This window comes from Pseudomonas sp. CC120222-01a (assembly GCF_003097235.1).
GTDB lineage: Bacteria > Pseudomonadota > Gammaproteobacteria > Pseudomonadales > Pseudomonadaceae > Aquipseudomonas.
Genome location: NZ_QEQQ01000002.1, coordinates 514,338 through 562,990, shown reverse-complemented (window position 1 = coordinate 562,990; position 48,653 = coordinate 514,338). Strand labels below are relative to the sequence as shown.

At 64.0% G+C, this 48,653-nt stretch carries 40 protein-coding genes and 2 pseudogenes (1 of these 42 only partly in view); 27 read left to right on the top strand and 15 right to left on the bottom strand.

Translation table 11 applies throughout. The features are described 5' to 3' along the window. Positions 1-566: 566 nt before the first annotated feature. Positions 567-2,060 (bottom strand): CoA-acylating methylmalonate-semialdehyde dehydrogenase, encoded by a 1,494-nt coding sequence (locus N430_RS05460; protein WP_110633772.1) that lies wholly within the window; start codon positions 2,058-2,060, stop codon positions 567-569. A 73-nt stretch (positions 2,061-2,133) separates the two neighbouring features. Continuing rightward, the gene (locus N430_RS05455) at positions 2,134-3,480 is read right to left on the bottom strand and encodes an aspartate aminotransferase family protein (RefSeq protein WP_110633769.1); all 1,347 of its coding nucleotides are present in this window, start codon (positions 3,478-3,480) and stop codon (positions 2,134-2,136) included. Positions 3,481-3,598: 118 nt separating this feature from the next. On the opposite strand from N430_RS05455, the gene N430_RS05450 reads away from it, so the two are divergent. From N430_RS05450 to N430_RS05430, 5 genes are all read left to right on the top strand, one after another. Next, positions 3,599-4,516 (top strand): LysR family transcriptional regulator, encoded by a 918-nt coding sequence (locus tag N430_RS05450; protein WP_079229828.1) that lies wholly within the window; start codon positions 3,599-3,601, stop codon positions 4,514-4,516. Between the two features lie 90 nt (positions 4,517-4,606). Beyond that, positions 4,607-5,269 carry a TetR/AcrR family transcriptional regulator gene (locus tag N430_RS05445; RefSeq protein ID WP_103445793.1) on the top strand — a complete coding sequence of 221 codons (663 nt, stop codon included), beginning with the start codon at positions 4,607-4,609 and terminating at the stop codon, positions 5,267-5,269. A 9-nt stretch (positions 5,270-5,278) separates the two neighbouring features. Next, a complete protein-coding gene (locus N430_RS05440) occupies positions 5,279-5,863 on the top strand; it encodes a YigZ family protein (protein WP_110633766.1) in 585 nt (194 codons plus the stop codon). Positions 5,864-6,229: 366 nt separating this feature from the next. Then, on the top strand, positions 6,230-6,916 hold the full coding sequence (locus N430_RS05435; RefSeq protein ID WP_110633764.1) for an SDR family oxidoreductase: 687 nt from the start codon (positions 6,230-6,232) through the stop codon (positions 6,914-6,916). 84 nt (positions 6,917-7,000) lie between these two features. Further along, on the top strand, positions 7,001-7,948 hold the full coding sequence (locus N430_RS05430) for an adenosine deaminase (RefSeq protein ID WP_027920845.1): 948 nt from the start codon (positions 7,001-7,003) through the stop codon (positions 7,946-7,948). 5 nt (positions 7,949-7,953) lie between these two features. Here N430_RS05430 and N430_RS05425 read toward each other — a convergent pair whose 3' ends face one another. Further along, a complete protein-coding gene (locus N430_RS05425; protein ID WP_110633761.1) occupies positions 7,954-8,655 on the bottom strand; it encodes a helix-turn-helix transcriptional regulator in 702 nt (233 codons plus the stop codon). Between the two features lie 455 nt (positions 8,656-9,110). Between N430_RS05425 and N430_RS29645 the strand changes: the two genes are divergently transcribed. After that, positions 9,111-9,308, top strand: coding sequence for a hypothetical protein (locus N430_RS29645; RefSeq protein WP_082432304.1), 198 nt, complete (start codon positions 9,111-9,113; stop codon positions 9,306-9,308). On the opposite strand, the gene N430_RS05415 is transcribed toward N430_RS29645, so the two are convergent. Next, the gene (locus N430_RS05415; RefSeq protein WP_110633758.1) at positions 9,259-10,440 is read right to left on the bottom strand and encodes a multidrug effflux MFS transporter; all 1,182 of its coding nucleotides are present in this window, start codon (positions 10,438-10,440) and stop codon (positions 9,259-9,261) included. The genes N430_RS29645 and N430_RS05415 overlap by 50 nt on opposite strands. 106 nt (positions 10,441-10,546) lie before the next feature. After that, the gene (locus N430_RS05410) at positions 10,547-10,744 is read right to left on the bottom strand and encodes a heavy-metal-associated domain-containing protein (protein WP_103445799.1); all 198 of its coding nucleotides are present in this window, start codon (positions 10,742-10,744) and stop codon (positions 10,547-10,549) included. Between the two features lie 146 nt (positions 10,745-10,890). On the opposite strand from N430_RS05410, the gene N430_RS05405 reads away from it, so the two are divergent. The 5 genes and pseudogenes from N430_RS05405 (at position 10,891) to N430_RS29950 (ending at position 16,268) form a co-directional block, all read left to right on the top strand. Next, the gene (locus tag N430_RS05405; RefSeq protein WP_110633755.1) at positions 10,891-11,277 is read left to right on the top strand and encodes a hypothetical protein; all 387 of its coding nucleotides are present in this window, start codon (positions 10,891-10,893) and stop codon (positions 11,275-11,277) included. A gap of 57 nt (positions 11,278-11,334) precedes the next feature. Beyond that, entirely contained in the window at positions 11,335-13,734 is a 2,400-nt protein-coding gene (locus tag N430_RS05400) for a heavy metal translocating P-type ATPase (protein WP_110633752.1), read from the top strand. Next, positions 13,731-14,135 (top strand): Cu(I)-responsive transcriptional regulator, encoded by a 405-nt coding sequence (gene cueR, locus N430_RS05395; protein ID WP_110633749.1) that lies wholly within the window; start codon positions 13,731-13,733, stop codon positions 14,133-14,135. Before N430_RS05400 ends, cueR begins: the two co-directional genes overlap by 4 nt. Before the next feature lie 189 nt (positions 14,136-14,324). Beyond that, a pseudogene (locus N430_RS29955) lies at positions 14,325-15,410 on the top strand (cache domain-containing protein); the annotation flags it as partial. Between the two features lie 90 nt (positions 15,411-15,500). Beyond that, complete coding sequence (locus N430_RS29950) at positions 15,501-16,268, top strand: methyl-accepting chemotaxis protein (RefSeq protein WP_371263267.1); 768 nt, start codon at positions 15,501-15,503, stop codon at positions 16,266-16,268. A gap of 120 nt (positions 16,269-16,388) precedes the next feature. Here the strand turns inward: N430_RS29950 and N430_RS05380 are convergent, their stop codons facing one another. Continuing rightward, entirely contained in the window at positions 16,389-17,168 is a 780-nt protein-coding gene (locus tag N430_RS05380) for a helix-turn-helix transcriptional regulator (RefSeq protein WP_110633744.1), read from the bottom strand. A 58-nt stretch (positions 17,169-17,226) separates the two neighbouring features. After that, the gene (locus N430_RS05375; protein WP_110633741.1) at positions 17,227-18,504 is read right to left on the bottom strand and encodes an acetyl-CoA C-acetyltransferase; all 1,278 of its coding nucleotides are present in this window, start codon (positions 18,502-18,504) and stop codon (positions 17,227-17,229) included. Between the two features lie 118 nt (positions 18,505-18,622). On the opposite strand from N430_RS05375, the gene N430_RS05370 reads away from it, so the two are divergent. From N430_RS05370 to N430_RS05335, 8 genes are all read left to right on the top strand, one after another. After that, on the top strand, positions 18,623-19,975 hold the full coding sequence (locus tag N430_RS05370; RefSeq protein ID WP_110633738.1) for a 3-oxoacyl-ACP reductase: 1,353 nt from the start codon (positions 18,623-18,625) through the stop codon (positions 19,973-19,975). Between the two features lie 2 nt (positions 19,976-19,977). Continuing rightward, the gene (locus tag N430_RS05365) at positions 19,978-20,829 is read left to right on the top strand and encodes a MaoC/PaaZ C-terminal domain-containing protein (protein WP_110633735.1); all 852 of its coding nucleotides are present in this window, start codon (positions 19,978-19,980) and stop codon (positions 20,827-20,829) included. Between the two features lie 64 nt (positions 20,830-20,893). Continuing rightward, positions 20,894-21,199 (top strand): MazG-like family protein, encoded by a 306-nt coding sequence (locus N430_RS05360; protein ID WP_103445808.1) that lies wholly within the window; start codon positions 20,894-20,896, stop codon positions 21,197-21,199. Next, positions 21,196-21,945, top strand: coding sequence for a methyltransferase domain-containing protein (locus tag N430_RS05355; protein WP_110633732.1), 750 nt, complete (start codon positions 21,196-21,198; stop codon positions 21,943-21,945). Before N430_RS05360 ends, N430_RS05355 begins: the two co-directional genes overlap by 4 nt. Before the next feature lie 23 nt (positions 21,946-21,968). Continuing rightward, positions 21,969-22,604 (top strand): DUF4136 domain-containing protein, encoded by a 636-nt coding sequence (locus N430_RS05350; RefSeq protein ID WP_110633729.1) that lies wholly within the window; start codon positions 21,969-21,971, stop codon positions 22,602-22,604. Positions 22,605-22,623: 19 nt separating this feature from the next. Further along, the gene (locus N430_RS05345; protein ID WP_110633725.1) at positions 22,624-23,193 is read left to right on the top strand and encodes a DUF4136 domain-containing protein; all 570 of its coding nucleotides are present in this window, start codon (positions 22,624-22,626) and stop codon (positions 23,191-23,193) included. A gap of 180 nt (positions 23,194-23,373) precedes the next feature. Continuing rightward, entirely contained in the window at positions 23,374-23,844 is a 471-nt protein-coding gene (locus N430_RS05340) for an A24 family peptidase (RefSeq protein WP_103445812.1), read from the top strand. 120 nt (positions 23,845-23,964) lie between these two features. Further along, positions 23,965-24,747 carry a response regulator transcription factor gene (locus tag N430_RS05335; protein WP_110633722.1) on the top strand — a complete coding sequence of 261 codons (783 nt, stop codon included), beginning with the start codon at positions 23,965-23,967 and terminating at the stop codon, positions 24,745-24,747. Positions 24,748-24,885: 138 nt separating this feature from the next. Here N430_RS05335 and N430_RS05330 read toward each other — a convergent pair whose 3' ends face one another. Further along, on the bottom strand, positions 24,886-26,547 hold the full coding sequence (locus N430_RS05330; RefSeq protein WP_110633719.1) for a ShlB/FhaC/HecB family hemolysin secretion/activation protein: 1,662 nt from the start codon (positions 26,545-26,547) through the stop codon (positions 24,886-24,888). A gap of 91 nt (positions 26,548-26,638) precedes the next feature. Next, entirely contained in the window at positions 26,639-28,993 is a 2,355-nt protein-coding gene (pbpC, locus tag N430_RS05325) for a peptidoglycan glycosyltransferase PbpC (protein ID WP_110633716.1), read from the bottom strand. Between the two features lie 77 nt (positions 28,994-29,070). Here pbpC and N430_RS05320 point away from each other — a divergent pair, with 77 nt between their 5' ends. Then, the gene (locus tag N430_RS05320) at positions 29,071-29,364 is read left to right on the top strand and encodes a hypothetical protein (RefSeq protein ID WP_103445815.1); all 294 of its coding nucleotides are present in this window, start codon (positions 29,071-29,073) and stop codon (positions 29,362-29,364) included. A 164-nt stretch (positions 29,365-29,528) separates the two neighbouring features. On the opposite strand, the gene N430_RS05315 is transcribed toward N430_RS05320, so the two are convergent. Next, positions 29,529-34,430, bottom strand: a complete 4,902-nt coding sequence (locus N430_RS05315) for an alpha-2-macroglobulin (RefSeq protein ID WP_110633713.1) — start codon at positions 34,428-34,430, stop codon at positions 29,529-29,531. A gap of 158 nt (positions 34,431-34,588) precedes the next feature. Between N430_RS05315 and N430_RS05310 the strand changes: the two genes are divergently transcribed. Beyond that, complete coding sequence (locus N430_RS05310; protein ID WP_110633710.1) at positions 34,589-35,926, top strand: MATE family efflux transporter; 1,338 nt, start codon at positions 34,589-34,591, stop codon at positions 35,924-35,926. A 122-nt stretch (positions 35,927-36,048) separates the two neighbouring features. Here N430_RS05310 and N430_RS05305 read toward each other — a convergent pair. The 5 genes and pseudogenes from N430_RS05305 to N430_RS05285 form a co-directional block, all read right to left on the bottom strand. After that, positions 36,049-36,503 (bottom strand): annotated as a pseudogene (locus N430_RS05305) (transposase). A 166-nt stretch (positions 36,504-36,669) separates the two neighbouring features. Continuing rightward, entirely contained in the window at positions 36,670-38,583 is a 1,914-nt protein-coding gene (speA, locus tag N430_RS05300; RefSeq protein ID WP_110633707.1) for an arginine decarboxylase, read from the bottom strand. 152 nt (positions 38,584-38,735) lie between these two features. Then, entirely contained in the window at positions 38,736-39,107 is a 372-nt protein-coding gene (locus tag N430_RS05295) for a translation initiation factor Sui1 (RefSeq protein WP_110633704.1), read from the bottom strand. Between the two features lie 217 nt (positions 39,108-39,324). Beyond that, positions 39,325-39,861: an NUDIX hydrolase gene (locus N430_RS05290; protein WP_110633701.1), complete on the bottom strand. Its 537-nt coding sequence runs from the start codon at positions 39,859-39,861 to the stop codon at positions 39,325-39,327. A 2-nt stretch (positions 39,862-39,863) separates the two neighbouring features. Beyond that, complete coding sequence (locus N430_RS05285; protein ID WP_110633698.1) at positions 39,864-40,931, bottom strand: DUF2333 family protein; 1,068 nt, start codon at positions 40,929-40,931, stop codon at positions 39,864-39,866. Between the two features lie 247 nt (positions 40,932-41,178). Between N430_RS05285 and N430_RS05280 the strand changes: the two genes are divergently transcribed. From N430_RS05280 to accC, 6 genes are all read left to right on the top strand, one after another. Beyond that, positions 41,179-42,558, top strand: a complete 1,380-nt coding sequence (locus N430_RS05280) for a diguanylate cyclase (protein WP_110633695.1) — start codon at positions 41,179-41,181, stop codon at positions 42,556-42,558. A gap of 105 nt (positions 42,559-42,663) precedes the next feature. Further along, positions 42,664-44,625, top strand: a complete 1,962-nt coding sequence (locus tag N430_RS05275; RefSeq protein ID WP_110633692.1) for a methyl-accepting chemotaxis protein — start codon at positions 42,664-42,666, stop codon at positions 44,623-44,625. Positions 44,626-44,889: 264 nt separating this feature from the next. Next, complete coding sequence (locus N430_RS05270; RefSeq protein ID WP_110633689.1) at positions 44,890-46,668, top strand: protein-disulfide reductase DsbD; 1,779 nt, start codon at positions 44,890-44,892, stop codon at positions 46,666-46,668. A gap of 179 nt (positions 46,669-46,847) precedes the next feature. Beyond that, entirely contained in the window at positions 46,848-47,300 is a 453-nt protein-coding gene (aroQ, locus tag N430_RS05265) for a type II 3-dehydroquinate dehydratase (RefSeq protein WP_008093086.1), read from the top strand. Positions 47,301-47,400: 100 nt separating this feature from the next. Next, positions 47,401-47,865, top strand: a complete 465-nt coding sequence (gene accB, locus N430_RS05260; protein ID WP_110633686.1) for an acetyl-CoA carboxylase biotin carboxyl carrier protein — start codon at positions 47,401-47,403, stop codon at positions 47,863-47,865. Positions 47,866-47,882: 17 nt separating this feature from the next. Next, positions 47,883-48,653, top strand: partial view of an acetyl-CoA carboxylase biotin carboxylase subunit gene (gene accC, locus N430_RS05255; protein ID WP_103445827.1) — the 5' portion only. It continues 585 nt past the right edge of the window; 771 of the gene's 1,356 nt are visible here — the first part of the coding sequence; it begins with the start codon at positions 47,883-47,885; its stop codon lies off the right edge, out of view.

The following is a 48,653-nucleotide window of genomic DNA, read 5'->3' as shown; positions in this document are numbered from 1 at the left end:
TCAGTTCAATACTGCTTGGGTTTTTAAGAAACCCTAAACTTGGCTCAGCAATCTCAAATGACTATGTGATTTCTCGCATGGCCACTTGTGATGCTGATAATCTTTGTGACTATCAGTCCGTACTCACAAGCACCCACACGAATTGCTTGATTCGATTTGTTAAAGAGCGTTTGGTTAAGAGCTTTTCGTCTCAACCGAGGCGCGCATTCTACGCTTTCCTCAGAGCCTGTCAAGCGTTTATTTTGAAGTTTTTTGCGAGAAACTCGTTTAGCTTCAAACACTTGGCTCGCTGCGATCACTCGCTAGCGGGAGGCGAATAATACAGCATTTAAAACCGCTGTCAACCTTCATCTCAACCGCTATCGATCTTTCGATCGAAGCCCCTCCAACACCACCTTAACCACCTAACTCATTGATTCTCAAGGAGTTTGTCGTTCCGATGTCGCTGGAAGTGGGGCGCATTATAAGGGGATTCGAAAGCGCGTCAACCTTTAATTTCAAGAAACTTTAATATCGCTGAAAACAAAGCGGGGAGGCCTGTCGGCCTCCCCGCTTCACTTCATCCCTTACAAGCTAGGGAACGCAAACTGCGATGCCTCATGGCTGGCCCGCTGCGGCCAACGCTGGGTGATCGCCTTGCGACGGGTATAGAAGCGCACACCGTCCGGGCCATAGGCATGCAAGTCGCCGAACAGCGAACGCTTCCAGCCACCGAAGCTGTGGTAGGCAACCGGTACCGGCAGCGGTACGTTCACACCTACCATGCCCACTTCGATTTCGTCGCAGAACAGGCGAGCCGCTTCACCGTCACGGGTGAAGATGCAGGTACCGTTGCCATATTCGTGATCGTTGATCAGCTGCATGGCCTGCTCCAGGCTATTCACGCGCACCACGCACAGCACCGGGCCGAAGATCTCTTCTTTATAGATGCGCATTTCCGGTGTCACGTTGTCGAACAGCGTGCCGCCAACGAAGTAGCCATCTTCATTACCCGTTACACGGAAGCCACGGCCGTCCACTACCAGCTTGGCGCCAGCGGCAACGCCATCGTCGATGTAACCGACAACCTTGTCACGGGCAGCAGCAGTGACCAGCGGGCCCATGTCCAGACCGCAGGAAGTGCCGGCACCAATCTTCAGCGCCTTGATCTGCGGCTCCAGCTTGGCGATCAGAGCATCGGCAACCTGGTCGCCCACGCACACCGCCACCGAGATAGCCATGCAACGCTCGCCGCACGAGCCGTAGGCGGCGCCCATCAGCGCGCTGACCGCGTTGTCCAGGTCGGCATCGGGCATCAGCACCGCGTGGTTCTTCGCACCACCCAAGGCCTGTACACGCTTGCCGCGCTTGGTGCCTTCGGCATAGATGTATTCGGCAATCGGGGTCGAACCGACGAAGCTCAGCGCTTTCACTTCCGGCGCTTCGATCAGTGCATCGACTGCTTCCTTGTCACCGTGCACTACGTTGAGGATGCCCTTCGGCAGGCCAGCCTCCAGCAGCAGCTGGGCGATGAACAGGGTCGAGCTCGGGTCACGCTCGGAGGGCTTCAGGATGAAGGCGTTACCGCAGGCGATGGCCAGCGGGTACATCCACAGCGGAACCATGGCTGGGAAGTTGAACGGGGTAATGCCGGCGACCACACCCAACGGCTGGAAGTCGGACCAGGCGTCGATGTTCGGGCCAACGTTGCGGCTGTACTCGCCTTTCAGCACTTCCGGCGCCGCGCAGGCGAACTCGACGTTCTCGATGCCACGCTTCAGTTCACCGGCCGCGTCTTCCAGGGTCTTGCCGTGCTCTTCGCTGATCATCTGCGAGATGCGGGCTTCGTTCTGCTCCAGCAGTTGCTTGAAGCGGAACATCACCTGGGCGCGCTTGGCCGGCGGGGTGTTGCGCCAGGCCGGGAAGGCAGCCTTGGCCGAATCGATGGCTTCCTGGACGGTCGCGCGGCTGGCCAGTTCGACCTTGTGTACCGCCTGGCCGGTGGACGGGTTGAAGACATCGGCGGTGCGTTCACCCTTGGTAACCAGTTCGCCGTGGATCAGGTGCTGAACAATGCTCATGCAAAACTCCAGATAAAGAAGGTTGAGGCAGGCGCGTGATGGGTTCACGCGCCCTACGTCAAAAGCGGAAAGATCAGTCGATCTGGTTCAAGGCTTCGCCGACCGCGTCGAACAGGCGGTCCAGTTCCTGCGGCTGGGTATTGAAGGTTGGGCCGAACTGCAGGGTGTCGCCACCGAAGCGCACATAGAAGCCGGCTTGCCACAGCTTCATGGCCGCCTCGTAAGGACGCACGATCGCATCACCGTCGCGGGCAGCGATCTGGATCGCGCCAGCCAGGCCGTAGTTACGGATGTCGACGATGTTCTTGGTGCCCTTCACGCCATGCAGCAGCTTCTCGAAGTGCGGCGCCAGTTCGGCAGCGGACTGCACCAGGCTTTCCTTCTGCAGCAGGTCGAGCGCAGCCAGGCCGGCGGCGCAGGCTACAGGGTGAGCCGAATAGGTATAGCCGTGGGGGAATTCCACCGCGTATTCCGGGGTCGGCTGGTTCATGAAGGTCTGGTAGATCTCGCTGGTGGCGATGACCGCGCCCATCGGGATGGCACCGTTGGTGACCTGCTTGGCGATGCACATCAGGTCAGGGGTGACGCCAAAGGCCTCGGCACCGGTCATGGCGCCCATGCGGCCGAAGCCGGTGATCACTTCGTCGAAGATCAGCAGGATGTTGTGCTGGGTGCAGATTTCACGCAGACGCTTCAGGTAACCCTTTGGCGGCGGCAGCACACCGGCGGAACCCGCCAGAGGCTCGACGATTACTGCGGCGATGTTCGAAGCATCGTGCAGCTCGATCAGCTTGAGCATTTCATCTGCCAGGGCGATACCGCCCTCTTCCGGCATGCCCTTGGAGAAGGCGTTCGCCGGCAGCACGGTGTGAGGCAGGTGGTCGACGTCCAGCAGCTGGCCGAACATCTTGCGGTTGCCATTGACGCCACCCAGGCTGGTCCCGGCAATGTTCACCCCGTGGTAACCACGGGCACGGCCAATGATCTTGGTCTTTGTGGCCTGGCCTTTCAGGCGCCAGTAGGCACGCACCATCTTCAGCGCGGTGTCGCAGCACTCGGAGCCGGAGTTGGTATAGAAGACGTGATTCAGGTCGCCCGGGGTCAGATCGGCGATCTTCTCGGCCAGCTGGAACGACAGCGGGTGGCCGAACTGGAACGCCGGGGAGTAATCGAGGGTGCCGACCTGCCGCGCGACCGCTTCGGTGATTTCCTTGCGGGTATGCCCGGCGCCACAGGTCCACAGGCCAGAGAGGGCGTCGAAGATCTTGCGCCCCTTGTCATCGACCAGGTAGTTGCCTTCGGCCGCCACGATCAGGCGTGGGTCGCGCTGGAAGTTACGGTTGGCGGTGTAGGGCATCCAGTGGGCGTCCAGCTTAAGCTGGCTGGCGATACCGGCGGTTGCGGTTTCGGGCATGTTCATCGGCGGTTCCTCGGAAGACGACTAGGCAACGATGGATGTTGTTGCAGCTAAATTCGCACGGGGATAAAGTCTGAAAAAGCCTACATTTCTAATCTTCAGGTAGCGCAAGACTAAACTTATGAGCCGACGCCCCGACCCTCTCGCGCAAGTCAGCGATTTCGACATTCGCCTGCTGAAAATCTACCGAAGCGTGGTTGAATGCGGCGGCTTCTCGGCTGCGGAGAACGTGCTGGGCATCGGCCGCTCGGCCATCAGCCAGCAGATGAACGACCTCGAACAACGCCTGGGCTTGCGCCTGTGCCAGCGCGGCCGTGCCGGTTTCTCGCTGACCGAGGAAGGCCGCGAGGTCTATCACTCGGCGCTGCAGTTGCTCAGTGCACTGGAAACCTTCCGTACCGAGGTCAACGGCCTGCACCAGCACTTGCGCGGCGAACTCAACATTGGCCTGACCGACAACCTGGTCACCCTGCCGCACATGCGCATCACCCACGCCCTGGCCGAACTCAAGGACCGCGGCCCGGATGTACGCATCCAGATCCGCATGATCGCCCCCAGCCAGGTCGAGCAAGGGGTACTGGACGGCAGCCTGCACGTCGGCGTGGTCCCGCAGACCAGCCCGCTGTCCGGCCTGGAATACCAACCCCTTTACAGCGAACGGTCACAGCTCTACTGCGCGGTTGGCCACCCCTTGTTCTACGCCGACAACCAGCAGATCGACGATGAACGCCTCAACAGCCAGGAAGCAATCGCGCCAACCTTCCGCCTGCCTGCGGAAATCCAGGCGCATTACCAGGCGCTCAACTGCACCGCCAGCGCCTCGGACCGCGAAGGCATGGCGTTCCTGATCCTCACCGGCCGCTACATCGGCTACCTGCCCGACCACTACGCCACCTTCTGGGTCCAGCAAGGCCGCCTGCGTGCACTCAAGCCTGCTCAGCGTTTCTATGACCTGAGCCTCAGCTGGGTCACGCGCAAAGGGCGGCGACCGAACCTGGTGCTGGAAAGCTTCCTGGAAAGCCTGGCTGCGACACGTTGATGCCCGCTTCTGACGCTAAGGCTTGTCACGCCAGCGCAGGCAGGTAATCTTGTCCGACATTCGTTGCCACAGACCTGTCCGGAATCGTCCATGACCCTAGAAGTCCCTGCGCATCGCCTCGCCGCCTCGGGCAAGCCCGCCGGCCGCATCCGCCAGAAGAACGAACAGGCCATCATCCAGGCCGCCGAAGACGAATTCGCCCGCCATGGGTTCAAAGGCACCAGCATGAACACCATCGCGCTGAAGGCCGGCTTGCCCAAGGCCAACCTGCATTATTACTTCACCAACAAGCTCGGCCTGTATATCGCCGTGCTGAGCAACATCATCGAGCTGTGGGACAGTACCTTCAACGCCCTGAGCGTCGAGGACGACCCGGGCGAAGCGCTGAGCCACTACATCCGCACCAAGATGGAGTTCTCCCGGCGCAACCCGCAGGCTTCACGCATCTTCGCAATGGAAGTGATCAGCGGTGGCACCTGCCTGACCGAGTACTTCAGCGCCGACTACCGCGAGTGGTTCCGCGGCCGGGCCGCCGTGTTCCAGGCCTGGATGGAAGCCGGCAAGATGGACAAGGTCGACCCGGTGCACCTGATTTTCCTGCTCTGGGGCAGCACCCAGCACTATGCCGACTTTGCCACCCAGATCTGCCAGGTCACCGGCCGCAGCCGCCTGACCAAGCAAGACATGGAAGATGCCAGCAACAACCTTATCCACATCATTCTCAAGGGGTGCGGCATCAAGCCGGTTGCCTGACGTTCATCTATGCCTTCTACCCTGCTCGACCTCTGCGAATTTCGCGAGGAAATCCGCAAGAGTCGCTTTATCACCCTCGCCGGCCCGATCAACAGTGCCGCCGAGGCGATGAGTTTCATCGAACGCCACAGCGACCTGGCCGCCACGCACAATTGCTGGGCGTGGAAGATTGGCGGGCAATACCGCAGCAATGACGATGGCGAACCGGGCGGTACCGCCGGGCGGCCGATCCTGGCGGCCATCGAGGCACAGGACTGCGACCAGGTGGTGGTGCTGGTGATTCGTTGGTACGGCGGCATCCAGCTTGGCACCGGCGGGCTGGCCCGGGCCTACGGCGGTGGCGCCAACAAGTGCCTGCAGCAAGCCCCCAAGCGCCTGCTGATCCAGCGCAGCGAGTTCACCTGCAGTTGCACCTTCAGCGAATTGGCCCTGGTAAAGCTGCGCCTGGCCGACGTGGATGGCCTGGTGCTGGACGAACAATTCACCGCCAATGGCGTCGACCTGCAGATTGCCGTGGGCGAAGCTCACCTTCCCGCATTGCAACAGCAACTGGCGGACCTGAGCCGTGGCCGGATCATCCTCGAAGCCCACTGAAGTTTGCCCACAACAACTGTGGGCCGGCCTGTGGATAAGCTTGGGGCACTCCGCTAGACCCCATGCCCAGCAAGGCCTGCAGAGCATTGAGCATATTTTGATCACTGTTTGATGACAGCCGCAAGCAACTGAACCTTCGAAACTTATCCCCAGTGTGTCAGGCGTATTACACATCCCCTGCCGTTGCGCTTGCTCACATTTACTGTGGACCATCCTGTGGATAACCCGTTAGCCAACGGGCCAATCCCCTGCTCGGTCACGCCCCCAAGCCACTGATCATTTTTTGTTCAAATTCAGCAACGGCAGACGCGAGCCGTCTGCATTATGCTCAAAGCCCTTCACTTCAACAGAACAAGGAGCGCTCACATGGCTAGCTCAAGAACTGCCCTTATCATTGGTGCCTCCCGCGGCCTTGGCCTGGGCCTGGTACAACGCCTGCACGAAGACGGCTGGAACATCACTGCAACCGTGCGCAACCCACAACAGCCAGGCGCCCTTGCTGATGTACCCGACGTGCGCATCGAGCAACTGGAAATGAACGACACCGCCCAGCTCGACGGCCTCAAGCAACGCCTGCAAGGCCAGGTGTTCGACCTTGTGTTCGTCAACGCCGGGGTCATGGGGCCCCTGCCGCAAGACCTGGAAACCGTACAGCCCCAGGCCATCGGCGACCTGTTCATGACCAATGCCGTGGCCCCGATCCGCGTCGCCCGCCGCCTGGCCGGCCAAGTGCGGGAAGGCAGCGGCGTACTGGCATTCATGAGTTCGATCCTCGGCAGCGTGACCATCCCCGACGGTGGCGAGATCTGCCTGTACAAGGCCAGCAAGGCCGCGCTCAATTCGATGATCAACAGTTTCGTGGTCGAATTGCAGCGCCCCGACCTGTGCGTACTGGCCATGCACCCGGGCTGGGTGAAGACCGACATGGGCGGCGAAAATGCTGAAATCGACGTGCTCACCAGCACCCGTGGCATGCTCGACCAGATCAAGGCACAAAGCGGCCACGGTGGCCTGCGCTTCATCAACTACAAAGGCGAATCACTCACTTGGTGAGGTAAATACCGACCGGCCGGGCGCAATGCCCGGCCAGGCCCTGTAGAATGGCGGCAACCGTACCTGATTCGAGACACCCCCCTTATGTATGACTGGCTGAACGCCCTGCCCAAGGCAGAACTGCACCTGCACCTTGAAGGCTCGCTGGAACCCGAACTGCTGTTCGCCCTGGCCGAGCGCAACAAGATCGCCCTGCCGTGGAACGACGTGGAAACCCTGCGCAGCGCCTACGCCTTCAACAACCTGCAGGAATTCCTCGACCTGTATTACCAGGGTGCAGACGTGCTGCGCACCGAACAGGATTTCTACGACCTGACCTGGGCCTACCTGCAACGCTGCAAGGCGCAGAACGTCATCCACACCGAACCGTTCTTCGACCCACAGACCCACACCGACCGCGGCATCCCGTTCGAAGTCGTGCTCAATGGCATCAACCAGGCACTAAAGGACGGCCGCGAGCAACTGGGCATCAGCAGTGGCCTGATCCTGAGCTTCCTGCGTCACCTCAGCGAAGACGAAGCGCAGAAGACCCTCGACCAGGCCCTGCCCTTCCGCGACGCGTTCATCGCCGTCGGCCTGGACAGCTCGGAAATGGGCCACCCGCCAAGCAAGTTCCAGCGCGTGTTCGACCGTGCCCGCAGCGAAGGTTTCGTGGCTGTGGCCCACGCCGGTGAGGAAGGCCCACCCGAGTACATCTGGGAAGCCCTCGACCTGCTGAAGATCAAGCGCATCGACCACGGTGTCCGCGCCATCGAAGACGAACGCCTGATGCAGCGCATCATCGATGAACAGATCCCGCTCACCGTCTGCCCGTTGTCGAACACCAAACTCTGTGTGTTCGACCACATGAGCCAACACAACATCCTCGACATGCTCGAGCGTGGCGTGAAGGTGACGGTGAACTCGGACGACCCGGCTTACTTCGGCGGTTACGTCACCGAGAACTTCCATGCCCTGCACACCCACCTGGGCATGACCGAAGACCAGGCCCGCCGCTTGGCGCAAAACAGCCTGGACGCTCGACTGGTCTGAAACCGTCAACCGACCTGCAAGGTCGTCACGCGGGCTATACGGTTGATCTGCTGCATGCCCTCGGCAGAAACCTGCAGTACCCGCGTGCCTTCAGGCTCGCGTATCCAGCCAGACTGCAAAAACAGTTTGAGCAATGCCTGACCAAGGCTGCCACCCAGATGTGGCCCTTGGTCGCTCGACTCATCGCAATGGCAGATCACACAGTGCCGTCGCGATGCCAGCGCGTCGATGTACACGCCGATGGCCGCCAGCTGCGTTCGCCCCTTTTCGCTGACCATCAGCTCCCGCCCGCTGCCCTCCAGCCACCCAGCCACCACCAGTCGGTGATACAACTCACCCGCCAGCTCGCCGCCCAGGTGTTCGCCACAACGGCGCGCCCTGCGCATCGACATCGGCAATTGCAGCACTTCTGTACGCAACCCTCTTTCCGACACCAACTGGACGCTGGCCAGCGCTTCGACGGCTACTCCGACCTGCGGTGTAGCAAGCCTGAAATAGCGCTTTCGGCCACGCGACTCAAGCCTGAGCAGGCCCGCCGAAGACAGCAACGACAGGTGGGCACAAGCCGATGACGAGGTCAGTCCGGTCATCATCGCCAGTTCATCGGTCGGCCGCGGAGTGCCGTCGATTAGCGCCCACAACATCGCGCTACGCTTGGGGTCGGCCATCAGGCCGGCAATCTGACTGATACTGCTGACTGCATTCATGTCCCTGTATCTCCCCGCATGATCACGTCTGGTTTCCAGAGGCCAGCCTTGGCTGCGCTGGGCGCCTCTCAAGCAAACTGCCGAGGGCCAGTATAAGCCGCACTTGCGCGGCTCCCGGTAGCCCTGCACCTGCTCAGCAAGGCTCATTCGACGCTGGGTGGGGCAACCCTCACGCGTAGTCAAAGTCGCCACAAGGTGGCGCAGAAAGGAAAATAAAGGGCATGAGGAAGGATGGCCCAGCGTGGGCAGCGACTCTGCTGACAGCGCGCTTCCTCAAATAGCGCAACTCAAAGCGAAGCTTCCACATCAATTCAGGCATGTGCCTTGGAATCGTCGGACAGGCCATTGGGAAAAGTGCCCAGACCGCCAGTCAGGACACCGACTCAGGTCATGGCGTCAGGTGCCTGCAGCGCTACACTTGATCCGCTCTCCCCCTGAATCGGAGGTATGCCGCGATGAAGATTGTCGTCAGTGCGTCGAACCGCAACCCCAACTGCCCGTGGCAGGTGAGGCTCGACCAGCATGTGGTGAGTTTCCGCAGCGAGGCAGAGGCACGTGCCTTCGTCGCCACCCTGGAAACCCGTCTGCAGGCACCTCACCCACTCATGCTGGACGCGTGGCCTGCAAACGCCGGGTCAACAGCGCGACACTGACCACCAGCACCCCGCACAGGCTGATCACCAAGGCCATGGGCACTGCACTGCCGTCATGCAGCACGCCGACCAGCGACGCCGCACCGGCCGCGACGCTGAACTGTATGCAGCCCATCAGTGCCGACGCGCTGCCTGCACGCGCGCCCTGGCCACTCATGGCGCAGGCCGACGCGTTGGGGATGATGCAACCCAAACTGGCAATACAGACGAATAGCGGCACCAGCAATGGCCATAACTGCGTGGGACGCAGGGCAGCCACGCCCAGCAGTACCAGGCCGGCGGCCAGGTAGAGCCACACTGCCCGAACCAACAGGAATGCCGGGCCCCGCTTGGACAGCAGGCGCGCGTTGACCTGGGCCACCAGAATGAAACCGGCCGCGTTGGTACCAAACAGCCAGCCATAGTGTTCGGCAGGGACGCCATAGAGCTTGATGAATACGAAAGGCGAACCGGCGATGTAGGCAAACATCCCGGCAATGGCGATGCCACCGGTCAAGGCGTGGCCAATGAACACCCGATCAGCCAACAACCGCAGGTACTGGCGCAATGCACCAGACAGCGGCTGGCGCGGCATGTTGGCCGGCAGGCTTTCCGGCAGGCCCAGGCTCACCGCCAGCAGGCTGGCAGCACTGAACAGGCTCAGCGCCAGGAAAATCGACTGCCAACCCGCCACGTTCACCAGCACCCCGCCCAGCATCGGCGCCAGGATCGGTGCCAGGCCCATCACCAGCATCAACTGCGAAAACACCTTGGCCGATGCCACCGGGTCGCATTTGTCACTGACAATGGCCCGCGACAGCACCATGCCAGCGCAACCACCCAGCGCCTGGACAAAGCGCGCCACGATCAAGGTGTCGAGGTTGGGTGCATAGGCACAGGCCAGCGAGGCCAGGGTGAATAGCGCCACACCGAACAGCAGCGGCTTGCGTCGGCCGAATCGGTCAGCCACCGGCCCGTAGGCCAGCTGGCCGATCGACAGGCCGAGGAAATAGGCCGCCAGGGTGGCCTGTACATGTTTTTCATCGGTGGCGAACGCCTGCGCCATCGCCGGGAAGGCGGGCAGGTAGAAATCGATCGCCAAGGGCCCGAACGCACTCAGTGCGCCCAGAATCAGCACCATTCGCAGGTTCATCAGGAATCCATAGCAGGCTAAGCAAGCCGCTAAGTCTACCTGCAGTGGCCACCCTCAGCATGAAAACATTTGCAACAAAACAGGGCCGCATTGCGGCCCCTTCGGCTCAGGCCACTTCAGCCTGATAGCCTTCCTCACGAATCGCCGCCAACACCTGCTCAGCAGCCAGCGAGCTTTGCACACGCACTTTCTGGCCAGGGAGATCGACTTCCACCGTGGCCTGCGCATCCTGCTCCTGTACCGCGCGAGTCACTGCTTTCACACAATGGCCACAGGTCATGCCTTGAACATTGAACACTTGCATGGGTACTGCCTCCTTCAGGGTTTTGCGCAGTTTCAAGCTTGCCATCGGGGCAAGGTCAAGTTCTGCATGAAACGGCCGGGCTGGAAATCTGCGCGGACCTCGGCCAAGCTGCGCCTTTGACGATTTGTGCAAGCAGGAGATTCTTCATGTTCAGGACAGCAGTGGGCGTTGTGGGGTTGTTGGCCGCGCTGGCCGCAGTGCCACCGGCCAGCGCCGAGGGCAACTCGGACTACAGCGTGCTGATCATTTCCCGGGAACGCCTGGAAGTGGCCACCAGCTGCGAAATCGGCGTGTACCTTAACGATCAGCTCTCCGGCCGCGTCTTCCAGGAACAGTCCACGTCCTTCAACCTGCCGCCCGGCCCAGTCGACGTCCGCCTGCGTCTGCTGCCCGGGCAGATGCCTGGCTGTGCCCCCGGCATCGAGGACCAACGCAGCACGCGGCTCAACCTGCAAGCAGGCCAGATCACCAAGTACCGCATCGCCATGGGCCACAATGGCCTGGAATTGAAGCGAGCCGGCCTGGGCTATTGACCTTCCCTGCGTGGCAAGGTTGATGCTGATGCTGAAGCCCTGCCAAGGAGGAGCGTCATGCCCGCATCTACCACATTCGACCTGCCGATCTCCGGCATGACCTGCGCCAGTTGCGCAGGCCGTGTCGAGCGCGCCCTGCGTAAAGTCAGCGGCGCTGATAAGGTCAGCGTCAACCTCGCCACTGAACAAGCCAGGGTCCAGGCCCCGGCCGACAGCCTGCCAGCCCTGGTCGAGGCCGTGCGCGGCGCCGGCTATGGTGTGCCGACCCGGACCGTGGAGCTGCAGATCGGCGGTATGACGTGTGCCAGCTGTGTCGGTCGCGTCGAGCGCGCCCTCGGCAAACTGTCGGGGGTTGAGCAGGTCAGCGTCAACCTGGCCAGCGAACGCGCCCACCTTGAAGTGCTGCAGGCGCTCGATGACCAGCAACTGATTGCCGCTGTCGAAAAGGCCGGTTACAGCGCCAGCCTGCCGCAAGCGGCCAAGGATGATCAGCAGGGCGCCCAACGACGCCTGCGTAACGAACGCCTGGCCGTCGCTGCCGCGCTGTTGCTGGCCCTGCCATTGGTGCTACCGATGTTGGTGCAGCCCTTCGGCCTGCACTGGATGCTACCCGCCTGGGCGCAGTTCGCGCTGGCCACCCCGGTGCAATTCATTCTCGGCGCACGTTTCTACAAAGCCGCCTACAAAGCCGTGCGGGCCGGTGCCGGCAACATGGACCTGCTGGTCGCCCTGGGTACCAGCGCGGGTTATGGCTTGAGCCTGTACCAATGGGCCAATGCCCCAGCCGGCATGGCCCCTCACCTTTACTTTGAGGCTTCGGCGGTGGTCATCGCCCTGGTACTGCTGGGCAAATACCTCGAAAGCCGGGCCAAGCGCCAGACTGCCAGCGCCATCCGTGCCCTCGAAGCCCTGCGCCCGGAGCGTGCCGTGCGCGTCATCGACGGCCACGAAGAGGACGTGGCGATTGCCCAGCTGCGCCTCGGCGACCTGATACTGGTCAAGCCCGGCGAACGCTTCCCGGTTGACGGTGCAGTGGAAGAAGGCAGCAGCCACGCCGATGAAGCCCTGATCAGCGGCGAGAGCCTGCCGGTACCCAAACAGCCCGGCGACAGCGTCACCGGTGGTGCCATCAACGGTGAAGGACGGCTGCTGGTGCGAACCCAGGCGCTGGGCACGGAAACCGTACTGGCCCGGATCATCCGCCTGGTCGAAGACGCACAAGCCGCCAAGGCGCCGATCCAGAAGCTGGTCGACCGGGTCAGCCAAGTGTTCGTGCCCGCCGTGCTGGGGCTGGCACTGCTTACCTTGATTGGCTGGTGGCTGGCCGGTGCACCGCTGGAGACCGCGCTGATCAATGCGGTCGCCGTACTGGTGATCGCCTGCCCCTGCGCCCTGGGCCTGGCCACACCCGCAGCGATCATGGCCGGCACCGGCGTCGCCGCCCGCCATGGCATCCTGATCAAGGACGCCGAAGCCCTGGAGCGTGCCCATGCGGTCAATCGCGTGGTGTTCGACAAGACCGGCACCCTCACCTCCGGTAGCCCTCGCGTCGTTCACAGCCAGGCGCTGATCGGTGACAGCGCGGCCTTGCATCGCCTTGCCGGTGCCCTGCAGCGCGGCAGCGAACACCCGTTGGCCAAGGCGGTGCTGGATGCCTGCGCCGAGCAAGGCCTGGAGGTACCCGCCGTGACTGACAGCCAATCGCTTACCGGTCGCGGGATTGCCGGGCATGTGGAAGGCCGCGAACTGGCGCTGGGCAACCGCCGCCTGCTCGACGAAAGCAATCTGCAACCCGGCGAGCTGGCCGCCAACACTCAAGCCTGGGAAGCCGAAGGCCGCACCCTGTCGTGGCTCATCGAACAGGGTGCAACGCCTCGCGTGCTCGGCCTGTTCGCCTTCGGCGACAGCCTCAAGCCGGGTGCCGAGCAGGCCATCGCCGCCCTGCACGCCCGCCACATCAGCAGCCACCTACTGACCGGCGACAACCGCGGCAGCGCCAAGGCGGTGGCCGATGCCCTCGGCATCGACGACGTGCATGCTGAAGTGCTCCCAGCCGACAAGGCCGCCACCGTGGCCGCCCTGAAAAAGGACGGCGTGGTGGCGATGGTCGGCGACGGCATCAACGACGCTCCGGCCCTGGCCGCTGCCGATATCGGCATCGCCATGGGCGGTGGCACCGACGTGGCCATGCAGGCTGCCGGTATCACCCTGATGCGCGGTGACCCACTCCTGGTGCCCGCCGCGCTGGAAATCAGCCGCAAGACCTATGCAAAAATCCGTCAGAACCTGTTCTGGGCCTTCATCTATAACCTGATCGGCATTCCCCTGGCCGCACTGGGCTATCTCAACCCGGTACTGGCCGGCGCCGCCATGGCACTGTCCAGCGTCAGCGTGGTCAGCAATGCCTTGTGGCTGAAGACTTGGAAACCCACCGATACCTCGCAGGAGGCCCGATGAACATTGGCCAGGCCGCCCGCCGCAGCGGGCTCAGTACCAAGATGATCCGCTATTACGAATCCATCGGCCTGCTCAAGCCGGCCACCCGCAGCGACAGCGGTTACCGCTTGTACCAGGCCGAGGACTTGCACAGTCTGGCCTTCATCAAGCGCTCCCGTGACCTCGGGTTTTCCCTGGAAGAAGTAGGCAAGCTGCTGACCCTGTGGCAGGACCGCGGGCGTGCCAGCGCCGACGTCAAGGCCCTGGCCATGCAGCATATCGATGAGCTGAATCGGCGTATCGAGGAGCTGGTGAGCCTGCGTGACACCCTGGGTGATCTGGTTGCCCACTGCCAAGGGGATGACCGCCCGGATTGCCCGATCCTGAAAGACCTGGCCAATGGCGCAGGGTGCTGCCATTGAGGGCGTGTGACGTGCTTTCATCTGTACGCCACAACAATTTGGTATGCCATATTAGCCTAAACCCGACCGAATAGTCGCCAAATGCGACTTCACCCAATAAATACAGGCACTATCGCTAAAAAATCCCCGGACGCTGCCGATGTAGTTGCTACCTGCCTCGCGTGCAAAAAATAAATTCCGGGAGCGTCGATGAACATCAAACAGAAACTGACCTGGGCGTTCGCGATCATCGCGGGCCTGCCCATCGTCCTCGTGGCCACCTTGGTGGTGATCAACCTGCGCGGCGAAGCCCGCGACGGCTTCCTCGACAGCAGCAGCCGGGAAATCCGCCAGGTCAGCAACGCGATGAACATCTTCTTCCAGGGCATCGACGAGAACGTCGCCTTCCTGGCCTCGCAACCGATGGTGGCTGCCACCGGCAACAACCTGAACAAGTTCATGAGCGCCAACCCGTCCTACGAGCTGGGCGATCAGGACAAGCAACTGCTGGATTTCTTCACCCGCCTGGCAGAATCCCACCCGGGCTATGCCTACATTTCCTACGGCGTGAGTGATGGCGGCTACGTTGGCTGGCCGGCCGGGCAGAAGTTCGTCAACTATGACCCGCGCCCACGCCCGTGGTACCAGCAAGCCCTGGCCAACCCCGGCAAGACCGTGCGCACCGGCGCCTACTACTGGGCAGCCGACGATGCCGTGCTGATCAGCACCGTGCGTACCGTGGCCAACCAGCTCGGCAGCACCGGTGGGGTGGTCAACATCGACGTGTCGCTCAAGGGCCTGACCGAGATCGTCAAACAGATCAAGCTGGGCGAAAGCGGCTACCTGATGCTGGTGGAAAGCAACGGCAACGTGATGGTCGACCCACGTGATGCCAGCCACAACTTCAAGCAGTTGGCCAGCTTCGGTGATGGTTACGCAGAGCTGGCCAAGGCCGGCAAGGGCCTGGTCGAGGTAGAGATCAACGGTGAGCGCTACATGGCCAACGTCTACCCCGACGAGAAACTGGGCTGGACCTTCATCGGCCTCATCCAGCAAGGCGAAGTGATGCAGACCACCACCCGCCTGACCTGGCTGATCGGCGCCATCGCGCTGGTGCTGGCGGCACTGTTCGCCGTGGTCGGCACCGCCTTCGCCAAACTCATCGTGCGCCCGATCAACAGCGTCACCAGCGGCCTGGAAGACATCGCCCAGGGCGAAGGCGACCTGACCCGCAACCTCGATGTGCGCGGGCGCGACGAAACCGCGCAACTGGCCAACTGGTTCAACCAGTTCCTGGGCGCCATCCGCAGCCTGATCCAGCATATCGGCTCGGCTGCCAGCAAGATCCTCAGCACCTCCAGCAGCTCCACCCGGGTTTCCAGCGACATGGCCGAGGCGGCCGGGCGCCAGCGTGAGGCCGTGGACATGGTCTCCACCGCGTTCCACGAAATGGTCGCCACCGCCAACGAAGTCGCCCGCTCCTGCAGCCAGGCCGCGCAGTCGGCCGACAGCGGCCAGCAGCAGGCCCGCGAAGGCCAGCAGCAGATCGACGCAGCAGTCAGCAGCGTCGACCGCCTGAGCCAGGAGATCGAGCAGTCGGCGCAGTCGATCCAGCAACTGGAGCGCGACAGCAACGCCATCCAGTCGATCCTCGGGACCATCCGCTCGATTGCCGAGCAGACCAACTTGCTGGCACTCAACGCTGCGATCGAAGCCGCCCGTGCCGGCGAACAGGGCCGCGGTTTTGCCGTGGTGGCCGACGAGGTGCGGGCACTGGCCAAACGCACAGCCGACTCCACGGCCGAAATCGATGGCCTGCTGGGCAACCTGGCCAGCCGCACCGCCGAAGTGGCCGAGCAGATGCATGCCAGCCTGGAGGTGTCGCAGCAGTCGGTCAGCCGCATTGGCCTGGCCCGTGACAGTTTCGGGCAGATTCGCGAGTCGGTGGACATCATTCGCGACATGAACACGCAGATCGCCACGGCGGCAGAGGAGCAGCACCAGGTCGCCGAGGACATCAACCGCCATATCAGCCAGATCCATGGCGATGCGCAGTTAGTGGCGGAACTGGCCCAGGCGGCGCGTCAGGACTCCGAGAGCCTGGCGGGGCTGTCCAATGAACTGGATTCGCTGGTGCGCCGCTTCCGCACCTGAGTCCTCCTGTCCTGGCCTCTTCGCGGGCACGCCCGCTCCCACAGGGATATCACATAGCCCGAAGGCAGTGACACTCCTGTGGGAGCGGGCATGCCCGCGAAGAGGCCGGGACAGGCAACATCAAAGCTTCAGTTCCCCGGGAGTCGCCCCGAACAACTGCTTGAAGGCCGCGATGTAAGCCGAAGTCGAATCATACCCACAGCCCAACGCCGCCTCGGTCACACTCTCCCCCGCCTCCAGCAACGCCAGCGACGACAGTAACCGCATCCGCTGGCGCCAGTTACGAAAACTCAACCCGGTCTCGCGCTGGAACAGCCGCATCAAGGTCTTTTCCGAGCATCCCAGCTGCACCGCCCACTGCTGCAACGTCTGCACCTGGTCCGGCGCGGCAATCAGCCCATTGCACAGCGCCAACAACCCCGGATGCCGCGGTAGCGGCAGGGAGAACCCCACCTCGGGCAAGGTGCGCAACTGATCGAGCAGAACAGCCACCAAGCGGCCTTCGACACTGTCACCCTCGACGTATTCAGCCGGGAACAGGCAGAACTGCTTGATCAGCTCCCGCGCCAGCGCTGTCACCTCCAGTACCCGGCATTGCGCCGGCGCCCACGGGCAGGCATCGCGGCGGATATACAGGCTGCGCATTTCGGCCTGCCCGGAGGTCACCACTTCATGTTCGGCACCGGCCGGTATCCACACGCCCCACTGCGGCGGGGCGAAGTAGCTGCCATCGTCGGTATACACCCCCAATACACCACTGATGGCGTAGGAAAACTGCACCCAGTCGTGGCTATGACGCGTCGTCCAGGAGCCGGCGCCGAGACTTTCGGCGCGGGCATAAAGCGGCCTGGGCAACTGATCCAGGGCAGGAATGGCACGGGGATGTCCGATCGTCTGCATAGCGAATTCTTGTAGTTCTGAGCAGACAAGCCTAACAGAGATCGGTACCGCCCTTCGGTCAGCGCTCGACGATCACCGTGACCCCTTGCCCACCCGCTGCGCAGATGGATATCAGGCCACGCCCTTTTCCGGCCTTGGCCAGCAATTTCGCCAAATTGGCCAGGATCCGCCCGCCGGTAGCCGCGAACGGGTGGCCCGCTGCCAGCGAACTGCCCTTGACGTTGAGCTTGCTGCGGTCGATGGCCCCAAGCGGTGCATCCAGCCCCAGCCGCTCACGGCAATACTCGGCATCCTCCCAGGCCTTGAGGGTACATAGCACCTGCGCGGCAAAGGCTTCGTGGATTTCGTAGTAATCGAAGTCCTGCAAGGTCAGGCCATTGCGCGCCAACAGGCGTGGTACTGCGTACACCGGCGCCATCAGCAGCCCTTCACGCCCGGTGACGAAGTCAACGGCGGCCGTTTCGCCATCGACCAGGTAGGCCAGTACCGGCAGGCCCTGCTGTTGTGCCCATTGCTCGCTGCCAAGCAGCACCATGGAGGCGCCATCGGTGAGCGGCGTGGAGTTGCCCGGCGTCAGCGTGCCCAGGCCGCTTCGATCGAATGACGGCTTGAGCCCGGCCAGTTGTTCCAGGGTCAGGTCCGTGCGCAGGTTGTTGTCACGGGTGAGGCCCAGGAAGGGCGTCAGCAGGTCATTCTGCCAGCCCTCGCTGTATGAGGCCGCCAGTTGCTGATGGCTGTGCAGCGCCAGCGCGTCCTGTTCGGCGCGGTCGATCCCCCAGGTTTGCGCCATGCGTTCGCAATGCTCGCCCATCGACAGCCCGGTGCGGGGCTCGCCATTGCGCGGCAGTTCGGGTTTCAGGTGGCCTGGGCGCAGCTGCAGGAACGGTTTGAGCCGCTCAGCCAGTGTCTTGCCGCGATTGGCCTGCAGGAGGATTCGCCGTAGCCCCTCGTTGACGCCGATGGGGGCATCGGACGTGGTGTCCACGCCACCGGCGGTGCCACAGTCGATCTGCCCAAGGGCAATCTTGTTGGCCACCAGCAGCGCCGCTTCCAGGCCCGTGCCGCAAGCTTGCTGGATGTCGTAGGCCGGCGTCTGCGGCGACAGGCGCGAGCCGAGCACGCATTCGCGGGTCAGGCTCATGTCCCGTGAGTGCTTGAGCACCGCCCCAGCCACCACTTCGCCCAGGCGTAGCCCGTGCAGGCGATAACGCTCGATCAAGCCTTCCAGGGCTGCGGTCAGCATCGCCTGGTTGCTGGCGCTGGCGTAGGCGCCGTTGGAGCGGGCGAAGGGAATACGATTGCCGCCCAGGATCGCGACCCGGCGAGTTGAACCCATGCGTTAGTTCCTCCTGAAACAATTTGATCCGTACAGCCTAGGTGTTTTTGCCGCATTCGAACGACCTTGCCACAAAGTTGGTCCACACTTGCAAGCTTGCCTTCAGGGAGACCCGCACATGAGCGATCGCTATCTCGGTTTTGCCAACTCCAACCTCGGGCGCCGCCTCGTCGATGCCCTTGGCCTGCCGCGCCCGGCGCCGCTGGAGCGCTGGCAGGCGGGCCGCCTGCGGCCGGTGGAGGGCGCGCTGGTGCTGGGTGGCGGGCCACTGGCGAACCAGGTCGAGGCCATCGCCCCGCGCCTGACCGAAGCACTGTTCAGTTTCAATGGCGACGGCCTGCAGGCACCCGCCTGGGTCGCCGGCCTGGGGCCGAAGCTCAAGGCCGTGGTGTTCGACGCCAGCCATCTGTCCGATAGCGACCAGCTGAAGCAGCTGCGCGAATTCTTCCAGCCCTTGCTGCGCAGCCTTGCACCCTGTGCCCACGTGGTGATCCTTGGGCGTGCCCCGGAATCCCTCGACGACCCGCTGGCCAGCGTCGCCCAGCGCGCTCTGGAGGGCTTCAGCCGCTCGCTGGCCAAAGAGCTGCGCAACGGCGCTACCGCGCAGTTGTTGTATGTGGGCGCGGGTGCAGACGATCAGCTGGAAGGCGCCTTGCGCTTCTTCCTGTCACCCAAGAGTGCCTTTGTTTCCGGCCAGGTCCTGCGCCTGCAGGCCTGTGCCGCCCAGGTCGAAGACTGGACCCGCCCGCTCGGTGGCCGTCGCGCCCTGGTCACAGGCGCCGCACGCGGCATTGGCGCCGCCATCGCCGAAACCCTGGCGCGTGATGGCGCCGAGGTGATGTTGCTCGACGTACCCCAGGCCCAGCAGGAGCTCGATGCCCTCGCTGCTCGCCTCGGTGGCAAGGCGCTGGGCCTGGACATCTGCGCCAGCGATGCCGCCGCGAAACTGCTCGAAGCCCTGCCCGACGGCATCGACATCGTCGTGCACAACGCCGGCATCACCCGCGACAAGACCCTGGCCAACATGACCCCGGAATACTGGGACGCGGTGTTGGCAGTCAATCTCAAGGCCCCGCAGGTGCTGACCCAGGCCTTGTATGAAGGGGGCGCGCTGGGCGAAAACGCACGTATCACCCTGCTGGCGTCAGTCAGCGGCATTGCCGGTAACCGCGGCCAGGCCAACTATGCCGCTAGCAAGGCCGGCCTGATCGGCTTCGCCGAAGCCTGGGCGGCGAAGCTTGGCGAGCGCGGCGGCAGCATCAATGCCGTGGCCCCCGGTTTCATCGAAACGCACATGACTGCCGCCATGCCCATGGGCTTGCGCGAGGCCGGGCGACGCTTGAGCTCACTGGGCCAGGGCGGGCGTCCACAGGATGTCGCCGAAGCTATCGCCTGGCTCAGCCAGCCAGGCTCCGGCGCGGTCAACGGCCAGGTGCTGCGCGTCTGCGGCCAGGCCCTGATGGGGGCCTGACCATGAGCCGCCAATGGCAAGACCTGCACAGCCCGGACTCACGCGCCAGCCTGTACCTGCGCGCGGCCAGCAAACGCAAGATCAGCGGCGATACTCTGCCCGCCAGCGGCCTGCGCAGCTTCATCCGCGTGCAGCCCGACAACCTGGCAGCCTACCGCCGACTCTGCCACTTCACCGACGATGGCCGCTTGCCGGGCACTTATCCGCACGTGATGGCCTTCACCCTGCAGTTGCAACTGCTGACTGCCCACGACTTCCCTTTCCCATTGCTCGGGCTGGTGCACCTGCACAACCGCATCGACGTGCTCCGCCCGCTGGGTGGCATCGACGGACTGCGCTTTGCGGTGTATGCCGACAATCTGCAGGTGCATGCCAAGGGCGGCACCTTTGACCTGGTCACCGAAGCCGAGGATGGCCTTGGCCTGCTCTGGCGTGAAACCAGCCGCATGCTGGTACGTGGCCTGAAGCTGGGTGGCCAGGTGCAAGACTGCGAGGAGTTCGAGCCCGACGCCCTGCCGGAGGTCACCCGCTGGTACGCCGACGGCGATATCGGCCGTCGCTACGCCAAGGTCTGTGGCGACTACAACCCGATACACCTGAGTGCCGTCAGCGCTCGCCTGTTCGGCTTCCCCAAGGCCATCGCCCATGGCATGTGGAGCAATGCCATGGCGTTGGCGGCCTTGCGTACGCACATGCCAAACAGCGGCTACCGCTTCGAGGTGGACTTCCGCAAGCCGGTGCGCTTGCCATCGGAGGTTGTCCTGAGTGCCAGCGAAGCGGGGCCGGCGGGTGAGTTGCGGCTGGACGGGCATGCTGGGTTGCTGCACATGGTCGGGCGCTGGGCCGTGCTCTAGCGCCCTGATTGCACTTGCTTTGCATCGGGCCTGCGCAGAAGCTATGCAGCATTAGGAGACCCCGATGAACCTGCAAGAACTCACCCAACGCCTGCACCAGATCCGCGACAACAATGATTGGCGCGGCTTCCACAGCCCTAAGAACCTGGCCATGGCCGCCAGCGTCGAGATGGCCGAGCTGGTAGAAATCTTCCAGTGGCTGAGCGAGGACCAATCGCGCCAGCTGCCCGCCGACCAGCTGGCCCACGCCGGCCAGGAAGTCGGCGACGTGGTCCTCTACCTGTTGCTGCTGTGCAGCGAGCTGGGCCTGGACATGGAGCAGGTGGTGCGAGCCAAGCTGGCCGACAGCGAGAGGCGTTTCGCCCGATGAACGACCGTCACTTCGATGAGCTGGCCACACGCTTTGCCGAGAAAATCTACGGCGGCGCCAAGGGCGCGATTCGCCTGGCCGTGCTCCAGGCCGACCTGGCCGACGCCCTGCCCGACCGACCGCTGCGGGTGCTCGACATCGGCGCCGGCCTGGGCCACATGGCTTTGTGGCTGGCCCAGCGCGGCCACGATGTAACACTGGCCGAGCCGGCCGCCCCGATGCTCGAGGGTGCCCGGGCGCGCTTCGCAGAAGCGGGCCAATCGGCAACCTTCATCCAGGCGCCCTGGCAAGAGCTGCTTGGCCAGCTCACCGAGCCTTATGACCTGGTGCTATGCCACGCCGTGCTGGAATGGCTGGCCGAACCGCAGAGCATTCTGCCTGTACTGCATCAGCTGGCTGCCCCAGGCGGCTGGCTGTCGCTGGCGTTCTACAACCGCGATGCGCTGGTCTACCGCAACTTGCTCAAGGGCCATTTCCGCAAGCTGCGCAGCAACCGCCTGGAAGGCGAAAAGCAGAGCCTGACCCCGCAAAAACCGCTTGATCCACGGGAACTCAAGGCGCAACTTGAAGTGATGTGGCAAGTCGAAAGTGAAAGTGGCGTGCGCGTCTTCCACGACTACATGCCCAAGGAATTCCAGGACAAGGCCGAGCTGCTCGACCTGCTGGAAATGGAACTGACCCACCGCCGTCACCCAAGCTTCGCCGGGCTCGGCCGCTACCTGCACTGGATGTGCCGGCCCCGCTGACCGCGCCCCTCCGGGAGGGATACATGCCGTACCGTCTGTTGTGCCTGGCCTTGCTGCCGCTCGCCCTGGCCGCCTGCCAGGCCAGCAACCCCTATGTGGCCAGCAGCCGCCCGCTGCCGCCAGCCCCTCCACAAGCGGCCAACACCTTCGACGCCAGTGCCTACCCGGCGGCGCCGCGTGACTACGGGCACTACCGCAGCTGGAGCTGGCGCGGCGGCCAGCTGCCAAGCGGCAATGCCGACGCCGACCCGGCACAGATTGCCGACGCCGTCAGCGGCGCCCTCGACCAGCATGGCCTGCGCCCTGCCCGGGGCACCACCGGCGACCTGCTGGTAAGCGCCGACATGCGCCTGGAGCGGCGCCTGCGCCAGGTGCGTGACTATGACACTTACGACCCCTATTACGGCCCGTACCCCTACGGCGGTGTCGGCTTCGGCGGCTACCGCAACGGTTACGGCGCCTACGGCAGCGTCCCGATCGTACGCACCTACGAAGTGGAGGTGATGGTGGTGCGCATCGACCTGTTCGATGCCCGCAACGGCCAGCCGGTGTGGAGCGCCAGCGCTGAAAGCGGCAGCGACAAAAGCTCGCCGCGCGATCGCGAGACCGCCCTGCGCGAATCGGTTCACAAGGCGCTCAGCGGCTATCCTCCCAGTTAATGCCTAACGGAGAACCATCATGTTGCGCCGCCTCGTTCTACTGTCATTCGCGTTATTGCTCGCCGCCTGCTCGAGCAACAACGTTCAGCAGGATTTCGACGCCAGCCGCGATTTTGCTGCCTATCGCAGCTGGGCATGGCAGGAGCCAGGCCTGCAATACCGCCCGGATGATCCACGCATCAAGAGCGACCTGACCGAGCAGCGCATCCGCACGGCGGTCGCCGACCAGCTCGACCAGCGCGGCCTGCGCCCCATCCAGGGCAATGCCAGGGCTGACGTGACAATCCGCGCCTACCTGATCGTCGAACAACGCCAGCAACAGATCACCACCAACTATGGCGGGGCCTGGGGCGGCTACTGGAATGGGTACTGGGGCGGGCCGATGTACAACGAGACCCGCAGCGTCGACTACAAGGTGGCAACCATCCAGATCGACCTGTTCGACGGCCATGACGGCAAGCTGGTCTGGCGCGGCAGTGCCGAGCAGATCATGAACAACTACCCGCCTGGCCCGGATGAGCGTAACAGCGCGATCCAGAAGACCGTTGCCCAAGTGCTCGGCAACTATCCGCCTGGCCGGGTGAAATAAAACAATCGCCGGGGGCCGCTGTGCGGCCCATCGCCGCGGTTCGTCGCCACGACAAGCGCGGCTCCCACAACGACCTTTTTGCCCCCCTGCCATGGCCGTTCGTCAGATCGCGTCTACCCTGTTTAAGAAACCTGACTGATCGGGTATCAGTGTTCAACGAATGGGAAAGGCGGCCTGCCGATGCAAAGCATTGTTCTCCTGATGTGGCTTGCCTTGTGCACTGAGCAAGATATTCGCGAACGCCAGATCGCCAACATGCTGACCCTGGGTTTCGCCGCAGGCGCCCTGGTCTGGCTGTTCGCCACGGGTCACACCTGGATCGGCGCCGATGCCAGCGACGCTGGCTGGGCCCTGGCCATCGTCATGTTGCTGACCCTGCCAGGCTACATGCTGGGGCGCTTCGGTGCCGATGACGTCAAGCTGATGGGCGCACTGGCCCTGGCGACCAGCCCGCAGTACGTGCTCGGCACCTTCATCGGTGCGGGCGTCAGCGTGGTGCTGTGGCTGCTGACCCGCAGGCGCCTGTGGACGCTGCTCAACCCCAAAGTTAAGAAGCGCCTGGCCACCCTGACGGAAGAAATGGGCGACAAGCAAGCCTTCGTGCCTTACGTGTTGGCAGGCTTTCTTCTCACGGCTGTATGGATCCAATAGCCATCCCTGTTGTCCGATCACTTGCACAAACCTTGTACAGAACTGCGAGGAGCATCTACTTTTTAAGCTGCCAGAGCGTCTGGCCCGGGAGCAGGGCCGCTTACGAACAGGGAGTAGATCGTGAACAAGTCATTCAGTGACGTGAAGGTTCTGGTCGTAGATGACCAGCCGCTGATCGTCGAACAATTGTGTGAATACCTCGAAATCCAGGGCCACCACTGTGCGGCGGCTCACTCCACCGACGAAGCCATCGAACGTTTCGTCGCAGATGAAGCCATCGGCCTGGTGTTGTGCGACTTGCACATGCCCGAACGCGATGGCATCGAGCTGGTCCGTGCGCTGAAAGACATTGCCGGGCGCCAGCGCATGTTCCAGGCCATCATGCTCACTGGGCGTGCCGACAAGCAGGATGTGATCCGCGCCCTTCGCGAAGGTTTCGCCGATTACTACCAGAAGCCCATGGACCTCGATGAGCTGCTCGAAGGCGTGCGCCGCCAGGAGCAAGTGCTGCTGGAGCGCAAGGCCAACCTTCGTGACCTGGGCAACCTCAATCAGCGCCTGCAGGACCTGGCCGGCTCCATCGATGAACTCTACCAGGACCTGGAGAAGGCCCGCGGCCAGGGTGTCCACCGCCGCGCCACCGACATCGTCGAAGAAGCTGTTGAAGGTGAACTGCCTGCGGCGTTCGAGAAGCTGTCTCCGCGGCAACTGGAGGTCGCCAGGCTGGTGAGCAAGGGCAAGACCAACTACCAGATTGCCTGTGAACTGGGGATCACCGAAAACACCGTGAAGCTGTATGTGTCGCAGGTGCTGCGCTTGACCCACATGCACAACCGCACGCAGTTGGCGTTGGCGTTGACGCCGAGTTCTTCACCCGTGCATCAGCGATTTACCACACATTGAGATCTTCTCAGGCTTGGCATGAATGCCAATGGCCTCATTGCCAGCAAGCCAGCACCCACAGGGACAACGCTGGCCTGGTGGCACGTGGTTATCATGTGAAAGCCGGCTTGCCGGCGATGAGGACGGTACAGCCAGCATCTACTCCAGCATGTAGCTAAAACTCACCGTCCATCGCGGCCCTCGGCTCATGCTGTCCAACGCCACATCCGCCAATGGCTTGGCCACCTCCAGTGCCACATTGCCGTACCGCCCATCCCCAAGCCGCACACCCAATGCCGCCGAACGCATCCTGGCATCTTCAAATGGCCCGCCGTTGTACCAGGCCTGCGCCGCATCCAGCAGCGCATAAGGCTGCACCAGCCGCACCCAGCCAGCGCCAGGCTGGATGCTGTAGTTCAGCTCGTAGGCCACGCCCCAGCCCTTGTCCCCCGCCGCCTGGTCCTTGGGGTAGCCATGGCCGAAGTTCTGCCCGCCAAACACCGCACGCTCGCTGGCAGGCAGCCGGTCATCGGTCCAGTACAAGGCGCCTGACAGCACGCCCTGCCAGCGCTGAAACAACCTGTCGCTCTGCAACCCCGCCACGCGAAAGCGCAGGAAGTCCATGTCGTAATCCGCATCGCTGCGTGCGCCCAGGTAATCCAGCCCCTGATACACCCCGGCGCTGACCATGCGTAGGCGCCCGCCCTCGACCTTGCGCCAATCGCCCTCGAACGACAGCGCACGCACATAGGTGTCGTTGTGCCCCAGGCCGCTGGTGAGGTCTTCGTCATGCTCACTGACCGAGTAGACATGCCCGGTCACCGCCAGCCATTCATCCGCCGTGACGATCACCGGCTGGCCAAGCCCGATTGCATAACGCTCGCTTTCAATCCGCTGGAAAAACTGCGAACCATGCTCCAGCGGTACAGCTGTGCGCGGCTCGCTGCGGTAGCGAGCGGCCGAAAGCAGCAACTGGCTGCCTTGTGCATCCAGATGCTGGCTGTAATCGAGGCGCTGGTACTCGGTGTGGTCATCACCCGGTGGCAGCAGAACACTGGCCGTCAACTGCTCGGCAAAACGGGTCTGGGCATTGCTGGACACCTTGAACACCCCCTGTGGGCCCTCGCGACTGCCATCGCTGAACGCCACTGCCGCATCGAAGGGCTTGCGCAAGGCATGCACGGTAAGCTGCGCGGCGCCCTCGCCGTGCTCGGCCTGGGTCAAGTCAGCCTGCAGCGTCACCCCGGGGATGCGCTGGGCCAGGCCGATGAAGCGGTCGAGCGTCGCCTGGGTCAACGGGCGCTCCGCCCGCAAACGCTCCAGCAGCTGGTCAAGGTAAGCGCCAGCGGGCCCGATATCCCCTTCACGCCGCACGTTGTGGACATACCCCTCGACCAACACCACATGCACGCGGCCCTCGGCAAAATCCTGGTCAGGCAGATAGGCCAGCGACAGCAGGTAGCCGTCGAGCTGGTAGCGCCGGGTCAGGCGTTCGGTGAACTGCTGCAGCTCGCCCACGCTCACTTCACGGCCAATCAAGGGCTGGTAATGCTCGCGCAACTCGCTCAACGGGTAGACCGTACCGCCCTCGAAGCGCACCTTGTGCAGCACGAAACGCGTTTCCATGGGCAAGGTGTCGGACACCGATCTGGGCGGCGCCAGCTGCAGGCTCGGAGCAAGTGAGCGATAGGCCTCGATCGGCAGGTTCGCGCTGGGCAGACGGCGCTCATATTCATGGCCGTCGAGAAACACTGGCAAGGGCTCGGCAATCACCAGGCTGGCCCAGGGCGACAGCAACAGGGGCATCAGCAGAAGACGCATAGGACGCTCCACAATCCCTTGGGTACCGGGGCGTCGCCGGCCTCACCCGTCACTTGCAAGCGTAGGTGCTGCCCCGGTAAACGTCGAACCCCTACTCGTTGACCTGGAACGCCACCCGCGCTGTTTCTCCGCTTTCGTCCAGAGCACTGAGTTCGAACTGCCCGACCTGGTCAAAACGCACCAGCACGCTTTCCTGACCTTCGCTTTCACCCAGCGGCTGACCGTTGAGGAACCACCAGCGGCGCCCGCCACCCCCCAAGGCAGAAACGCGCAACTGCAAGGGTTCGCTACTGGTGGCCGGGCGCCGCAGGTTGTCGTCGGGGCGCACGCCGACGATCGACAGCGGCGGCGCACTGGCCGGGACCTGTGGCGGGCAGCTCGGGTCCACCGCAGGCAGCCGCGCCGCACGCCGCTCGACGCGTGGCAACCAAGGCTCCAGCGGTGCCGGCCACAAAGCGATGTCGAGTGCCTTGGCGCCTGGGCAACTGCCGTCTACGCGCAGGCCCTGGGCATTGACCCAGATGCTCTCGCGTAGCCCCAGGCCGAGGGGCTGGTCGGCAGCCTGCAAAGTGGGAGGTGTCGTGCCATCGAGGGTCCAGGCAAAACGCTGGCGCCGGCAGTTCGGGTCCTGTCGGTTCATGGGCTGGCCCAGCGGCCAGCAGATGGCTGCCACGCCAACACTTTCCGGCACACGTTCCACCGGCACCCGGATACCGCGCTGGCTGTCGCGGTTGCTCAGCAAGTCGTGCACCTGCAGCATCAAGGGCGCCGCCGAGGCCAGGCCGAACTGCCCGGGCACCGGCGTGCCGTCGGGGCGACCGATCCATACCCCGATCAGATAGCGCGGCCCTACGCCGATCGACCAGGCATCGCGAAAGCCATAGCTGGTACCGGTCTTCCAGGCCAGTTGCGGGCGCTGCACCAGCTCGGCATGCGGGTCGCGGTCGGGCCGCGCCTGGCCACTGAGGATGCGCCGGATGATCCAGGCCGCGCCCGGCGACATCAGCCGCCGCTCCAGCAACGGATCCTGCGGTTGCAGGCGAACCTGCGCGCTGTTGCCGCCCCGGGCCAGTGCCGCGTAGCCGCCGACCAGGTCCTCCAGGCGGCTACCGGCGCCGCCCAGAATCAATGCCAGGTTGGGCTCGGCCAGTGGCGGCAGCGCCAGCGGCACGCCGGCCATGCGCAACTGCGCGGCGAAGCGCTTGGGCCCATAGGCTTCGAGCAATTGCACCGCCGGCAGGTTGAGCGACAGCGCCAGTGCCGAGCTGGCCGACACTGGGCCGCTGAAGCCCATCGAGAAGTTACCAGGGCGATAGTCACCATAGCGCCGCGGTACATCCTGCAGCAGCGATTCGGAGTGGATCAGGCCATCATCCATGGCCAGGCCGTAGAGAAACGGCTTGAGCGTCGAGCCTGGCGAGCGCAACGAGCGGACCATGTCGACATGGCCAAAACGGCGCTCGTCGCTCAGGTCGATCGAGCCCAGGTAAGCGCGTACCGCCATGGTCTGCGCCTCGACCACCAGGATCGCCGCCGAGGTGCGCTCCGGCAGGCGTGCGCGCCAACCCAGCAGCAGGTCCTCCAGGCGCCGCTGCAGCGAGGCGTCGAGGGTGGTGCGAATTAACGTCGGGCTGTCAGGGGTGTTCAGTCGCCGCGCCAGCAGGGGCGCCAGCGCAGGCTCCTGACGCGGGGCCAGCAGCAAGGGCTCCTCGGCAGCCTCCTTGATCTGTCGGGCTGGCCACACCTGATACTCGTCCAGGCGCTGCAGCACCTTGTCACGGGCCCGTTGGGCACGGGCCGGATGGCGGTCCGGGCGCAAGCGGCTTGGTGCCTGCGGCAGCACCGCCAGCAGTGCTGCTTCGGCGGGCGTGAGATGTTGCGGTGACTTGCCCAGATAAGCCCAACTGGCAGCAGCCACCCCCTGCAACGTACCGCCGAACGGGGCACGGTTCAGGTAGATCTGCAAGATCTCACGCTTGGACAGGTGCCACTCCAGCTGCGCGGTGCGCCACAGCTGCCGCAGCTTGCCGGCCAGGGTGCGATCATGCGGGTCGAGCAGGCGTGCAACCTGCATCGACAATGTGCTGCCGCCAGACACCACCCGCCCACCGCGCAAGTTGAGCCAGGCCGCCCGCACCAGGGCCAGCGGGTTGACCCCCGGGTGGCGGTAGAACCAGCGATCCTCGTAGGTCAGCAGGGCCTGCAGGTACAACGGCGAAACCTCTTCCGGGCTGACCGGATAGCGCCACACGCCATCGGCATCGGCAAAGCGCCACAACGGTGTGCCGTCTTCGGCCAGCACCACCCGTGCCAGGTCATTGCCCGGCATTGGCAGTGGCCAGATGCGGTCGGCCAGCCACAACAGGCCGAGCAGCATCAACAGGCTGATCACGGCAGCACGCACAAGCCTTCCCGCTCGGGTACGTGGCCGCGCTAAGCTTGGCATCGGGAACCGGCCTGGCCAGGCAATGGCCTAAGGCTTGGGAGCGGCAACCGTGCCGATTCGTTCATCAGGAAGCAACTATGCATGTAGAAGGTTTTTTCGAGTGGCTTGGCCAGGCACTGGGTTCGTTGATCCGTTTCATCGTCGACATCATGAGCGGCCTGTTCAACCTGCTGGCCAACGCCGGGGGCAATTTCATCGATGGCCTGGCACGCACGCTGGGCATGGACACCTCGCTACTCAGCATACTCGCCCTGATCATCGGCCTGATGCTGCTGTACTCGGCAATCCGCGCCTTCATGCGTGCCTCGATCATCCTCGGGATCATCTGGCTGGTGTTGGGGTTGTGGGTGATGAGCTGGGTGATTCACTGACGGATGCTGGACTGCTTCTGTGGGAGCGGCCTTGCGTCGCGAAAGGGCTGCACAGCAGCCCCGGCAATTTCAGTTGCCCGGCTGAGATCGGGGGGCGCTTCGCACCCCTTTCCGACCGGTCCGGCGCCCCGGCAAGGCCGCTCCCACAAGGTCCGCACTAACCTTTAACGTACTTTTACCGTCATCTCTCCTTGCCCGTCCCCCACGGCCTGCAGGTTGGGTCGATACATCGACTCCACCTGCGGCGGCGGCACCCGGTAGGTGCCCGGGGTCACCGCCCGCGCCAGGTACAACAAATGCGTGGTGCCATAGCCATCGAGCTTGAGGGCCGCCACGTAGCGGTCATCACGGTACTCCTGGTGCACCACGCTGGCGTTCTGCATCGACTCGCGCCACTGCTTCACCGCGCTGCTGGCGTTGTCCAGGCTGGCAGCGCTCTGGGCCAGGTTCTGGTTCTCCAGTTCCAGGCCTGCTGGCAGCAAATCGACCACCAGGGCATCCGGCACGCGATCGCTGGCCTTGAGCGCCAGGTGCACCAGCACCAGGTCGCCGCTGCGCAGGTTGTGCAGATCCAGCGGCTGGCCGTTCATGCCCAGGTACTCACGGCGGATCTCCATGCCGTTGCCACCCGCGACAGGCGCCTGGCGTGGATAGCCCGACAGGGTCAGCTGCTGATAGAGCGTTTCGCTGCCCTCGTTCTGCACGCTCAGCGGCGAGGCCAGCAATGGACCTTCGAGCTTCATGCCCGCTTCGACGTTGTTGAACTCACGCACTTCGCCGGCACTGTCCAGGCGTGCCTTCCACGGCGCTTCCGGCTTGCCTAGCAGCCCACGGCCGGCCAGATACAAGGCGTTGCGCTCCTGGGTCGACAACCAACGGTTGGCCGCCAGTTCGTCCGACAGCGCGAACAGGCGCTGATCGACCTGGTTGCTGGCCAGTTTGCTCTCCTGCAGCAGCGCCAGGATCAGCGCCTGGTCGCGCAGGCTGCTGCCATAGTCGGCCATCCAGCCCTTGCTGCGGCTGATGCCCAGGCCCGCCTGCAGTGCCTGCTCGGCGCGCGGCTTGTCGCCCATGGCGTCCAGCGCTACCGCCAGTTGCACCAGCGGCAAACCGGAGCGGGCATCGGCACGGCGTTCGAACAAGCTGCGCAAGGCGCCCAGCGGTGCCTGCTGGCTGCGCGACAGCACCAGCGCGGCGTAGGCTTGTACGGCGAAGCGGGTGTGCTCGGCGTTTTCGCTGTAGTCGACTTCGATCAGGTTGCGTTCCTGCAGGTAGCGCAACAGGCGCTCGTTGGCCTTCTTCAAGGCCTCGGCCGGCACGCCGTAGCCCTGGTCACGGGCACGCAGCAGGAAGTCGGTGACATAGGCCGTCAGCCAGTATTCCTCTTCGCTGTCCGAGCTCCACAGGCCGAAGCTGCCGTTGTAGCGCTGCATGCCCAGCAGGTGCTCGATGCCCATCTCGATCTTGCGCTTGCGCACCTCGGCCGGCTCACCCTTGATGCCCAGGCGCTTGAGGCTCTCGGCGTCGGCGTACAGTGACGGATAGAGGCCGCTGGTGGTCTGCTCCAGGCAGCCATAAGGGTAGGCTTCGAGGGCACGGATCTGCTCGGCCAGGTTCAGCGGCGGGCGGCTCGACAGCGCCAGGCTGGCTTCCAACCCCGCTGGTTCAAAGGTGGCCAGGTCGCTTTCCGGCAAGGTCCATGGCTGGTCCTTGAGGGCCACGCGGTAATGCTTGAGCATCGCCGGGTAAGCCGGGCGCACACCCAGGGTCCATTCGCGTTCGAAGGTGTTCGCCGGTTCGCCCGGCAGCTGCAGGCCATTGACCCGCACCCGCACCTTGCCCTGCCCCAGGCCACCCTGAGCCTGCACCGGGATCAGCAGCGTACTGCGCTGGCCTTCGGCCAGTGCGATAGTCTGCTGGGCGCTGGCTGTAAGGCTCAGTTGGCCCTCGGCGAGGATCTCGACACTCAACTGCTGGGCACGCCCCGACAGGTTGGCCAGGTCCAGCGCCAGGCTGGTGCGGTCACCGCCAGCCAGGAAGCGCGGCGCCGACAGTTCGGCGATCAGCGGCGCGGCCACCACCGTCTTGCCTTCGGCCATGCCGAAATGCTCGTCGGTCCAGGCCTGGGCCATCAGCCGCAATTCGCCATTGAAGTCGGGAATGTCGACGGTCGCCTCGCCTTCCCCCTGTTCGTTCAGGGTCACCGGCAGGCTTTGCTGGGCAACGATGGTCACCGTGGTGTTGGGCCGCTTGCCGCCCTTGGCCATCGCCGCGTCACCGCCGAAGGCCAGGCTGGCCAGGCGGCCTTGGCCGGCTTCGATCAGCTGGCCGTAGATGTCCAGCTGGTCGGCGCCGTAGGCTTTGCGGCCGAACAGGCTGGCGAACGGGTCGGGGGTCTTGAAGTCAGTGATGTTGAGGATACCCACATCGACTGCTGACAGCAGCACATGCACCTGCTTCGGCACGCTGCCGTCAGCATTGGCGGCCTTGATCTTCACCGTCAGCGGCTGCTTGGGCCGCATCTTCTCCGGCGCCTGCAGGCTGACCGCAAGCTTGCGCTCGGCGCGCGCCAGCGGCAGGTGCAGCACGCCGACGGCGCGCTTGGGCGTGGCATTGGCCTTGCGCTCACCCGGGCGGATCACCAGCGCGCTGATGTACAGGTCGTGGCGCGCCCACTGTTTGTCCAGTTGCACATCGAAGGTCTTGCCCTCGGCGGGCACCTCGATTTCCTGCCACCACAACGGGCCATCGCTGGATTCGATCATCAGGTAGCCGCTGCCGGCCGCAGGAGGGGTCACGGTGACCTTGGCGGTGGCGCCATCGGCATAGGCCGGCTTGTCCAGCGCCAGCTTCACCTGGTCCGGCCGCACCGCGCCGCCTTCGGCGTTGTCCTGGGCGCGGTAACCGGCCCAGAAGCGCTCGCTGGAAACCAGCCCGGTCTCGGGGTCTTCCACCTCGACGCGATACGGGCCCCACTCCACCTGGAAGCTCAGCTTGGCGGTGGAGCCAGCCTTGACGCTGATGGTCTCCTCGCTCTGGGTGAGGAATTTTTCGTTGTAGTTGTAGCTCCAGCCATCGCTCTGCGAGTAGTTCCAGTAATAGTCGCGACGCTCGCGGATCAGGCGCACTTTCAAGTCGTTGGCGGCGAGCTTGTTGCCATCGCGGTCGGCCACGAGGAACTCGAATTCCACCGGGCCATCGCTGTCGGTTTCCTCACCGTCGAACAGGCCGCGCAAGCCAGGCAGGCGCTCGGCAGGCCAGATTGGCTGTTCGAGGCGGCGGGTGATCGGCCGGCCGCCAGACTCCTGCAGGCTGGCCTGCACGGTCAACTGCAGCGGCGAGCGCGCTTCGGCCCAGTGGCTCTCGATGTCGACCACGGCCTTGCCAGCCTGGTCGAGGGTGACTTCGTCCAGTTCCAGATCCTGGGTCAGTTCGGTTTCGGTTACCGAGCCGAACTGGTAGCCCGGCAGTGCCGGCACGGCTTCGCGCAGTGGGCGCACATAGGCTTGGCCGCTCAAGCGGTTGCCGGCAGCCGGCGCACCGTAGAGGTAGCGGCCATTGACCTGGATGCGCGCATCTTCCTCGGGCGACAGCGGTGTATCGCTGCCTTTGAGCTCTAGTGCCAGGCGCTCGGGAAGGAAGTCTTCGACCAGGAACTCGTAGACCTGCTTGCGCCCGCCACCGAGGTCGAGCAGCAATTGCCAGCGGCCGGTCGGGGCCTCCGTGGCCAGTTGCAGCTGGTACTGGTACAGGCCATTGGCGTCGGCCTCCCAGACGAACTTGCGGCTGACCTGTTCATCCGGACGACGCACTTCCACGCTGACCGGCTGGGCCTTGACCGGCTTGCCATCCTGGTCGCGCAGCAAGCCGTTGAGCAGCACCGTCTCCCCCGGGCGATAGAGGTCGCGCGGGCCGAAGATGAAGAACTGCAGCGGGTTGGCCTGGGGGCCGGTGATGTCGAACTCGGCCAGGTCCAGGGCCGCGGTGTTCAGGCGCAGCAAGGTGGTGTGCACGCCCTGGGTGGCGATCAGGGTATCGGCCTTGGCCGTGATCGGCAGCTGGGCATGGCCGGCGCCGTCGGTCTTGGCCTGGGCCAGCAGCTTGCCCTTGTCGTCATGCAGTTCGAGGTTGACGTCCTTGAGCGCCTTGCCGCCTTCCAGGGCCTGGGCGAACACGTCCAGGCGGTCACGGTAGCGGTGGGCGGACACGCCGATGTCGCTGAGGGTGAACAGCGTCGCCGGCTGCGAATAGTCATAGGTGCCCGAGGCACGCATCACGGCCAGGTACACGCCTGGCTCCTGCAGCGGCTTGATCCCGGCAATCGGCAGCAGCACGGTTTCGCGGGTGTTGCGCGCCGGGTTCAGGTCGAAGCGGCCGCTGTAGACCAGCTCGGCCATGTCCAGGGTTTCCTTGGACTGGTAGTAGTACAGGCTGCTGTTGCGGCCCCAGTTGGCCAGGAAGGTCGAGAGCATCTCCGGCTTGACCCGGAAGAACTCGACATCGACCTTGGGCACGTTCAGCGCGATTACCGGCAGGCCTTCGGCCAGGCGGGTGGGCAGCAACGAACCACGGCTGGCAAAGCCGACGGTGGGTTGCATGTCGCGGGTTTCCAGGCGGCTCACCGATTCGCTGTCGAGCTGCTTGCCGTTGATCGCCAGCAGGCCCTTGTCGACGGTCAGCACCAGCTTGCGCTGCGGCTCGAGGTGGCGCAGGCGCAATTCCATCTGGTTGTCGGAAAGCTCCCAGGCACCGTCGACCTTGCCTTTGACCGTATCGACCAGGTGAACCTTGGCAGCGAAGTCCTGCTTGGCGTCCAGCGGTGCCGAGAAGCTGATCGACAGGGTACTGGCGCCATCGAGCTGCACTTCCGAGACATCCAGCACGCTGAGCTCGCGCCCCTCGTAGCGCTTGGCGAGGACGGCAGGGTCCTCGCGCTTGGGCGCCGGGGCCTCGACCGCAGCGCTCGCGGCCTGTTTTTCGGCGGGCGCGGGCTTGTCCGGCGTCGAGGAATCACAGGCACTGAGCAAGGCCAGCGCGCAGGCCAGCAACAATCCTTTGTTGAACATGGAGTGGGAACTCTTTGGCAGCGTGTACGTGAGGGCAGCAACTATAGCGCAACGGCAGCTGTAGCACGCGCCGTCGCGCACATTGGTTGCTTGGCCGGTACACTGTGCCCAGCCGAATACTGGGGGCGCAGAGCGTCCTCACAGCCTCAGGAATTGCAATGCCGCAACTGACCACCGACTGGCAACACCGCCCCACCCACCGCAAGGTTTGGGCGCTGGCCGCGCCGATGATCCTGTCCAACATTTCGGTACCGCTGGTGGCTCTGGTCGACAGCACCGTAATCGGCCACCTGCCCCACGCCCACCAGCTTGGTGCCGTGGCCGTGGGCGCCACGCTGTTCACCTTCATGGTCGGCCTCATGGGCTTCCTGCGCATGGGCTCCACCGGCTTCGCCGCCCAGGCCGCCGGGCGCGCCGACGGCGCCGCCCTGCGCCAGGTGCTGGTACAGGGCCTGCTGCTGGCCGTGGCCTTCGCCCTGGTCATTGGCCTGCTTGCCCTGCCCTTCAGCCAGTTGGCGCTGCACGCCATGCAACCAAGCGAGGCGTTGCAGCAGTCCACCGAAGACTTCTTTCATACCCGGTTGCTCGGCCTGCCTGCTGCGCTGGCCAGCTATGCACTGGTCGGCTGGTTCCTCGGCACACAGAACGCACGAGCGCCGTTGGCGATTCTGCTGACCACCAACCTGCTGAACATCGCCCTCAACCTGTGGTTCGTGCTGGGCCTGAACTGGGGCGTGCTGGGTTCGGCACGGGCCTCGGTGATCGCCGAATGGAGCGCCGCGTTGCTCGGTCTGGCCCTGACCCGCCCTGCCCTGCGCGCCTATCCCGGGCAGATCGTCTGGGCTGCGCTCAAGCGCTGGCAAGCCTGGCGGCCATTGCTGGCGGTGAACCGCGACATCTTCCTGCGCAGCCTGGCGCTGCAATTGGTGTTCCTGCTGATCACCGTGCAGGGCGCGCGGCTGGGTGAAGCCACGGTGGCGGCCAATGCCCTGCTGCTCAACGGGCTGCTGCTCACCGCCTATGCCCTCGATGGCCTGGCGCATGCCGTGGAGGCGCTGTGCGGGCATGCCATTGGTGCGCGGGATCGGGATACCTTGCGCCGGTCACTGGTGGTGGCCTGCGGTTGGTCGCTGATCACCAGCCTGGGGTTTGCCGGTTTGTTCCTGCTGGGCGGGCACCTGTTCATCGACCTGCAGACCAATATCGAGAGCGTGCGAGCGGCGGCCTATCCGTACTTGCCGTACCTGGCGCTGCTGCCGTTGATTGCAGTGTGGAGTTACTTGCTCGACGGGCTGTTCATCGGCGCAACCCGAGCGCGAGAGATGCGCAATGCGATGGTGCTGTCGGTGCTGATTGCGCTGCCTTTGGGGGTGGTCATGAGCGGGTTTGGCAACCATGGGTTGTGGTTGGCCTTTCTCGGGTTCATGGCGTTGCGGGCGGTGACGCTGGGGTGGGTTGGCTGGCGATTGCAGGAAAGAGGGCGTTGGATTCAATGACGCCGGGGCCGCTTTGCGGCCCTATCGCGACACAAGGCCGCTCCCACAAGGTCCTGCGTTCGCCGATCAATGTGGGAGCGGCCTTGTGTCGCGAAATGAGGGCGAAGCCCTCCCCTGCTGACTCACAGCCACACACAATCCCAATGTGGGTACTCACCTGCACGCTTGACCAGCCCGGCACGAATCGGGTTAGCAATATGTAGCGAGCCGCCACCTTCACATCCTCTTCGCGACGCAAGGCCCGATCGTGAAAACTGGGTTGCCAGATGTGACGACGGTCAGCACCTGCTCGATAGAGCGCACAGCTGCTTCGCGATTTGAATGCACACATCAGATCACTGAGATCGACGTCAGCCAGTTCGATCAACCAGTGCAGGTGGTCTGGCATCAGCACCCATGCCAGAGATCTGCAGGCTTTATCCTCATCACATTTGCGTAATTGCCGGATCACTGTTCTGGCCAAGCGAAAATCACTGAACAGCGGGATACGATCTCGCGTGTTGGTGGTAATCAGATAAAGGTGTTGGGATGCTGACCAGCGGCCTCGCCGCAATAGATTGGAGCTGGGACTTTCCATGTCACTCTCCTTTGAACATTGCATTCAAAGGTAGACGCGGTGGAGCTAAGCCTTCAGAGAGGTTCATTACCGCGTGTGAACTCGGTGAGGGCTTCGCCCTCATTTCGCGACACAAGGCCGCTCCCACAAAAAAGCCGTACGGCGTTTGCAGGAGCGGCCTTGGCGATCACGAGGAGAGGTAGGACGAGCGGGTCAGGCCCAGACGCAACGCATCGAGGAACTGGGTCCGCTCACGTGCGCTGATCTTGGCGCTGGCCACCTTGTCGCGGTAGTGGGTCATCAACTCCTCCGGCGACAGGTGCACGTAACGCAGCATGTCTTCGATGGTGTCGTGGGTCTCGATACCGGCGTGGTACACGCTGCCATCGGCATTCTGGTAGATGTTCACCGAGTCGGTGTCACCGAACAGGTTGTGCATGTCGCCAAGGATTTCCTGGTAGGCGCCGACCAGGAACACGCCCAGCAGGTAGTCCTCGCCTTCGTTGACCGCATGCACCGGCATGCTGGTCTCGATGCTCTGCTCGTCGACGTACTGGTTGATCTTGCCGTCGGAGTCGCAGGTCAGGTCCTGCAGCACCGCACGACGCATCGGCTCTTCGTCCAGGCGGTGCAGCGGGATGATCGGCAACACCTGGCCGATGGCCCAAGTGTCGGGCAGGCTCTGGAACACCGAGAAGTTGCAGATGTACTTGTCGGCCAGCTTGTCGTTGAGCTCGTCCAGCACCTGGCGGTGCGAGCGCTGGCGGGCTTTCAACGAGTTGTGCAGGCGGCGGCACACGGCGAAGTAGCACTGCTCGGCCAGGGCCTTCTCGGCCAGGCTGATCTTGCCATCGGCATACTGCGCCGCCACGTCGCCCATATAGTGGGTGGCGCGCCAGTAGGTTTCGGTGACCATCTCGATGTCGGTCGGGCCCAGCAGGTCGACCAGCCATTGCACGGTTTCCGGCAGGGCTTCCTTGTTCTCGATAGTCGGCACGTCGTCGTTGTGCTTCTCGACGTCGGTCACCTGAATCACCAGCATCGCGTGGTGCGCAGTCAGCGAACGGCCGCTCTCGGAGAAGATGTGCGGATGCGGCAGGCCCTGCGCGTCGCAGAACTCCTTGAGCATGCCCACCACCACGCCGGCGTAGTCGTCCATGTCGTAGTTGATCGAGCTGGCGTTACGCGAGTGGGTACCGTCGTAGTCCACGCCCAGGCCACCGCCGACGTCGATATGGTCGACCGGCAGGCCCAGCGCACGCAGTTCGCCGTAGTAGCGGATGGCTTCCTTGAAGCCGTGCTGGTAGTCGGCCAGGTTGGCGATCTGCGAGCCCATGTGGAAGTGCAGCAGGCGGATGCCCTGGTCCAGGCCCGCATCACGGAAGCGCTGCACAACCGAGATCAGTTGGGCTGCGGACAACCCGAACTTGGACTTCTCGCCCCCGGTGTCGGCCCACTTGCTCGATGCCAGCGACGACAGGCGCACGCGCAGGCCGACCTGCGGCTTGACCTTGAGATCGGCAGCCTCGTCGATCACCAGGGCCACTTCCGACTCTTTCTCGATAACGATGAACACATTGTGGCCGAGCTTCTGACCCATCAGCGCCAGGCGGATGAACTCGCGGTCCTTGTAGCCGTTGCAGACGATGGTGCCGCCCTTCGGCGCCAGCGCCAGCACGGCCAGCAGCTCAGGCTTGGAGCCGGCTTCCAGGCCGATCGAGACGTTCTGCGTGGCGATGATGTTTTCCACCACCGCTTCCTGCTGGTTGACCTTGATCGGGTACAGCGCGGTGTACTGGCTCTGGTATTCCAGGCGTGCGATGTTGGCATCGAACGCGCCAGTCAGCTGACGCACGCGATCCTGCAGGATGTCGGGGAAGCGCACCAGCAGCGGCAGCGACAGGCCGCTCTGACGCAGCTCGTCGACCTGCTCGAACAGGTCGATCGGCGCGCTGCTGGGGCCGTTGGGGCGCACTTCGACGCGCCCGGCTTCATTGATGGCGAAATAACCAGCGCCCCAATGGCGGATGCCGTAAACACTGCGGCTGTCGGCCACGGTCCATTGGCTACCATCGTCTTTGCGTGTGCGTCGTACGGACATTCAAGTCCCCTATAGATAAGTCGAAGACACTGCCCCGCAAGGAGGCGGGCGCAGTGTAAAAGCCGAAAATGACGATTTGCCCGTGCCCTGGGGTAGACCCTGGTCACGGGAACGAGTTTAGAAAGCGTTGGGCAAAAAATCGCGGGGGCGCATCAGCCGCCGGACTTTTTCGCCTTGAAGCCCTGTTTGATCAGCTCGGCGATCAGCAGCTCGACGTGATCGCCCTGGATCTCGATGACCCCATCCTTCAGCGCACCGCCGGTACCGCAGCGGCGTTTGAGGGTGGTGGCCAGCTCCTTGAGCTGGTCGAGCGGCAGCGGCACGCCGGTGACAGTCGTCACGGTCTTGCCGCCACGGCCTTTGCTTTCACGACGCACACGGGCGATGCCGTCACCTTCGGGGATGACTTGCTGCTTGCAGGTGCAGGCGTCCACCGGCTGGCCACAGTCGGGGCAATGCCGACCTGAATCGGTGGAGTAAACGAGACCGCCAAGGGCGGCGAAGGAAGAAGCTTTCTTGGCCACTTTTGTTCCTCTGTGCTGAGGACAAAAACTGGTCAGTCCCTGGGGCAGAGACCGACCGCGAAGCCCCACTCTGGCAGGGGCGGCGCTACTGCCGCAAGATCCTGCGGCAGCCCGAAAAGGGCGCGCAGTGTAACGATAAATCAAGCTGTTGCTAAGTACTGGAATGCGCCATTTTGCGAATGATTTGCGACCTTGGGGCTGCTCTGCAGCCCCAGCTCTATTTCAGACTGGCCTTGTAGCGCTGCAACGCGGCCAGCGAGTCCGGGCAATACGGCTTTGTCAGGCTTTCCTGCTCGGCCTGCTCAAGGCTGATGAACTTCGCCTCGATCACCTCTTCCGGCTGCAACCGCAGTGGCGCATCCGACACCGCCGAATACACCGCGCACCACAGGTGGTTGTCCGGCATATCGAAATAGAACCGCTCATGGAAACGCAGTTGGACACCTTCGATGCCCAGTTCCTCGGCCAGCTCGCGGGCAGCCGAGTCGTCATACGCCTCCCCTGCCGTCACCATGCCTCCGGCCGCCACGTCCCAATACCCCGGGTACAGCGCCTTGCTCAGGGCCCGCCGGTGCACACACAGCTCACCGACACTGTTGAACAACAGGATGAACGTGCAGCGGCCGATCAGGCCGCGCTCGCGCAGCTCGGCCCTGGGCAGCGCGCCGAGCACCTGGTCGGCGTCGTCCACCCAGGTGACCAGTTCACGGTCGGAAGCCGCCCGGTGGGCGGCCTCGTTGGCGCTGATGGCCATGATCAACCCTGCGACAGCAACTGACGCAGGTCGATGACCGCAGCGTTGGCCCGGGAAATGTAGTTGGCCATGACCAGCGAGTGGTTGGCCCACATGCCGAAGCCGCTGCCGTTGAGCACCATCGGGCTCCACAGCGGTTCCTGCGAGGCTTCCAGTTCACGAATGATCTGGCGCACGCTGACGGTGGCGTTCTTCTTCGCCAGCACGTCGGCGAAGTCGACCTCGATGGCGCGCAGCAGGTGCGACAGCGCCCAGGCCTGGCCACGGGCCTCGTAGAACACGTTGTCGATCTGCAGCCACGGGGTTTCCACCAGTTCTTCATCCACCTGCGGCGCTTGGCCGGCGACTACCGATTCGGTTTTCAGGGTGGTGTTGAGCTTGACCCGGCCAACGCTGGCCGACAGGCGCTGCGACAGCGAGCCCAGGCGAGTGGCGACGTCACCCAGCCAGTTGTTCAGGTTGTCGGCACGGGTATAGAAGGCAGCGCCTTTGTCGCCAGCGGCCAGGCGGGCCTGGTAGCGGCTCAGCGACTTGATGCCCTCTTCGAACTCCGACTCGCTCGACGGCAGGATCCAGCTCTTGTTGTCGAAGTTGAAGCGCGGCTCGGCCTTGGCCAGGTCGGCATCCTCGGTGGACTGCGACTGCGAACGGGCGAAGTCCTTGCGCAGGGCCCGGGACAGGTCACGCACCTGCACCAGCACGCCGTACTCCCAGCTCGGCATGTTGTCCATCCACAGGCCTGGCGGGAAGCGGTCGTTGGAAATGTAACCGCCCGGCTTGTTCAGCAGGGTGCCGGCCACGGTCTTGAGGGTTTCGATGGTGGTGTAGCCCACCACCATCTGCTGGCCGTTGCGCTCGGCGGCTGCCTGGGCATTCTGCTGCACCGGGAACAACGCCGGCTCCTCGCTCCAGTACCAGCCGAGGCCCAGGCACACCAGCAGGTACAACCCGATCAGGGTCCCCAGGGCACGGCTCCAGAGCCCGCCAAAATAGCTACGGGCAGCGGCGCGGCGGCCATCGACACGCTCGCGGGGCTCGGCTTTGGCCTCGCGGTTTTTCCAGTCCAGCATGGCTTTGTCCTTAATCAGTCACGACGGTTCAAGGGCTTGGACCACAGGCCAGCGCCAGGGTGCCACGGCAAGCCCGCGTGGCAGCACTATAAAGCAGACACCGCCGTACGCATAAGCGACCAATGAGTCAGTAACTGAATATTCGTTCGCAAGCCTTTGTTGATGCGGCGCACGTACGGTTGGAAAAAGTGGTGCTAGCATACAGCCATCATCGAACCTGCATAGCCCACTAACAAGTAGCCAGGACATGACCCAAGCCGCAGAGCCGAGCCCGGAGCGCCTCTCGCAGGAGCTCGAACAGCTGTTGCAGCGCCTGTCGCGTACGCGCCTGCGCCATGGCGACCAGCCCGACCAGCTGGAGCTGCCACCTGCGCGCAAACCGGTCTACCTGCTGCTGCACGACCATGAGCGCGCCGAGCGCCTCGCCCAGCAGCTGGAGTTCTTCGGCCTGAGCGCGCAGCCGCAGCCGTGTGCCAGTGCATTTCTGGCATCGCTGGCCGAGCAGCCTCCGGCCGCCATCGTCATGGATGTCGACTTCGCCGGCCCCGGTGCTGGCCTGCCGTTGGCGGCGCAAGCGCAGCGTGGCCAGACGCAGCCCATACCGCTGCTGTTCTTCAGTTTGCACGAAGCCGATACGCCGACCCGCCTCGCCGCAGTGCGTGCTGGCGGCCAGGCGTTTCTGACCGGCACGCTGGAGGCCTCCAGCCTGCTGGAAAAACTCGAAGCCATGACCAGCCACGCACAGCAGGAGCCCCTGCGCGTGCTGATCATCGACGATTCACGCGCCCAGGCCTTGCATACCGAACGGATACTGGCCAGCGCCGGCATGCTGACCCGCAGCCTGAACGACCCGATCCGCGCCATGGTCGAGCTTGCCGACTTCCAGCCCGACCTGATCATCCTCGACCTGTACATGCCGACGTGCTCGGGCCCGGAGCTGGCCAAGGTGATCCGTCACAACGACCGCTACGTCAGCGTGCCGATCATCTACCTGTCGGCCGAAGACGACCTGGACAAGCAGCTTGACGCGATGAGCGAGGGCGGCGACGACTTCCTGACCAAGCCGATCCGCTCGCGGCACCTGATCACCACCGTGCGCAACCGCGCCGCCCGCGCCCGCCACCTCAAGGCGCGCATGGTCCGCGACAGCCTGACCGGGTTGTACAACCACACCCACATCCTGCAACTGCTCGAAGACTGCAGCTACCGTGCCCGCCGCGAGCAGCAACCGCTGAGCTTTGCCATGCTCGACATCGACCACTTCAAGAAGATCAACGACCGCCACGGCCACCCCATGGGCGACCGGGTGATCAAGAGCCTGGCGCTGTTCCTCAAGCAGCGCCTGCGCAAGACCGACTTCATCGGTCGCTATGGTGGCGAGGAGTTCGCCATCGTCATGCCCAACACCTCGCTGGAAGCCGCGCACAAGGTGCTGGACGACATTCGCCGGCGCTTTGCCGAGATTCTGTACCCGGCGCAGCCCGAGGATCTGCAGTGCACCTTCAGTGCCGGGGTGGTGCAGCTGATTGATGAGCTGGATGCGCTGAGCATGGCCAGCACGGCGGACGCGGCGTTGTACCGGGCCAAGCATGCCGGACGTAACTGCGTGGTCAGGGTCGAGCCATAACCGCCGAGCGCAATAGCTCAACGCCACCATCGTCATCACCTGGTAACAAATTCGCCATAAATTCAGGCGCTTATCTCTCGACTCCCCCGCAGGAAGTTCGCGGCTATGCGCCTGAAGTGGCTGACCAATTTCAACACCCTGTTGCTGGTGACCGTGTGTATCGCCCTGGGTGCGACCCTGTGGTGGTCGCAACGTGCCCTGGAGCGGCCCTATCAGTTGATGGAACGCTACCTGGGCCTGTCGCAGCAGTTCCAGAACCAGACGGCGCGCAACATCCAGGCCTACCTGGGCAGTGGCGATGCCCTGCGCCATGCCGCTGCCGTCGAGGCCAACAAGCAGCTCGAAGCCTCGCTGGCCGACTGGCCGCCAGAGCTCGCCGGCAAGCTGCGCCCGAGCCTGGATACCCTGCAGGCCTTCACCGCCAACGAACTGCTCGCCGCCGGCAAGCTGGCCGGCGACCCGCAAGCCCTGCTGCTGCAGGCCGAACGCGAGCTGGGGGCCAACTTCGAACAGTTGACCGCCTATGCCCGCGACAGCGGCAGCAGCGAAGCCAACCGTTACCTGTTGCCATTGCTCGACGCCACCGTGCACCTGGGCCGGCTGTCGCTGGCCCGGGACAAACTGGTCAGCAGCGGCCGCGCCGAACTGGCCGACGAGGTCGAGCGCGAACTGCAGCTGATCCGCACCCAGGCTCAGGTCATCGATGGCCTGCCGCTGTTGGGCGTAACCCGTGCGGCTGAATCCAACGCCGACGACTTCGCCGCCATGATGGGCCTGGAATCCCAGGCCAGCGAGCAGCAGGAAGACGTGGCGGTCGGCCTCAAGCGCGAGCTGCAAAGCCTGCTTAACCGCTACCCCGCCGAGCTGCAACGCACCCGCGAACAGATCGACCGGCGCAGCGCCTTGGCCGCCAGCACCAACCAGCGGCTGGAAGCCGTGCAACAGGCCATCGCCGGCCTGGAGCCGGAAGTGCGCGGCCAGCACGCGAAGATTGCCGGTGAAGTGCGCGTCATCCAGGGGCTGATGATCGGCCTGATCCTGCTGATCGCCCTGCTCATCGACACCCTGCAGCGGCGCCTGGCCCGCACCCTGACCAGCCTGGCCCCGGCCCTGTCGCGCTGGGCCGAAGGCGACTTTGCCGCGCCTATCGCCCTAGGCAAGACCAACCGCGAGCTGCACGACATCCAGGAATCGCTCAACCGCCTGCGCCAGTACCTGGTGGAACTGGTCGGCACCATCCGCCACAACGCCGAGCAGGTCGCCGGCAGCAGCCATGCCCTGGCCGGCATGAGCGCCGCCCTGCACGATGGCGCCGAGCGCCAGGCCGGCGATACCGGGCAGATTCGCGATGCACTGGGCGAGCTGGAAGCGACGATCCAGCAAGTGGCCGGCGACGCCAGCTCCGCCGCCGATGCCAGCCGTGATGCCGGGCGTGCGGTGGAACAGGGCCAGACGGTGATCGGCCAGAGCCTCTCGGGGCTGCGGGCGCTGGTCGACGAGGTGCAGGGCAACGCACGCATGATCGAACAGCTGGCCGAGGAGTCGGCCACGATCGGCGGGGTACTGACGGTGATTCGTTCCATTGCCGAACAGACCAACCTGCTGGCATTGAATGCCGCCATCGAGGCCGCCCGTGCCGGAGAGATGGGCCGTGGCTTCGCGGTGGTGGCCGACGAGGTGCGCTCACTGGCGCAACGCACCACCGGGGCTACTGGCGAAATCCAGGCGCTGATCGACCGCCTGCAGCAGGCGGCGCGAGAGTCGGTGGCCGGGATGCGCACCCAGCTGGAACATGCCGAAGCCACCGCTAACCAGGCCCAGGCCGCTGATGGCGCCCTGGATGAGATCGTCAGCGCGATCCGCACGATTGCCGATACGGCGGTGCGCATTGCCGATGTCACCGCCCAGCAGAGTGGTGCGGTGAGCGAGATTCGCGATCATAGTGAGCGGATTCATGAACTGGGTGAAGACAACCTGCAGCGCATTGGCGAGGGGCGCGAACAAGGTGAACAGCTGCTGAGCCTGGGCGGGGAGCTGAGCAAGGCGGTGCGGGCTTTCAGGGTGTAGCAGGCATACTGCTATCCCTGTGGGAGCGGCCTTGTGTCGCGAAGGGGGTGCGAAGCGCCCCCAGAATCTGTGCATCACAAGTGATATTGCTGGGGCCGCGTTGCGGCCCTTTCGCGACACAAGGCCGCTCCCACAAGAGTGGTGCAGGCTGCGAGGTTGCATAAGGCCTTGGCCAGCGGCCATGTGTCGCCCTCCCAGCCACTGCTCTCCCAACCACCGCCAACTTCGCTATCATGCGGGCACGTTCCACCTCGCGAGTCCGCCATGCGCCGCCTGTTTTTCCTGCTGTTCCTGCTGCTGGCCAGCCCTGCTTTCGCCTCAGGCCTGCTCGACAACCGCCCCAGCGCCACCCTCGGTGCCGCTTCGCTGTCCAACAATGCCGACTTCCTACCGGTGCACGAAGCCTTCAAGCTCAGCCTGGTGCAGGCCGACGCGCAGACTATCAAACTGCGTTTCGTCGCCACCGACGGTTACTACCTGTACCGCCACCGCTTCCACTTCCGCACGGAGCCGGCAGACATCGCCCTGGGCCCACCGAACATCCCCAAGGGCGAAGCCAAGCACGACGAATTTTTCGGCGACGTCGAGGTTTACCACGGCGTGCTCGACATCGAGATCCCACGCACCGACGCCCGCGCCTTCACCCTGCTGGTGGGCTACCAGGGCTGCGCCGACAAGGGCCTGTGCTACCCGCCGGAAACCGAACGCCTGAGCATCGATGGCGAAGCGCCTGCTGCAGGTGCCACCCTGCCTGCCGGCAGCGAACAGGGCTGGAGCTGGAAGTCACTGCTGCTGTTCTTCCTCGCCGGGGTCGGCCTGACCTTCACCCCTTGCGTGCTACCGATGCTGCCGATTCTCTCCGGCGTGGTCTTGCGTGGCCAGGTCGGTGGCCTGCGCGGTCTGGCCCTGTCGCTTGCCTATGTGCTGCCGATGGCGGCCAGCTTCGCCGTGCTCGGCGCGCTGATGGGCCTGTTCGGCGCCGGCCTGAACCTGCAGGCACGCCTGCAGTCGGCCTGGGTACTGGTGCCTTTCGCGCTGTTCTTCGTGGTGTTTGCCCTGGCCATGTTCGGCCTGTTCGAACTCAAGTTGCCGCAGGCCCTGAACAACCGCCTGAACAACATCGCCAACCATACCCGCGGCGGCTCGCTGCTCGGCGCGGCGGTGCTCGGCGTGCTCTCCAGCCTGCTGGTCTCGCCCTGCGTGTCGGCGCCGCTGGCCGGCGCCTTGCTGTACATCAGCGCCAGCGGCGATGCCGTGGGCGGTGCGCTGAAGCTGTTCGCCCTGGGCCTGGGCATGGGCGCCCCCTTGCTGCTGATTGCCACCGGTGGGGCAACCTGGCTGCCAAAGAGCGGCCCATGGCTGAACACCGTGAAAAACGCCATCGGTGTATTGCTGCTGGGCCTGGCCATCGGCCTGCTCAGCCGCATACTGCCGGGGCCGGCGACCTTGCTGCTGGTCGGCTTCCTGGCGGCTGGGGTGGCGCTGTTCCTCGGCGCCCTGGAGTTCGTGGTCAAATCGCCACGCCAACGCCTGGCACAACTGTTTGGCCTGGCGCTGCTGGTGTATGCGCTGGCCTGCTGGTACGGCGCGCTCAGTGGCCAAGGTGACCCGCTGCGCCCACTACCGCCCCCCGCCGCTGCCACCATCAGCGGTGCAGTGGCCAAAGCCGATGCCTGGCAAACCGTCACCACCCCGGCCGCACTGGACGCCGCCCTGGCCGAAGCCAAGGCCGCCGGCCAACCGGTGCTGCTGGACTGGTACGCCGACTGGTGCATCAGCTGCAAGGTGATCGAACACGAAGTGCTCAATGCGCCGCAGGTTCAAGGGCAGTTGAACGCCTTCAAGCTGCTGCGCTTCGACATCACCGAGAGCAGCGCCGAACAGCGCACGCTGCTCGACCGCTACCAGCTGTTCGGGCCACCGGCGCTGTTGTTCTTTGCCGCGAACGGCAGCGAAATGACCAGCGATCGGGTGATTGGCGAGATAAACGCCGGAGAATTTGCGCAGATTCTGACGCGCGTGCGCGGCAAACTCGGTCTATAACTTCCCGCGTGCCGGGAAATTTCTCCCGATGAGTGACCAGATTTCATTATTTGGTCACATACTTCGCGCGAACCTCGGGCAACGTGCTGGCTATTGCCGGGAACTGGACACTTGCCGTCGCTTTGCGGCACACTCGCCGCGCTGTGTCGAATTGCCCTACAAATCCAAGGAAACCGCAGATGGCAACCCTACTGGTGCTTCACGGCCCCAACCTGAACCTGCTCGGGACTCGCGAACCGGGCCACTACGGCGCCGTGACCCTGGCCCAGATCAACCAGGACCTGGAGCAGCGCGCCCGCGCCGCTGGCCACCATCTGCAGTACCTGCAGAGCAATGCCGAGTACGAACTCATTGATCGTATTCATGCCGCACGCAACGAGGGTGTGGACTTCATCCTGATCAATCCGGCTGCTTTCACCCACACAAGCGTCGCATTACGTGACGCATTGCTCGCGGTGAGCATCCCATTCATCGAAGTGCACCTGTCCAACGTGCACAAACGCGAACCGTTCCGTCACCACTCCTACTTTTCCGATGTTGCCGTAGGAGTGATCTGCGGCCTGGGCGCCAGCGGTTATCGCCTGGCCCTGGAATCCGCACTGGAACAACTGGCTGCCAACGCACAGCCCTGATAACGAAAACCCTGGCCTCAGTGGGCCGGGGTTAGAGAGAAACGTTCAGATACGTTTTTAAATTTCGCCCCCTGACCGAACCTTTGGGAGTTGATGATTAATGGATATCCGTAAAGTCAAGAAACTGATCGAGCTGCTGGAAGAGTCTGGCATCGACGAGCTGGAGATCAAGGAAGGCGAAGAGTCGGTCCGTATCAGCCGCCACAGCAAGACCCCGGCTGCCCAGCAGTTCTACGCACCTGCGCCAATGGCTGCCGCGCCTGCCGCTGCTCCGGTTGCCGCTGCCGCTGCGCCAGCCGCCGAAGCCGCTGCTGCTGCACCAGCCCTGAAAGGCACCGTGATCCGTTCGCCAATGGTCGGTACCTTCTACCGCAAGCCTTCGCCGACCTCGCCGAACTTCGCTGAAGTTGGCCAGAGCGTGAAGAAAGGCGACACCCTGTGCATCGTCGAAGCCATGAAGATGATGAACCATATCGAAGCCGATGTTGGCGGTGTCATCGACGCCATCCTGGTGGAAGACGGCCAGCCGGTTGAGTTCGACCAGCCGCTGTTCACCATCGTTTGAATCGCGGAGAGCCAACGATGTCTGGGAAGCTCGAAAAAGTCCTGATCGCCAACCGTGGGGAAATTGCCCTGCGGATCCTGCGTGCCTGCAAAGAGCTGGGCATCAAGACCGTCGCCGTGCACTCCACTGCCGACCGTGAACTGATGCACCTGGGCCTGGCAGACGAGTCGGTCTGCATCGGCCCTGCATCGTCCAAGGATTCCTACCTGCACATCCCGGCGATCATCGCTGCCGCCGAAGTCACCGGCGCCACCGCGATCCACCCGGGTTACGGCTTCCTGGCGGAAAACGCCGATTTCGCCGAGCAGGTTGAAAAGTCCGGTTTCGCCTTCATCGGCCCGAAAGCCGACACCATTCGCCTGATGGGCGACAAGGTTTCGGCCAAGGACGCGATGATCAAGTCGGGCGTGCCAACCGTACCGGGCTCCGATGGCCCGCTGCCGGAAGACGAAGAGGTCGCCCTGGCGATCGCTCGTGACGTCGGCTACCCGGTGATCATCAAGGCCGCCGGTGGCGGTGGTGGTCGCGGCATGCGCGTGGTGCACAAGGAAGAGGACCTGATTTCCTCGGCCAAGCTCACCCGTACTGAAGCCGGTGCTGCCTTCGGCAACCCGATGGTCTACCTGGAGAAGTTCCTGACCAACCCACGTCACGTGGAAGTTCAGGTGCTGTCCGACGGCCAGGGCAACGCCATCCACCTGGGCGACCGTGACTGCTCGCTGCAGCGCCGTCACCAGAAGGTGCTGGAAGAAGCCCCGGCCCCGGGTATCGATGAGAAGGCCCGCCAG

Excerpts from the sequence above, each read along its gene's own strand:
- N430_RS05460 (WP_110633772.1), bottom strand. The coding sequence starts at position 2,060 with ATGAGCATTGTTCAGCACCTGATCCACGGCGAACTGGTTACCAAGGGT.
- N430_RS05455 (WP_110633769.1), bottom strand. The coding sequence starts at position 3,480 with ATGAACATGCCCGAAACCGCAACCGCCGGTATCGCCAGCCAGCTTAAG.
- N430_RS05450 (WP_079229828.1), top strand. The coding sequence starts at position 3,599 with ATGAGCCGACGCCCCGACCCTCTCGCGCAAGTCAGCGATTTCGACATT.
- N430_RS05445 (WP_103445793.1), top strand. The coding sequence starts at position 4,607 with ATGACCCTAGAAGTCCCTGCGCATCGCCTCGCCGCCTCGGGCAAGCCC.
- N430_RS05440 (WP_110633766.1), top strand. The coding sequence starts at position 5,279 with ATGCCTTCTACCCTGCTCGACCTCTGCGAATTTCGCGAGGAAATCCGC.
- N430_RS05435 (WP_110633764.1), top strand. The coding sequence starts at position 6,230 with ATGGCTAGCTCAAGAACTGCCCTTATCATTGGTGCCTCCCGCGGCCTT.
- N430_RS05430 (WP_027920845.1), top strand. The coding sequence starts at position 7,001 with ATGTATGACTGGCTGAACGCCCTGCCCAAGGCAGAACTGCACCTGCAC.
- N430_RS05425 (WP_110633761.1), bottom strand. The coding sequence starts at position 8,655 with ATGAATGCAGTCAGCAGTATCAGTCAGATTGCCGGCCTGATGGCCGAC.
- N430_RS29645 (WP_082432304.1), top strand. The coding sequence starts at position 9,111 with ATGAAGATTGTCGTCAGTGCGTCGAACCGCAACCCCAACTGCCCGTGG.
- N430_RS05415 (WP_110633758.1), bottom strand. The coding sequence starts at position 10,440 with ATGAACCTGCGAATGGTGCTGATTCTGGGCGCACTGAGTGCGTTCGGG.
- N430_RS05410 (WP_103445799.1), bottom strand. The coding sequence starts at position 10,744 with ATGCAAGTGTTCAATGTTCAAGGCATGACCTGTGGCCATTGTGTGAAA.
- N430_RS05405 (WP_110633755.1), top strand. The coding sequence starts at position 10,891 with ATGTTCAGGACAGCAGTGGGCGTTGTGGGGTTGTTGGCCGCGCTGGCC.
- N430_RS05400 (WP_110633752.1), top strand. The coding sequence starts at position 11,335 with ATGCCCGCATCTACCACATTCGACCTGCCGATCTCCGGCATGACCTGC.
- cueR (WP_110633749.1), top strand. The coding sequence starts at position 13,731 with ATGAACATTGGCCAGGCCGCCCGCCGCAGCGGGCTCAGTACCAAGATG.
- N430_RS29950 (WP_371263267.1), top strand. The coding sequence starts at position 15,501 with ATGGCCGAGGCGGCCGGGCGCCAGCGTGAGGCCGTGGACATGGTCTCC.
- N430_RS05380 (WP_110633744.1), bottom strand. The coding sequence starts at position 17,168 with ATGCAGACGATCGGACATCCCCGTGCCATTCCTGCCCTGGATCAGTTG.
- N430_RS05375 (WP_110633741.1), bottom strand. The coding sequence starts at position 18,504 with ATGGGTTCAACTCGCCGGGTCGCGATCCTGGGCGGCAATCGTATTCCC.
- N430_RS05370 (WP_110633738.1), top strand. The coding sequence starts at position 18,623 with ATGAGCGATCGCTATCTCGGTTTTGCCAACTCCAACCTCGGGCGCCGC.
- N430_RS05365 (WP_110633735.1), top strand. The coding sequence starts at position 19,978 with ATGAGCCGCCAATGGCAAGACCTGCACAGCCCGGACTCACGCGCCAGC.
- N430_RS05360 (WP_103445808.1), top strand. The coding sequence starts at position 20,894 with ATGAACCTGCAAGAACTCACCCAACGCCTGCACCAGATCCGCGACAAC.
- N430_RS05355 (WP_110633732.1), top strand. The coding sequence starts at position 21,196 with ATGAACGACCGTCACTTCGATGAGCTGGCCACACGCTTTGCCGAGAAA.
- N430_RS05350 (WP_110633729.1), top strand. The coding sequence starts at position 21,969 with ATGCCGTACCGTCTGTTGTGCCTGGCCTTGCTGCCGCTCGCCCTGGCC.
- N430_RS05345 (WP_110633725.1), top strand. The coding sequence starts at position 22,624 with ATGTTGCGCCGCCTCGTTCTACTGTCATTCGCGTTATTGCTCGCCGCC.
- N430_RS05340 (WP_103445812.1), top strand. The coding sequence starts at position 23,374 with ATGCAAAGCATTGTTCTCCTGATGTGGCTTGCCTTGTGCACTGAGCAA.
- N430_RS05330 (WP_110633719.1), bottom strand. The coding sequence starts at position 26,547 with ATGCGTCTTCTGCTGATGCCCCTGTTGCTGTCGCCCTGGGCCAGCCTG.
- pbpC (WP_110633716.1), bottom strand. The coding sequence starts at position 28,993 with ATGCCAAGCTTAGCGCGGCCACGTACCCGAGCGGGAAGGCTTGTGCGT.
- N430_RS05320 (WP_103445815.1), top strand. The coding sequence starts at position 29,071 with ATGCATGTAGAAGGTTTTTTCGAGTGGCTTGGCCAGGCACTGGGTTCG.
- N430_RS05315 (WP_110633713.1), bottom strand. The coding sequence starts at position 34,430 with ATGTTCAACAAAGGATTGTTGCTGGCCTGCGCGCTGGCCTTGCTCAGT.
- N430_RS05310 (WP_110633710.1), top strand. The coding sequence starts at position 34,589 with ATGCCGCAACTGACCACCGACTGGCAACACCGCCCCACCCACCGCAAG.
- speA (WP_110633707.1), bottom strand. The coding sequence starts at position 38,583 with ATGTCCGTACGACGCACACGCAAAGACGATGGTAGCCAATGGACCGTG.
- N430_RS05290 (WP_110633701.1), bottom strand. The coding sequence starts at position 39,861 with ATGGCCATCAGCGCCAACGAGGCCGCCCACCGGGCGGCTTCCGACCGT.
- N430_RS05285 (WP_110633698.1), bottom strand. The coding sequence starts at position 40,931 with ATGCTGGACTGGAAAAACCGCGAGGCCAAAGCCGAGCCCCGCGAGCGT.
- N430_RS05280 (WP_110633695.1), top strand. The coding sequence starts at position 41,179 with ATGACCCAAGCCGCAGAGCCGAGCCCGGAGCGCCTCTCGCAGGAGCTC.
- N430_RS05275 (WP_110633692.1), top strand. The coding sequence starts at position 42,664 with ATGCGCCTGAAGTGGCTGACCAATTTCAACACCCTGTTGCTGGTGACC.
- N430_RS05270 (WP_110633689.1), top strand. The coding sequence starts at position 44,890 with ATGCGCCGCCTGTTTTTCCTGCTGTTCCTGCTGCTGGCCAGCCCTGCT.
- aroQ (WP_008093086.1), top strand. The coding sequence starts at position 46,848 with ATGGCAACCCTACTGGTGCTTCACGGCCCCAACCTGAACCTGCTCGGG.
- accB (WP_110633686.1), top strand. The coding sequence starts at position 47,401 with ATGGATATCCGTAAAGTCAAGAAACTGATCGAGCTGCTGGAAGAGTCT.